The sequence below is a fragment of the Riemerella anatipestifer genome, assembly GCF_009932355.1.
GTDB classification, from domain to species: domain Bacteria; phylum Bacteroidota; class Bacteroidia; order Flavobacteriales; family Weeksellaceae; genus Riemerella; species Riemerella anatipestifer_E.
Genome location: NZ_LEKU01000005.1, coordinates 1 through 57671 on the forward strand (window position 1 = coordinate 1; position 57671 = coordinate 57671).

The 57671-nt window shown below is 34.4% G+C and carries 51 protein-coding genes (1 of these 51 running past the window's edge); 31 read left to right on the forward strand and 20 right to left on the reverse strand.

The genetic code is table 11. The features are described from left to right. The coding region (locus tag GXW81_RS01150; RefSeq protein ID WP_161530842.1) for a transposase at nucleotides 1–287 on the forward strand (287 nt) is incomplete at its 5' end. Nucleotides 288–353: 66 nt separating this feature from the next. Here GXW81_RS01150 and GXW81_RS01155 read toward each other — a convergent pair. Next, on the reverse strand, nucleotides 354–1358 hold the full coding sequence (locus tag GXW81_RS01155) for an adenosine deaminase (RefSeq protein ID WP_161530843.1): 1005 nt from the start codon (nucleotides 1356–1358) through the stop codon (nucleotides 354–356). A 226-nt stretch (nucleotides 1359–1584) separates the two neighbouring features. Here GXW81_RS01155 and GXW81_RS01160 point away from each other — a divergent pair, with 226 nt between their 5' ends. Then, a complete protein-coding gene (locus GXW81_RS01160; protein WP_161530844.1) occupies nucleotides 1585–4530 on the forward strand; it encodes a SusC/RagA family TonB-linked outer membrane protein in 2946 nt (981 codons plus the stop codon). Between the two features lie 20 nt (nucleotides 4531–4550). After that, complete coding sequence (locus tag GXW81_RS01165) at nucleotides 4551–6014, forward strand: RagB/SusD family nutrient uptake outer membrane protein (RefSeq protein ID WP_161530845.1); 1464 nt, start codon at nucleotides 4551–4553, stop codon at nucleotides 6012–6014. 71 nt (nucleotides 6015–6085) lie between these two features. On the opposite strand, the gene GXW81_RS01170 is transcribed toward GXW81_RS01165, so the two are convergent. Next, nucleotides 6086–7639 carry a M20/M25/M40 family metallo-hydrolase gene (locus GXW81_RS01170; protein ID WP_161530846.1) on the reverse strand — a complete coding sequence of 518 codons (1554 nt, stop codon included), beginning with the start codon at nucleotides 7637–7639 and terminating at the stop codon, nucleotides 6086–6088. A 371-nt stretch (nucleotides 7640–8010) separates the two neighbouring features. Here GXW81_RS01170 and GXW81_RS01175 point away from each other — a divergent pair, with 371 nt between their 5' ends. The 4 genes from GXW81_RS01175 to GXW81_RS01190 all read left to right on the forward strand — a co-directional run bounded on the left by GXW81_RS01175 (nucleotide 8011) and on the right by GXW81_RS01190 (nucleotide 11519). Further along, nucleotides 8011–8505 (forward strand): hypothetical protein, encoded by a 495-nt coding sequence (locus GXW81_RS01175; RefSeq protein ID WP_064971238.1) that lies wholly within the window; start codon nucleotides 8011–8013, stop codon nucleotides 8503–8505. Between the two features lie 207 nt (nucleotides 8506–8712). Next, nucleotides 8713–10152 carry a hypothetical protein gene (locus GXW81_RS01180; RefSeq protein WP_161530847.1) on the forward strand — a complete coding sequence of 480 codons (1440 nt, stop codon included), beginning with the start codon at nucleotides 8713–8715 and terminating at the stop codon, nucleotides 10150–10152. A gap of 18 nt (nucleotides 10153–10170) precedes the next feature. Continuing rightward, the gene (locus tag GXW81_RS01185) at nucleotides 10171–10737 is read left to right on the forward strand and encodes a DUF6705 family protein (RefSeq protein WP_004917547.1); all 567 of its coding nucleotides are present in this window, start codon (nucleotides 10171–10173) and stop codon (nucleotides 10735–10737) included. 182 nt (nucleotides 10738–10919) lie between these two features. Further along, on the forward strand, nucleotides 10920–11519 hold the full coding sequence (locus GXW81_RS01190; protein ID WP_221410752.1) for a DUF6705 family protein: 600 nt from the start codon (nucleotides 10920–10922) through the stop codon (nucleotides 11517–11519). An 88-nt stretch (nucleotides 11520–11607) separates the two neighbouring features. Here GXW81_RS01190 and GXW81_RS01195 read toward each other — a convergent pair whose 3' ends face one another. The 4 genes from GXW81_RS01195 to GXW81_RS01210 all read right to left on the reverse strand — a co-directional run bounded on the left by GXW81_RS01195 (nucleotide 11608) and on the right by GXW81_RS01210 (nucleotide 15031). Then, a complete protein-coding gene (locus GXW81_RS01195; RefSeq protein ID WP_161530848.1) occupies nucleotides 11608–12438 on the reverse strand; it encodes a class I SAM-dependent methyltransferase in 831 nt (276 codons plus the stop codon). Between the two features lie 60 nt (nucleotides 12439–12498). Beyond that, nucleotides 12499–14361, reverse strand: a complete 1863-nt coding sequence (gene mnmG / locus GXW81_RS01200) for a tRNA uridine-5-carboxymethylaminomethyl(34) synthesis enzyme MnmG (RefSeq protein WP_161530849.1) — start codon at nucleotides 14359–14361, stop codon at nucleotides 12499–12501. Nucleotides 14362–14429: 68 nt separating this feature from the next. Next, the gene (locus GXW81_RS01205) at nucleotides 14430–14663 is read right to left on the reverse strand and encodes a Uma2 family endonuclease (RefSeq protein ID WP_311711003.1); all 234 of its coding nucleotides are present in this window, start codon (nucleotides 14661–14663) and stop codon (nucleotides 14430–14432) included. Further along, entirely contained in the window at nucleotides 14660–15031 is a 372-nt protein-coding gene (locus tag GXW81_RS01210) for a helix-turn-helix domain-containing protein (RefSeq protein WP_154468964.1), read from the reverse strand. The genes GXW81_RS01205 and GXW81_RS01210 overlap by 4 nt, the downstream gene beginning before the upstream one ends. 90 nt (nucleotides 15032–15121) lie before the next feature. On the opposite strand from GXW81_RS01210, the gene GXW81_RS01215 reads away from it, so the two are divergent. The 3 genes from GXW81_RS01215 (at nucleotide 15122) to GXW81_RS01225 (ending at nucleotide 17228) form a co-directional block, all read left to right on the forward strand. Continuing rightward, on the forward strand, nucleotides 15122–15571 hold the full coding sequence (locus tag GXW81_RS01215) for a hypothetical protein (protein ID WP_154468965.1): 450 nt from the start codon (nucleotides 15122–15124) through the stop codon (nucleotides 15569–15571). A gap of 27 nt (nucleotides 15572–15598) precedes the next feature. Continuing rightward, nucleotides 15599–16180: an outer membrane beta-barrel protein gene (locus tag GXW81_RS01220; protein WP_161530850.1), complete on the forward strand. Its 582-nt coding sequence runs from the start codon at nucleotides 15599–15601 to the stop codon at nucleotides 16178–16180. A 376-nt stretch (nucleotides 16181–16556) separates the two neighbouring features. Next, the gene (locus GXW81_RS01225) at nucleotides 16557–17228 is read left to right on the forward strand and encodes a DUF6261 family protein (RefSeq protein ID WP_161530851.1); all 672 of its coding nucleotides are present in this window, start codon (nucleotides 16557–16559) and stop codon (nucleotides 17226–17228) included. A 32-nt stretch (nucleotides 17229–17260) separates the two neighbouring features. On the opposite strand, the gene ybeY is transcribed toward GXW81_RS01225, so the two are convergent. Further along, nucleotides 17261–17683, reverse strand: coding sequence for an rRNA maturation RNase YbeY (gene ybeY, locus GXW81_RS01230; protein ID WP_161530852.1), 423 nt, complete (start codon nucleotides 17681–17683; stop codon nucleotides 17261–17263). Between the two features lie 14 nt (nucleotides 17684–17697). Continuing rightward, nucleotides 17698–19863: a patatin-like phospholipase family protein gene (locus tag GXW81_RS01235; RefSeq protein WP_161530853.1), complete on the reverse strand. Its 2166-nt coding sequence runs from the start codon at nucleotides 19861–19863 to the stop codon at nucleotides 17698–17700. 117 nt (nucleotides 19864–19980) lie between these two features. Here GXW81_RS01235 and GXW81_RS01240 point away from each other — a divergent pair, with 117 nt between their 5' ends. The 8 genes from GXW81_RS01240 (at nucleotide 19981) to GXW81_RS01275 (ending at nucleotide 31840) form a co-directional block, all read left to right on the forward strand. Then, nucleotides 19981–20883: a GYDIA family GHMP kinase gene (locus GXW81_RS01240; protein ID WP_161530854.1), complete on the forward strand. Its 903-nt coding sequence runs from the start codon at nucleotides 19981–19983 to the stop codon at nucleotides 20881–20883. 133 nt (nucleotides 20884–21016) lie between these two features. After that, nucleotides 21017–22621: a phosphoenolpyruvate carboxykinase (ATP) gene (pckA, locus tag GXW81_RS01245; protein ID WP_161530855.1), complete on the forward strand. Its 1605-nt coding sequence runs from the start codon at nucleotides 21017–21019 to the stop codon at nucleotides 22619–22621. A gap of 226 nt (nucleotides 22622–22847) precedes the next feature. Continuing rightward, entirely contained in the window at nucleotides 22848–23141 is a 294-nt protein-coding gene (locus GXW81_RS01250) for a hypothetical protein (RefSeq protein ID WP_229578783.1), read from the forward strand. Nucleotides 23142–23268: 127 nt separating this feature from the next. Then, the gene (locus tag GXW81_RS01255; protein ID WP_161530856.1) at nucleotides 23269–24351 is read left to right on the forward strand and encodes an efflux RND transporter periplasmic adaptor subunit; all 1083 of its coding nucleotides are present in this window, start codon (nucleotides 23269–23271) and stop codon (nucleotides 24349–24351) included. An 11-nt stretch (nucleotides 24352–24362) separates the two neighbouring features. Further along, nucleotides 24363–27530 carry an efflux RND transporter permease subunit gene (locus tag GXW81_RS01260; RefSeq protein ID WP_161530857.1) on the forward strand — a complete coding sequence of 1056 codons (3168 nt, stop codon included), beginning with the start codon at nucleotides 24363–24365 and terminating at the stop codon, nucleotides 27528–27530. Then, the gene (locus tag GXW81_RS01265) at nucleotides 27520–28956 is read left to right on the forward strand and encodes a TolC family protein (RefSeq protein ID WP_161530858.1); all 1437 of its coding nucleotides are present in this window, start codon (nucleotides 27520–27522) and stop codon (nucleotides 28954–28956) included. Before GXW81_RS01260 ends, GXW81_RS01265 begins: the two co-directional genes overlap by 11 nt. Nucleotides 28957–28999: 43 nt before the next feature. Next, a complete protein-coding gene (gene glmM, locus GXW81_RS01270) occupies nucleotides 29000–30382 on the forward strand; it encodes a phosphoglucosamine mutase (RefSeq protein ID WP_161530859.1) in 1383 nt (460 codons plus the stop codon). A 78-nt stretch (nucleotides 30383–30460) separates the two neighbouring features. After that, complete coding sequence (locus GXW81_RS01275) at nucleotides 30461–31840, forward strand: tetratricopeptide repeat protein (RefSeq protein ID WP_161530860.1); 1380 nt, start codon at nucleotides 30461–30463, stop codon at nucleotides 31838–31840. Here the strand turns inward: GXW81_RS01275 and GXW81_RS01280 are convergent. Genes GXW81_RS01280 through GXW81_RS01290 form a run of 3 tightly spaced genes read right to left on the reverse strand, consistent with a single transcriptional unit; the run spans nucleotide 31837 to nucleotide 33937 of the window. Next, nucleotides 31837–32055 carry a DUF3820 family protein gene (locus GXW81_RS01280; protein ID WP_161530861.1) on the reverse strand — a complete coding sequence of 73 codons (219 nt, stop codon included), beginning with the start codon at nucleotides 32053–32055 and terminating at the stop codon, nucleotides 31837–31839. The two genes, GXW81_RS01275 and GXW81_RS01280, sit on opposite strands and share 4 nt — an antisense overlap. After that, on the reverse strand, nucleotides 32045–33172 hold the full coding sequence (locus GXW81_RS01285) for an AI-2E family transporter (protein WP_161530862.1): 1128 nt from the start codon (nucleotides 33170–33172) through the stop codon (nucleotides 32045–32047). Before GXW81_RS01285 ends, GXW81_RS01280 begins: the two co-directional genes overlap by 11 nt. A gap of 24 nt (nucleotides 33173–33196) precedes the next feature. Beyond that, on the reverse strand, nucleotides 33197–33937 hold the full coding sequence (locus GXW81_RS01290; RefSeq protein ID WP_161530863.1) for a hypothetical protein: 741 nt from the start codon (nucleotides 33935–33937) through the stop codon (nucleotides 33197–33199). Between the two features lie 44 nt (nucleotides 33938–33981). Here GXW81_RS01290 and GXW81_RS01295 point away from each other — a divergent pair, with 44 nt between their 5' ends. Continuing rightward, nucleotides 33982–34959: an aminodeoxychorismate synthase component I gene (locus GXW81_RS01295; RefSeq protein ID WP_161530864.1), complete on the forward strand. Its 978-nt coding sequence runs from the start codon at nucleotides 33982–33984 to the stop codon at nucleotides 34957–34959. Then, nucleotides 34943–35536 carry an aminotransferase class IV gene (locus GXW81_RS01300; RefSeq protein WP_161530865.1) on the forward strand — a complete coding sequence of 198 codons (594 nt, stop codon included), beginning with the start codon at nucleotides 34943–34945 and terminating at the stop codon, nucleotides 35534–35536. Before GXW81_RS01295 ends, GXW81_RS01300 begins: the two co-directional genes overlap by 17 nt. Nucleotides 35537–35593: 57 nt before the next feature. On the opposite strand, the gene GXW81_RS01305 is transcribed toward GXW81_RS01300, so the two are convergent. The 4 genes from GXW81_RS01305 to GXW81_RS01320 all read right to left on the reverse strand — a co-directional run bounded on the left by GXW81_RS01305 (nucleotide 35594) and on the right by GXW81_RS01320 (nucleotide 38418). Then, entirely contained in the window at nucleotides 35594–35782 is a 189-nt protein-coding gene (locus tag GXW81_RS01305) for a DUF6132 family protein (RefSeq protein ID WP_161530866.1), read from the reverse strand. Nucleotides 35783–35785: 3 nt separating this feature from the next. After that, a complete protein-coding gene (locus GXW81_RS01310) occupies nucleotides 35786–36070 on the reverse strand; it encodes a heavy-metal-associated domain-containing protein (RefSeq protein ID WP_161530867.1) in 285 nt (94 codons plus the stop codon). Between the two features lie 4 nt (nucleotides 36071–36074). Beyond that, the gene (locus GXW81_RS01315; RefSeq protein WP_161530868.1) at nucleotides 36075–36659 is read right to left on the reverse strand and encodes a methyltransferase domain-containing protein; all 585 of its coding nucleotides are present in this window, start codon (nucleotides 36657–36659) and stop codon (nucleotides 36075–36077) included. Nucleotides 36660–36732: 73 nt separating this feature from the next. After that, the gene (locus GXW81_RS01320; protein ID WP_161530869.1) at nucleotides 36733–38418 is read right to left on the reverse strand and encodes an AraC family transcriptional regulator; all 1686 of its coding nucleotides are present in this window, start codon (nucleotides 38416–38418) and stop codon (nucleotides 36733–36735) included. 149 nt (nucleotides 38419–38567) lie between these two features. Between GXW81_RS01320 and GXW81_RS01325 the strand changes: the two genes are divergently transcribed. From GXW81_RS01325 to GXW81_RS01350, 6 genes are all read left to right on the forward strand, one after another. Beyond that, entirely contained in the window at nucleotides 38568–38870 is a 303-nt protein-coding gene (locus GXW81_RS01325; RefSeq protein WP_161530870.1) for a hypothetical protein, read from the forward strand. A 186-nt stretch (nucleotides 38871–39056) separates the two neighbouring features. Beyond that, complete coding sequence (locus tag GXW81_RS01330; RefSeq protein WP_153926603.1) at nucleotides 39057–39230, forward strand: hypothetical protein; 174 nt, start codon at nucleotides 39057–39059, stop codon at nucleotides 39228–39230. A 121-nt stretch (nucleotides 39231–39351) separates the two neighbouring features. Then, nucleotides 39352–40701, forward strand: a complete 1350-nt coding sequence (locus GXW81_RS01335; RefSeq protein WP_161530871.1) for a radical SAM/SPASM domain-containing protein — start codon at nucleotides 39352–39354, stop codon at nucleotides 40699–40701. Beyond that, nucleotides 40701–41576 (forward strand): hypothetical protein, encoded by an 876-nt coding sequence (locus tag GXW81_RS01340; protein WP_161530872.1) that lies wholly within the window; start codon nucleotides 40701–40703, stop codon nucleotides 41574–41576. The genes GXW81_RS01335 and GXW81_RS01340 overlap by 1 nt, the downstream gene beginning before the upstream one ends. Continuing rightward, the gene (locus GXW81_RS01345) at nucleotides 41551–43782 is read left to right on the forward strand and encodes a peptidase domain-containing ABC transporter (protein ID WP_161530873.1); all 2232 of its coding nucleotides are present in this window, start codon (nucleotides 41551–41553) and stop codon (nucleotides 43780–43782) included. The genes GXW81_RS01340 and GXW81_RS01345 overlap by 26 nt, the downstream gene beginning before the upstream one ends. A 21-nt stretch (nucleotides 43783–43803) precedes the next feature. Further along, nucleotides 43804–45882, forward strand: a complete 2079-nt coding sequence (locus GXW81_RS01350) for a TonB-dependent siderophore receptor (RefSeq protein WP_161530874.1) — start codon at nucleotides 43804–43806, stop codon at nucleotides 45880–45882. 55 nt (nucleotides 45883–45937) lie between these two features. On the opposite strand, the gene GXW81_RS01355 is transcribed toward GXW81_RS01350, so the two are convergent. From GXW81_RS01355 to GXW81_RS10450, 5 genes are all read right to left on the reverse strand, one after another. Then, a complete protein-coding gene (locus tag GXW81_RS01355; protein WP_161530875.1) occupies nucleotides 45938–46255 on the reverse strand; it encodes a rhodanese-like domain-containing protein in 318 nt (105 codons plus the stop codon). A gap of 122 nt (nucleotides 46256–46377) precedes the next feature. Beyond that, on the reverse strand, nucleotides 46378–47646 hold the full coding sequence (locus tag GXW81_RS01360) for a DUF6080 domain-containing protein (RefSeq protein WP_161530876.1): 1269 nt from the start codon (nucleotides 47644–47646) through the stop codon (nucleotides 46378–46380). Nucleotides 47647–47685: 39 nt separating this feature from the next. Then, the gene (locus tag GXW81_RS01365; RefSeq protein ID WP_161530877.1) at nucleotides 47686–49218 is read right to left on the reverse strand and encodes a YdiU family protein; all 1533 of its coding nucleotides are present in this window, start codon (nucleotides 49216–49218) and stop codon (nucleotides 47686–47688) included. Nucleotides 49219–49280: 62 nt separating this feature from the next. Beyond that, nucleotides 49281–51263, reverse strand: coding sequence for an outer membrane beta-barrel family protein (locus tag GXW81_RS01370; protein WP_260393521.1), 1983 nt, complete (start codon nucleotides 51261–51263; stop codon nucleotides 49281–49283). A 50-nt stretch (nucleotides 51264–51313) separates the two neighbouring features. Next, a complete protein-coding gene (locus GXW81_RS10450) occupies nucleotides 51314–51439 on the reverse strand; it encodes a hypothetical protein (protein WP_260393522.1) in 126 nt (41 codons plus the stop codon). Between the two features lie 166 nt (nucleotides 51440–51605). Here GXW81_RS10450 and GXW81_RS01375 point away from each other — a divergent pair, with 166 nt between their 5' ends. The 5 genes from GXW81_RS01375 to GXW81_RS01395 all read left to right on the forward strand — a co-directional run. Beyond that, nucleotides 51606–52802: a pyridoxal phosphate-dependent aminotransferase gene (locus GXW81_RS01375; protein ID WP_052910960.1), complete on the forward strand. Its 1197-nt coding sequence runs from the start codon at nucleotides 51606–51608 to the stop codon at nucleotides 52800–52802. Nucleotides 52803–53055: 253 nt separating this feature from the next. Continuing rightward, on the forward strand, nucleotides 53056–56454 hold the full coding sequence (gene ileS, locus GXW81_RS01380; RefSeq protein WP_161530878.1) for an isoleucine--tRNA ligase: 3399 nt from the start codon (nucleotides 53056–53058) through the stop codon (nucleotides 56452–56454). A gap of 26 nt (nucleotides 56455–56480) precedes the next feature. Continuing rightward, nucleotides 56481–56861, forward strand: a complete 381-nt coding sequence (locus GXW81_RS01385; protein ID WP_014937768.1) for a TraR/DksA C4-type zinc finger protein — start codon at nucleotides 56481–56483, stop codon at nucleotides 56859–56861. A gap of 83 nt (nucleotides 56862–56944) precedes the next feature. Continuing rightward, nucleotides 56945–57583 carry a lipoprotein signal peptidase gene (locus GXW81_RS01390; protein WP_161530879.1) on the forward strand — a complete coding sequence of 213 codons (639 nt, stop codon included), beginning with the start codon at nucleotides 56945–56947 and terminating at the stop codon, nucleotides 57581–57583. A gap of 4 nt (nucleotides 57584–57587) precedes the next feature. Beyond that, nucleotides 57588–57671: the beginning of a vancomycin high temperature exclusion protein gene (locus GXW81_RS01395; protein WP_161530880.1), read on the forward strand. It continues 561 nt past the right edge of the window; only the first 84 of its 645 coding nucleotides appear in the window; its start codon is at nucleotides 57588–57590; its stop codon lies beyond the right edge, outside the window.

The window sequence follows — 57671 nt, forward strand, 5'->3', positions numbered from 1 at the left end:
ATGCCGTTAAAAGCTGGAGAGATAATTGGGATGAACTCACCGCTTTTTATGAGTTTCCTATAGAGATTAGAAAAATTATCTATACCACAAACTTGATAGAGAATCTTAACGGAAAGATACGCAAATACACTAAAAATAAGTTGTCTTTCCCTACAGATGAGGCGGTTATGAAATCAACTTTCTTGGTTTTAAGAGAAGCTACTAAGAAATGGTCGAAACCTATTCATAATTGGGGCTTGATTTTAAATCAATTTTTAACTATTTTTGAACAAAGGGTTCAACTTTAAAAAAGTTAAACCCTCGGTAATTTTAACTTACACACTTTACGAGATAGTGTCGTTTATAGTAATTTATTAAACACTAAAATTCTCTACTTGGGAAAGATATTTCTGTTTTTCAGTTTCTGGGAGGAAAGAATATTTAAAACTATTGCTCACCAAAGTTTTAATATCATTTTGGTTTAAATTTAAAGCCTTTGCAGTCTGTATAAAGTTTTCGTTGAGATAACCTCGAAAATAAGCAGGGTCATCAGAATTAACAGTAACTTTAAGCCCTAAATCAAGCATCTTTTTGAGTGGATGGTGGTCTAGATTTTCTACCACTCTAAGTTCCAAGTTAGAAAGCGGACATACCGTAAGAGCCATTTCGGTTTCTACCAATCTATTTACTAACTTTTCATCAGATAAGCAGTTATTTCCGTGGTCTATTCTTTTTATTTTGATGAGGTCTAGAGCTTCCCATATATATTCTGCTGGACCTTCCTCCCCAGCGTGAGCTACAGGGATATAGCCTTCTTTTACAGAGGCTTCAAATACCCTTTGGAATTTAGAAGGTGGGTTACCTTTTTCTGAAGAATCCAGTCCTACAGCAGTGATTAGATGTTTGTAAGGAAGAGATTGCTCCAAAGTTTCAAAAGCATCTTCTTCAGAAAGATGTCTTAGATAACTCATTATGAGTAGAGAAGAGATGCCATATTTGCTTTGAGCTTCCTCTCTTGCTTTTTGGATACCACCGATAACCGTTCCGAACGAAACGCCTCTTTTAGTGTGGGTTTGAGGGTCAAACATAATTTCTGTATGCACAATGTTTTCTTCTGCACACTTATCAAAATAAGCCATTGTAAGTTCATAGAAATCTTGCTCATAGAGAAGCACACTTGCCCCTGCATAATAAATATCTAAAAAGTCTTGAAGACACGAAAACTGATAGGCTTTCTTTACTTCTTCTACTGTTTGATAAGGAATTTTAACTTGGTTTCTTTGGGCTATTTTGAACATTAGTTCTGGTTGAAAACTCCCTTCTATATGGAGGTGAAGTTCTGCCTTAGGTATTTTTTTAATGTATTCTGTGATGTTCATAATATTTTATTTTAAAAAAAGGATAGCAAATGTAGTGATTTATATTTAGTATATAGTAGCTTTATAAAACCTTTATTATGAAATATTTATTATCTATTTCAAATGAACTTATTTAATGTTAAACTCATAAAAAACAAAGATTTGCATAGTATTTATGAATGTAGTAAATTGGCAAACAATATTTTCCTATATGAAATGATGATTGTCTAAAACTAACTTTAATATTATGAAAAAGACAATTATTACAGTTCTTTCTTTGTCGTTAGCACTTTGTGGAAATGAACTCTATGGACAAAGGAAAAAAGATTCTACAAGAACAAAAGAAATTGAGGAAGTAGTAGTAGTAGCGTATGGTAAACAACGAAAAGAAACAGTCGTAGGATCAAACGCTGAAATTAAAGCAAAAGATTTAGCTCAAAGATCTTTAACTAATGTGGCTCAGGCTTTAGATGGAGCTACTCCTGGAGTACAGATTTCTACAAGTACAGGACAGCCTGGGAGTGGACCTTCAATTACAATCAGAGGATTTAGTTCTATAGGCTCAAATAATAGTCCTTTGTTTATAGTAGATGGAACTGTTTATAACGGAAATATAGCCAATATAAACCCTGATGATATAGAGTCTTTAAATATATTAAAAGATGCGGCTTCAACTTCTTTATATGGATCTAGTGCGGCTAATGGAGTAGTTATGATTACTACTAAAAAGGGAAAAAGAGGAAAATCTCAGTTTAATTTTAGTGCAAGTACTGGTATCTCTATGAGGTCTATTCCTGAATATGATCGATTGAATGCAGCTCAATATTATCCAATAGTATGGGAAGCAATAAGAAATGGGCAAATTTATAGCCCTAGTAATTCAATGTCATTAGCGGATGCTAATGCGTACGCTTCTAGAACATTGATACCTGATGTTCTGAAGAATAATGTATATAATATTGCTGATAATCAATTAGTAATAGATGGAGTTTTAAACCCTAATGCATCTTTAAAATATGATGATTTAGATTGGCAAAAGGAATTTTTTAAGGTAGGTATGAGACAAAACTATGATTTCAATTATAGTGGAGGAACAGATAAAACTACTTACTATGCATCATTTGGATATCTTAAGGAAGATGCTTACGCTTTGAGTTCAGACTATGAAAGAATTTCAGCTAGATTAAATATAGATACTCAAGTTAAAGATTGGTTTAAGGTAGGTACTAATTTGGCTTATTCAAATTCATTTTCTAACCAAGCTATAGATGGAGTAGATAATAATAATTCTTATGTTAATCCATTTAATTGGACTAGAAATATAGGACCTATTTATAATGTTTATGCCCATGACCCAATTACTGGAGGATATATATATGATAAAGAAGGTAATCGTATCTATGATGCAGGAGATAAGAGAGGAGCAGGTGCAGCTGGAGGTAGACATGTAATTCAAGAAACATTACTGAACAGAAATTATGATAAAATATATAATGTTAACTCAAGATTTTTTGGAGAGTTTAAATTGTTACCAGAATTAACATTCACTACCAATGTAGGTTATGACTTGAGAAATTACAAAGGGATAACTTATCGTAATAAAATCATAGGTGATGCAGTACCTAATGGGGCGGCATCAAGAACTGTTACAGAATCACGTACAATTACCTTTAATCAGTTACTTAATTATGATAAATCTTTTGGACGTCATAATTTGAATGTACTATTGGGACACGAAAATATTTCTTACAAATATGAGTATGTTTATGGTCGTAAGACAAATCAGGTAGTTGATGGGAATGATGAGTTAGTTAATTTTGTAACACCTACCAATTTAACTTCTTATGATATGATTTTACCTAAGGAATCCTACTTTTCTAGGTTAAACTATGATTATAGCAGAAAGTATTTACTTTCTGCCTCTATTAGAAGGGATGGATCTGCTAGATTCCATAAAGATATCCGTTGGGCTACATTTTGGTCATTAGGGGCAGGATGGAGAATAGACCAAGAGAATTTCTTAAAGGGTAATTCTACAATAAGTCAATTAAAGCTTAGAGGATCTTACGGGCAAGTGGGTAATGATGGTAGTTATAGTACAGATGTATCTTATTATGCTTGGCAACCTCTCTATAGTTTAGGTTATAACAATGGAGATTATGCAGGAGTAATGATAAATAGTGTAGGTAATCCACAGTTAACATGGGAGAGCAATACACAATTAGATTTTGCTTTAGAGTTTGGTTTATTTAATAATAGAGTAACAGGTAGTGTAGAATATTATAAGAGAGGAACAGATGGTCTTATCTTATCTGTGCCAAAACCAGAATCTTCAGGTATTAGTACTCGAGATGAAAATACAGGAGCTTTAGTAAACTCGGGGATAGAGGTAGCACTTAATATGGACATCATTAGAACAAATAACTTCAAATGGAATCTAAATATTAATGCTTCCACTCTAAATAATGAAATTACTAAATTTCCTCAGGAGGAAAGAATAGTTGGAACTAAAAAATATATGGTAGGAAAATCTATATATGACTACTGGTTAAGACAATGGTATGGAGTAGATCCTGCTGATGGTATGGGGTTATTCTATGCTTCCGATGAAGCTATAGCTAAAGGAGGAACTACTCTTAGAGAAATAAATGGAGTAAAAGTAACTACAAACCATAATGATGCAAAGTATGACTATTCGGGGAGTGCTATTCCTAAGCTTTTTGGTAGTTTCGGAACTATGTTTAAGTATAAATCAGTCTCTTTATCAGCATTATTCACTTACCAATTAGGGGGTAAGACTTATGATACTAATTATGCAGGTCTTATGAGTGCTTATCCTCAGGGAGATGCACTTAGTACAGATATACTTAGGAGATGGCAAAATCCAGGAGATATAACAGATGTACCTAGATTAGATGCATCTAATTACCAAAGTGTAGGAGTAGGTTCTAGCAGATGGTTAGTTAGTTCAGATTATATTACTTTAAGACAAGTAACTTTATCTTACGAAATGCCTAGAGAGATTGTAAATCCGATAGGGGTTAATAATCTTAAGATATTTGTTAACGGAGAAAATATATGGTCTAAAACAGCTAGAAAAGGTCTAGAACCAGCACAAAGTTTCTCAGGTGTTACGGCTAATAGATTTACACCTGCTAGAATTATTAGTTTTGGTTTTTCTACTAATTTTTAATTTTTTAAACAAGTATTACAATGAAAAGATTTTTAATATACACTTCTCTATTAGGAGCATTTTTAACTGCAGAATCTTGTAGAGACTCTTATCTTGACACAGTTCCTACTAGTGATATTTCAGCAGAAAGCATTACTCAAACAGCAGATAACATGATGCTTTCTATAAATGGTATGCATAGAAGTATGTATACTAGACAGGATAGCCAAGGACAATCAGGGCAATCAGGTATTATGATTATAATGGATGCCTTAGGGGATGATTTAGTATTTCCTAGCGTGGGTAATAGTTGGTATATATCTTCTGTAAGATGGTTGGGTCATCAAGATGAAAATTCTTCTGATGCTCTATATCCTTGGAAGTTTTATTATAAACTTATAAGAAATGCTAATGTTTTGATAAAAGATGGTAATGATGCTTCAGGGAGTGAAGTTACTAAAAAGAACGCTCTAGGTCAAGCTTATGCCTTTAGAGCATTTTGTCATTTTCAATTAGTACAATTATATGCTAAGAGATATGATGGAACACCCAATCCTAAGGGTATTCCATTAAGATTAGAACCTACTGATGATCCACTAGCAAGATCTTCAGTAGAGGAAGTTTATAAACAAATTAATGCTGATTTAGATAAATCAATAGAGCTTTTAAACGGAATTAGTAGAGTACATAAGTCACACTTTAATGTTGAAGTAGTAAGAGGTATAAAAGCAAGAGTAGCACTAGTTTTAGGAAATTATAAAGAGGCTGCTGAATTAGCAAAACTGGCAAGACAAGGCTATACTTTAATGAGTAATAGTGCTTACAAAGCAGGTTTTAACAGTCTAGATAATTCAGAATGGATTTGGGGTAGTTACATTAAAGAAGATCAAACGGCTTATTTTGCTAATTTTGGTGCTTATATGTCTAGAAATTTTAGTTCTACTAATATCAGACAGAATCCAAAGGCTATGAATAAGTTGCTTTACAGCAAGTTTCCTAGCACAGATGTGAGAACGCAAGTAGTGGATCCTACAGGAAAACACTTGAGTTTAAGTTTACCTTCCAATTTTGCTAAGTACCCTTATACCAGTCAAAAATTCTTAGCAGTAGGTACTGGAGATAGTAGAATGGATGTGCCTTATATGAGAGCTGCTGAAATGTATTTAATAGAAGCAGAGGCTCTAGCAAGATTAGGCAAAGAACCTGAATCTAAGGTTGTATTTACCGAATTTTCTAAAAACAGAAATCCAGCTTATGTAGCTACTACTGCTACAGGAGAAGCTTATATCAACGAAATATTAGATAGCCGCCGTATAGAACTGTGGGGAGAAGGCTTTAGATTTTTAGATTTAAAGAGACTTAACCAACCTCTTAACAGAACAGGCAGCAATCATAATAGTGTTGTAGTTAATAATGTATTTGAGGTATCAGCAGGGGACTCTCGTTGGACTTTCTTAATACCTAGAAGAGAGCTAAACGCAAATCCTCTTATTAAACAGAATTAGATATTATACAAAAACTAAAATTGAAGAGGGTATCCATTATGGATACCCTCTTTTCATAAAAGTTGTTTTAATCAAAAACCGCCTTTACGAGTAGGTTCTTTAATTTCAGGCCATTCGTATTGTTTTCCTGTGGTCGGGTTGATGGGTAAAACCATCTTTTCACGATTGCTTTGTTCAGGGTCTTCGCTCGCCATATAGGTTATTGTAGCGATGAGTGCCACATTGTGCTTTAAATCATCAAAAACTATTTTATCGTAAGTATCTCTATTGGTATGCCAAGTATAAGTACCGTATGACCAGTTTAAAGAGCCCAACATAAAGGCTGGTACACCAGCAGCCACAAAAGAAACGTGGTCGCTACTTCCGCCACTTGCAGAACCAGGGAAGGTATATTTTAATTCCTTTTTGATGTATTCAGGTGCAGGAGCAATCCATTTTTGGAGGTAATTGTAGGCGTGCACAAAGCCCGAACCATTGATGTATTGTATCCTACCAGTACCGTTGTCTTGGTTAAAAACAGCTTGTATTTTAGGTAATTTATCTTTGTTATCCGATACGAAAGCACGGCTGCCATTTAGCCCTTGTTCCTCGCTTCCCCATAGACCAACTATAATAGTTCTTTTAGGGTTAGGATAGTATTTTTTGAGGATACGAGCTACCTCCATCATAGTAATAACACCAGTGCCATTATCCACTGCACCAGACGCACCGTCCCAAGAATCTATATGGGCAGACAAGATAACATATTCATCTTTATGAGTAGTCCCAGGGAGCTCTGCTATTGTATTGAAAGTTTTAGCAGTGCCGTGGTTTTTACTTTGAACATTTAGATTGATTTTAGGGCGGTCGCCATATTGTACCATTCTGTAAAGCTGACCATAATCTTCTAACGCAATATCTACAACAGGAATTTTAGATGTGGTAGCATTGAAAATTCTACTAACCCCAAACCCACCACTCCAAGTGGATGTAACGATACCTACTGCACCTGCTTCCTCGATAGGTTTCTGAATGGTGCGTGTTGTATAGTTAATGGTTTTCATAGAAGCAGCCCACTCTTTATTTCTTTTTTCAGCCTCTTCTTTATATTTTTTGTAGGACTCTTCCGTAGCATATTCTTTCCAGTTATAATCAGGTCTTCCGCTAGGTTCGTATGGGCTAATCATTACAATTTTTCCCTTTACTCCTTTTAAAAAAGTCTCAAACTCGGCTTTAGTTTTAAATACAGGCATTGTGATGAGTTCTGCTTCCACCCCGTTTTTTGTTGTAGCAGGGCTGAACGCCAGCTGTCTCCCTTCCAAAGATTTGATGTAAGGCTGTGTAAGAGTGATTTGAGAAGTACCTCTTTCCCAAGAACGCCACTCGCCCCAAGGTTCATTTTTTGCGGAAATTCCCCAAGATTTGAATTGGTTTACCGCCCAATCGTGAGCTTGTTGCATTTTTGGACTTCCTACTAATCTCGGACCTATTTTATCAATTAGCTCGTATCCAAGTTTTTCTAATTGAGAATTTTGATAGGTCTCGTCTATCATTTTTTCTACAACAGGGTGAGAAGTTTGAGCGAAGGCTACTGTCGTGATGGAAAACAACAAAGCAGCACTCATAGATTTTAAAGTATAGTTCATCGTCTTTAGTTTAAAATTATTCCGTGAAAATAAGAATTATTTTTTAGAGGTTGTGATAGGTTTAAAACTTTAATAAGTAACTGAAACTAATGTAATTGGCAATTCGCGTTTCCTTTTATGAAATACCGATTTCCCCTTCTTCCCACCCATTTTTGCATTAGAATTTCACAAGATGATGCTAAGGGAACTCATCGCTATATCCCATAAATAAAGAGATTTCAGCCAAAAAAACAAAGATTTGCATAATAGAAATACAATTTATCGATTTATCATCGAAAAATAAAAATCATTACCTATTTATCTCATTAGAGGCTAAAATAGTATGTGATTTTTAGTAAAAATAGATATCAACCTAATAAAAACAAGTAAAAATGGCACAAGAGAACACCATTTCTGTAAACTTCAGTACAGAAGAAATCAAAAAAGTGAAAGACGCTATCAGCACCATTGCCGGTGTTTTAGAAGGTAAAGTAAAGAGCCTTACGCCTACGGAAAGGCAAGGTTTCGGGCGGGTAAAGTACGAAAAGGAGGTTTGGATAGACCGTGTGAAACTCCAGATGGACGCCAACCCTACCAAAGTACCTGCTTATGTGGACAAAACGGAGTTCGACCAAGACTACGCCGCCCACAAACAACTCAACGAACTCATCAACCTTCTAGACCAACAACTACAACTGATGAAGGATACCAACCTCCTGTTGGGTTATGATTTGGACGGTGCTGCCCTGATGTTTTACCGTGCGATAAAGGTGGCCGCTACCAATAACGACCCTGGAGCAGGCACCATCTACACCGACCTTAAGCAACAATACCCCGGAGGAAGGGCAAAAGCCCCCGTTGCTAAGCCCTCTGAACCTACCAACTAACCCCTCTAATTACGGGTAAAGGGGGCTCTATTTTAGGGGTGCAGGAGGCGTTATTTAAAGCCTCGACACCCCTCTAGAAGGGCTAAGCGACCTCTCCAGAAGGGGTAAAAAAGGGATTGATAAGGGGCAACAGGTCGTAAACTACAGGATAAAAGTCCGTTCCGAAGGGGACACCTAATAAAAAAACAATAACAAAAAAGATAAAATATGAAACAAAAATTAACTATTTTGGGTCTGTTCGGTCTGTTGTTATTAACAGGTTGTAGGGCAGACGATATGGTAACCAATGCCAAACGACAAGATGATTTGACTAAGAAGTTTAGTGTCTTTACAAAGAAAACTGATAATGAAGTGATAGACTACCCTAGTGGATTTGCACGGTTGGTATTACGGTATGATAGTTTGCATAGCAAAAACCTATCAGGGAGGAGCCAACTGGAGCGTCTTAGGGGACTTTCTAAAAAGAATGAAGTAGCACTAACAGCAGTAGAAGCCGAAGCTTATATAGATTTTAATATCCGCTCTCAGACTATTGTTGAAAAAAATGGGGATAGGTGGGTAGTATTCCCTAGGATAAAAGGTGGTAAGGTAGCAGAGTTGGTAGCAGGAGTACTTTCGGAAGATGAGACCAAAGTTTATTTCTACAGTTTAAAACCTGATACGGATATTTATAAAACTAATGCTCATCTATTTGAGGAAAAGTATAGGGATAGATATGTATTTAAGGTAAACAAACATAATCTCTTTGAGTTATTACCTATGGGTATTTGTGAAAAAAAGGGAAGTTATTATGATAATTGTGTGATAGATGGGGTTATTATTTCTCCACCTCCGCGTAGAGGTATTGGTGGTGGCGGTGGTAGCACATCTCCTTGGTACGGTGATCATAATCCAGGAAGGGGGATTGATGGAGGAGGAGGTTGTAGTATGTATGATATGTGTAAATCGGATGATGGCAGTGGTAGTGGCGGTGGTAGCCAATCACCTCCACCACAAAACCCTCCCACAGACCCTTGCGAAAAAATGAAGACAATGAACTCTAGTGCAGGATACAGAAGCAAAATAGAGGAGCTTAATAGGGCATCTGTTCTTAACAGAACTTATGAAACAGGTTACAAAGAGAATAAAAATGGGACATTTGAAAATCTTACACCTAGTGCTTCTACAGGACATTCAGATGGGTTGAGAATCAATATCAATGAGGATACTAAAGGCTATATCCACACTCATGTTAATGAGTATGAATCGGGGCGTGTAGACGAATATGGCAATTCTGAAATAAGGCAACCCATCAAGATGTTTTCTCCTGCAGATGTAGATGCCCTAATGACCATGGCACAAATGCAAACAAGTGGTAACTATGCCGACCTATACGGAACTATGGTCTCCAGTGATGGGATTTATACCATTAAATTTACAGGTACTGCTGAAGATATTAAAACAGGATTTAATACAAGAGAATGGGGGAATAAAATGGTAGAATTTTGGAAAAGATCTAGGGGTAGCCATGAATTGAAATTTTTAAAATTTTTAAAAGATGAGATGAAAATAAACGGTGTATCTTTGTATAAGACTAAAAATAATGGCACTGTGCAAAATAAAACTTTAGGAAATAATAACAGAATACAGTCTAGTGACTGTCCATAATTTTTAAAAATATAAAAAATGAAAAAAATAATATTAATAATACTTTTGGGTATAGTACATTGTTTTAATGCCCAAAGAACAATATCATTAGCCCAAGCATACGAATACTCAAAATCTCCTAATGGAATTCCTGAAGATGTATCTTATGCAAAAGATATTAACGGTGATTTAAATAGATTTGTAGGTACATGGAAGGGAATATATAATGGAAAAACATATGAATTTAATTTTGTAAAAAAATTAAATGATGATAAATATGAGGTAAGATGGGATTTTTTGATAGGAAGGCTTAAAATCACAGATAGAAATGGAAAGATTATTTATAATACCTTTAATGAAGATGATGATAAAACTTATTTTAGTGGCTGGACCTTTCAACGAAGAACTTATATGATGGATTTTATAGCGAATACAGAATGTAATGATTCTGGAGTGGTGTTTATGGAGGTTTATTCTAAGCAACCTAACAAAATGCGTCTTTATATGGATAGAGACAAAATTTGGTATAATCCTGAAAGATGTCCTAATTATGAAACTTATGAAGTAACCATACCTAATGAAGAGATTATACTAACAAAGCAATAGGACATAAAAGCCCAGTATATACTATGCTGGGTTTTTCTTTTATAAAGTTAAAAGATAAGATGAAAGTAAAAGGTATATCTTTGTATAAGACTAAAATAATGGTACTGTAGAAAATAAAACTTTGGGAAATAACAACAGAATACAGTCTAGTGACTGCCCATAATTTTTAAAAATATAAAAAAATGAAAAAAATAATATTAAGTTATTTACTAACGGTATTCTTGGTAAATATAGTTTACACACAACAATCAATAGGAACACTAAAGCAATTGGAAGATTGTGTTAATAGACCTAACTACCAATCCGAAGGTTGTCCTGATTTAGAATATCTCACTTATGTAAAAGATGTAGATAATAGGTTAGATAAATTTGTGGGCATATGGAAAGGAACATATAATGGTAAAATTTATACTTTTAAATTTAACAAAAGAATCAAATATGGTAGTGGAAAAGGTTTATATAGAGATTTATTGATTGGAAGAATGCAGGTACAAGATAGCAATGGAAAGGTAACATACAGTACTTTATCAGAAAGAAATGATGATAAAATTTATTTTCATGGAGATAATTTTCAAAGAAATATTTACATGATGAACTTAATAATCAATACAGAATGTAATGATTCTGGAGTGGTATTTATGGAAGTATATTCTAAGCAGCCTAATAAAATGAGGATATTTTTTGATAGAGATAAAATTTGGTATAATCCTGAAAGATGTCCTAATTATGAAACTTATCAAACCACTTTACCACAAAATTCTATTTTTGTGATTAAGCAATAGAGTACATAAAAGCCCAGCTTTATAAAGTTGGGCTTTTTGTAAATTTTACAAAAAAACGACTTTAATAAATGGGGTAAAAATCCATTTTCTATTTTTTTTTGACTATATATATCAAACTAGAAAAATCTCCCGTTTTTGACGCTTTAAAATTAGAAACCGCTCCATAGATACCTCCAAAAAGCCAAAAAAGTTTATTTTTTTTGTATTTTTCGCTAAGTATAGAAATATAAAACGCATCAAGTAGGAGAGGTGCTATTTTTTTTATTTTAAGTTGTTCCTGTTGCATTAGTGTTTCCATTCCTTCTCTTGAGAAATGAAATAGGTGTCTAGGCACATCATAAGCCGCCCAAAAATCTTGGTATCTTTCGGCGTCGTAAGATTTATAATTGGGAACAGCAATAATGAGTGTTCCATCAGATTTCAATTTTTGCTTGAATAAATCTAGTATTTCTTTCTGATTTTCTATATGTTCGAAGACATGCCATAGACTTATAATGTCTAATGTATTATCTTCTATTTCGTTCAGAGAGTCTATAAATTTTGTTTTAAAACTTTTTTTCTTAGCGAAGTTTCTAGCTTTTTCGTTGGGTTCGTAGCCGTAAGTAATGTATTTATTTTCTAGGGATTTTATAAATTCACCTGCTCCACAACCGTAGTCTAAAATTTTACAGTTTTTAGAATTAGGAGCAGAAAGATTTTCCCTAACTATTTTAGCCTTGTATTTAATGTTGAAACTTTGTATAAATTTATAAACAAATTCCTTTAAACTACCACTGTCCTGATGATGGGAAATATACTTATCACTCTCGTAATATTTGCCAATATTTTCGGGTACGGGATATGTTTTTAAGATACCTTTGATAGAGGTTTCTTTAATTTCAAAAATCTCTTGAGAAAGAAAATGGTCTTTTATCTTCATATAAATTCTAATAAAAACTCGTTGAATGTTTCACGTGAAACATTCAACGAATGTAAATATTTATCTTCCTAAAAATATAAGTAACACATTGATGTCAGCAGGAGAAACGCCACTTATTCTAGAGGCTTGTGCTATGGTTTTAGGTCTTATATTATTGAGTTTTTGTTTAGCTTCGGCAGAAAGACTATTGATTTTTGTAAAATCAAAATCTTCGGGGATTTTGATGTTTTCCAATCTGTGTAATTTGGCTACATTTTCTTTTTCTTTTTCTATGTAACCTCTATACTTTATGTTGATTTCTGCTTGTTCTCTTACTTCGTCCGAATAGTTTCTACTCGTATTTTTTATCTCTTCTATTTCTTCCAGAAGCTCCAATTTCATATTAGGTCTGGTAAGAATTTGTGAGGCACGGTAGGCTTGGTCTACAGGAGAAGATTCTATACTTTCGAGTATAGGGTTAATTTGTTTTGGTTTTAAGGAATAATCCTTTAAGAAGTTTTCTAATTCTTCGCTTTTCTTTATTTTGTCCTCAACTTTTTGTAGTCTTTCTTCTTTTGCAAGACCTAGTTTGTAAGATTTTTCTGTTAAACGAATGTCTGCATTGTCTTGTCTAAGTAACAATCTGTACTCTGCACGAGAGGTAAACATTCTATAAGGTTCCTCTGTACCTTTGGTGATGAGGTCGTCTATAAGTACACCTATATAAGCCTCGTCTCTGTTGAGAATAAAGGCTTCTTTTTCGTGTACTTTATTGTGAGCGTTGATACCTGCTATAAGCCCTTGTCCTGCGGCTTCTTCGTAACCAGTAGTTCCATTGATTTGCCCTGCGAAATAGAGGTTTTCTATTATTTTGGTTTCTAGGGTATGATTAAGCTGTGTAGGAGGGAAATAGTCGTATTCTATGGCATATCCTGGACGGAATACTTTTACATTCTCAAAGCCAGGAATGTGTTTCATTGCCTTTATTTGTATGTCTTCGGGTAGGGAAGAGCTGAAACCATTTACATAGATTTCTATGGTTTTCCAACCTTCGGGTTCTACAAATAGTTGATGTCTGTTTCGTTCTGCAAAACGATTGATTTTATCTTCTATACTTGGGCAATATCTAGGTCCGAGGCTTTGGATAGTCCCGTTGAACATAGGGCTTCTGTCAAACCCTGAACGGAGTATATCGTGTACAATTTCGTTGGTGTAAGTAATGTGGCAAGAGCGTTGTTTGGTAAGTCTTGGCGTGTCTAGATAGGAGAATTTTTGAGGATTTTCATCTCCGGGTTGTTCTTCCATTTTGGAGTAGTCTAGAGTTCTTCCGTCCACTCTAGGAGGAGTTCCTGTTTTCATTCTTCCTGCGGTAAATCCTAAATCTACAAGTTGCTCGGTAATGCCGAAGGCTTTTGGTTCGCCCATTCTTCCGCCGCCTAGTTGTTTGTCGCCAACGTGGATAAGTCCATTAAGGAATGTGCCATTGGTTAATACTACGGATTTTCCTTTTATCTCTATCCCAAGTGAAGTGATAACTCCTGCAACTTTGTTCCCTTCTATGATGAGTTGTTTTACCATATCTTGGAAGAAGTCTAGGTTAGGTGTGTTTTCTAGGGCCAATCTCCATTCTTCTGCGAAGAGCATACGGTCGTTTTGAGTTCTAGGCGACCACATTGCGGGTCCTTTGGATAGGTTGAGCATTTTGAATTGTATGGCAGATTTATCTGCTACAATACCACTATAGCCTCCCATAGCGTCTATTTCTCTTACGATTTGCCCTTTGGCGATGCCTCCCATAGCTGGGTTGCAACTCATTTTGCCTATGGTTTCCATATTCATAGTAATGAGGAGTGTTTTGGAGCCTAGATTGGCTGCGGCTGCGGCTGCTTCGCAACCTGCGTGTCCTGCTCCTACTACTATAACATCATATACTTCGTTTATCATTATATGTATTTGTTTCTTATCTAAATTTAAAATGTTTCACGTGAAACATTGGGGTTGTTTTTTAATTTTTATCCTTTGAAAATATCGTCGGTATGAATTTTTATCTCTGGAAAAATTTCTGAACAAATAAAATCATCTACGATGGGCAAAGTTCCTTTGTATTTTCCGTTTTCTAAAGTGTGGATATAGACTATCTCGTCTAGTGGGTTTATAATCCAATATTCCTTTACACCGTATTCTTCGTAGAGTTCAAATTTGTTTTTCATTTCTTTTTTAGAATTGCCTTTTATATTAAAAGCTATTTTAAAATAGCTTTAAGATGTTCTATCTCTTCCTCTGCTTTTTGTAGGAGTTTTTCTAATAAGTTTATTTTATCCTCATAAAGCCGTCGGATAAGAATAATATCTTTTTCGTTATAGGTTATAATTCCGTTGTTATTTCCTTTGACGTTATTGAAACTATTTAAAACCTTCTTGTTGTCAAAATCGGTAATGTCTTCTGGATTTACATCAAGAATTTCGGCAATTTTATTTAGTTTCTCTTCGGATATTTTGGTATTACCTTTTTCTAATTTAGAGTAAGCTGCTTGTGAAATATCTAACCTTTCTGCCATATATTCTTGTGTTAGATTTTTCAGTTCTCTTATGTTTTTAATTTTATAACCTATCATAAATTATAACTTTTTTATTATATTTTATAACAGCAAAGGTAAGATTTTTATCAATAATGAAAGTATTTTCGCTGCGAAAATTTTAATACGATGAAAAAAATAGTTTCTCTAGTAGTATTATTTAGTTCATTGGTCTTATTTATCCAATGTGATAGAAATAATGATGATTTGGAAGATGTAGAAAAAATACCTACTAGCTTAGTTAATACAACGTGGTATAAACACTATAGCGGAAAAGAGTATAGTAGATATACAAATGGTTATTTTGATGAGTATGGTATTAAATCAGTTATACAATATATAACCTTTGATAGTGATAGTACTTTCTATGTTAGTAGTACAATTTTTTCTGATAAAGTAGGAAAAAAAAGTAATATAGTACCAGGAAGTTATACATATAACCCTTCTACTGGTAAAGTAGAAATGAAATATAGTCAAAATTTTACGGTATATGCACTACCAGTGGATAGACCGAAAGTGAGGGGAAAATATTTAGTTTTCAGAATAGGTATTGAAAATATAGAATATGAACGATATTAAGATAACATAATTTTAAATTTTTTAACAATGAAAAGAATACTTACAAGTGCGTTAGTAGTTATGGCTACTACATTAGGTTTTTCACAAGAAGTGAAATTTGGTCTAAAAGGAGGGGTAAACCTTGCTACTGTAAAAGTTATTGATTTAGAAGAGGATGAAATTCATATTCCTGATTACAGAACATCTTTTTACGCGGGAGGTTTAGTAGAGTTTCCTTTAGGTGATAAGCTTTATGGGCAAGTAGAAGCTCTTTATGTATCAAATGGAGCAAAGCAAGATAAAAATCAAGTAATAATAAACCAAATTAATGTTCCATTTATGGTAAAATATAATGTTGTAGATGGATTAAATGTTGTGGGTGGAGGATATTTAGGAGGTATTTTAGGATATAAAGTTAAAAGTGGAAATAGAATTATAAAGGCAGATCCAAGAAATATCAGTTTCCTTGATGGGGGACTTATCTTAGGTGCGGAATATAACCTTCCTAACAACGGATTATTCTTTGATGCAAGATACAACTTAGGTTTAGCTAATGTTGTAAAACCAGAGGAAGAGGACGGAATTATTAAAAATAGAGGTTTCCAAATAGGTCTAGGATATAAATTCTAATAGTACAATTTTTGATGCAACCTATTAAAAAATAATTTTTTCATTAGTTAATACCACCTTTTAGGTGGTATTTTTATTTTAAAAGTTCGGGCGGCAAATGGAGTTTCTATTTTAATATTTTAAAAGCAAAGTACACAGGCGGAAACTCTACTCTGATGGTTTAAAAGTTCGGTATGGATACGGAGGTGCTACCGCCTCATTTTAAAAATTCTAATGGCGAACGGAAGCTCTACTTTGGTATTTTGTAAGCTCCGCTACAATCCATTCGTCTTAACATTTTATTTTGTGTAAAAATAAAGATGATATTGCGTGTTTATCTGAATTTTTTTAACTTCAGCACATAAAATATAGTAAATCTTTTAAAATCTTTTTAAAAATGAAAATTAGTTTAGGAAAATTAAAAACCGTTACACTTGCTGCATTAGCAGAGCGTTTGATTTCGGCATCTAAGAATGGAAACTATACCATTAGTATAAGCAACCACCCTTTGCTAAAGGCTCTGGAGGCGGAGTATAATTTGTACAAAGATTTGGTGGCAAAACAGTTGTATAGCGGCAAAGGGGCAGAGGTTGCCAAAGCCGATAAGGAGCGAGATAAGGTTTTTGTGGGTCTTAAGGTGTATCTAAAAGCCTATGCGGCTCTGGACTTATTGCCAAACCAAGAGAAGGCGGTGGCGTTGTATGAGGTTTTTAAGCGTAATGATTTGAATTTGGATAAAAAGTCTTATGCAGACCAGTCGGTATTGCTTAACAAATTGCTCGCAGAACTAGATGCAGAACCCAATAAAACGGCTCTAAATACTCTTAATTTAACTCCTGTATTTAATGATTTAAAAACGAAACAAGAAACATTTTCTAACCTCCTATCGGAACAAACCGAAGCGAATGCAACATTAAGACTAACTAAATCTGCTAGTGCCTTGCGTGGGGATATAGAAAAATCAATACGGAATTATATCAATTTGGTGTCGGCAATGCAATCCCAAGCGGAGTGGGCAGCTCTCTACAAAGAACTGAATGAGATTATAAAATCGGCTAAAAACGCTTAGGGAAGTTTTTTTATTCTAAAATCACCTTAGTCCTAACGAGGGGCTAAGGTGGTTTTGCTAAGGTAGAAATCCTCTTTTCCACGCATTGTTTTAATGTCTTCTTCTGTTTTGTCTTTATATCCGCAGAGATGCAGAACGCCGTGAGCTAATACTCTTAGAAATTCTGACTGGTAGTCTTTGGATAGGGTAGAGGCATTGTCTTTAATGCGTTCTACGGATACAAAAATATCGCCTGATATGGTGTTTCCTCTAACATAGTCAAAGGTAATAATGTCGGTATAATAATCGTGTTGTAAATGCTCTTGATTTATCTTGAGGAGATACTCGTCATCACAGAATATGTAGTTTATCTTGCCTAGTTTTTTGTGTTCTGATAAGATGATTTGTTCTAACCATTTGCTGATGTCGGTAGATATACTAATGGGCTCTATTTCTTCAAAAAAGAATTGTATCATTTTTAATTAAGTTTTTAAAACCAATGTCCTAATATGACATTAAACATTCCTTTGTTTTTGTTTAGGGGATTACTGTAATTGATTTTTATTTGTCCAAAAGGCGATTTGTAACCCAAAGTAACACCTAATGATTTATCGGTTATTTTAACAATTTGGTTGAGATTTGTTTGGTCATATAAGTTAGCCAAAGAAAAATGTGTTGTTACAAAATAATTTTTCTTTAGACGAAATTGAAAATTATTGGAAACCGCTAAAAGATTGGGCGAGGATCGATCGCCAAAATAATATCCCGGCATTTGGACAAAATTACCTAATCGTTGTTCAAAAATACCACCGATACGGTAATGGTAAAAATGAGAAAGTTGATCGTAATTAGTTGTGAACCCTCCAAATAAATTGATGTTATAGGTAAACCATGAAGCAAAAGGGAAATATATTCTTATATCGGCTTTGGTTTGTATAGGAGTAAGTTCGGAGTTGCTGTTGAATAGCTCAAGGATTTTTCCTTCGGCTTCTAAATAAAACCCTCTCGTCGGAAAGTTTTTATCGTCTTGGGTATCGCTTTTGATAAAAAGGTAAGGGTTAAAGGAATATTTGACTTTTGCGCCATCTACCGAAACGGTTGATTCGAAATAATCGTGGCTTATACCACCGCCTATTGCGTAGCGATCTTTCCATATGGAGTGGATGAATGCTTCGTTTCGGAACCATAGCCATTGTTCGGTGGATGCGCCTTTGTTGTCTCTGAGATAGAGTTTCATTCCTGAGGCGTAAATGCCTAATCCCGGAATGTAGCCGTTATCCATAAAATAGTTGAAATAATACCGAGGGCGATCGCCTATGACAGCATCTAATGATACGGTAGAGTTGGGTAGTAGTAGTCTTCTGGCAGTGGCATTGATGAGTAGGCCGGTTTTAAATAACTCATCATAGTGTAATCCAAACTTTAAGTAATATCTGCTTTGGTCTTCATCTACTGTAACTTGGAGTATATTTTTCCCGTTGTTTTGAATGATGTCATAGTTAATGAGATTATAGTTGTTGGTAGCGTATAGCTTATCTACCATTTTATTGATACTTCCGTAAGTTTGTGGTGAAGGTGTTTTTAAATTCATCTTACCTTGTAAGTATGAACGACTAAATATTTTATTGTTCTTCACTTCCAAACTATCTATTTTGTAAATGTTAGAGTAAATAGGGTTAGATGCTACTCTTAGTTGGGTATGTTTTCGTTTAGGAAGTTTGGATAGTATATCAATGTATTTTTGAGCTTCTTCGTAGCCTAGTTTTAGTATTTTTTCTTTGTCTCCGTAGCTAGTGGCATTCATACCGTCTAGCTTTGGGTGTATGTTAATGTCAATGTATTGATATTGATTTTTAGTTTCATTCTGTATTCCAAAATCTATCACTTGGTTGAGGATACTAATAGCACTTTGTAAATCTTCTCTTTTAGCTAAACCTTGACTTAAATCTACTCCTATAATAATATCCATTCCTTTCTCTTTGAGAGGTTGTGCCGGGTAGTTGATGGTCATAGCCCCATCTATATAAAGGCTATCACCTATCTTAACGGGGTCCATAAGCGAAGGATAGGCAGAACTCGCCATAATAGCTTTAATTAAATCTCCTTTTTCAAAGATTTTCATCTTACCACTTTCAAGGTTTGTGGTAACACACATAAATGGGATAGGAAGTTGAGAAAAATTTTCTACATTAGAAACATTTTTAAATAATTCTTTAAGCATATAAATGTTCTTCTGTCCCGTAGAAATAGCTTTAGGGAGTACATTTATTTTACCGTTTTTTATGGGTATATTCAGAAGATATTTATCTGTGGCTTTACTGAAAAAGGAAGTTTCCTTTCTATTTTTTTCGTTAGCGATGATGTCGTAAAAATCGGTATTGGTTATTATTTTCTCAATATCGTTTCCTGTATATCCAGAAGCATATAGTCCACCCACAATAGCCCCCATACTCGTCCCTGAGATATAATCTACCTTTACACCTAAAGAATCTAACACCTTAAGAACCCCTACATGAGCAAAACCTTTGGCTCCGCCACCTGCTAAAACGAGCCCTATTTTTGGCTTTTTTGGAATATTCAGATTATCTTTTACTTGCGATTTATAAGTAAAAAATGTTAATAGTAAACTCAGCCATAATACTTTTTTCATAAGCATAAGGTTATGTGTTAAATAATAAACCAATGAACAAATATAACAATATATCAACTAATAATTGAGGCAAAATAAAGTTTACTTGTTTTAAAACTGGATAATTAGAATTAAATTTGCCTTATGGAACATTATTTCTCACCAGGAAAACTACTCATCACTTCCGAGTATGTTGTTTTAGACGGTGCTAAAGCTTTGGCATTGCCAACCAAAATGGGGCAAGATTTATGGGTGGAAGAAAAAGAGGATAACAATGCTAAAATCTTTTGGGAAACTTATCATCAAAACCAGTTGTGGCTGTCTATAGAGATAGATTATCGTAAGTGGGAAATTATTTCTACCAACTTAAAACCTAATGCAGACTTTATCCTAAAAGTATTAAAGTATCTGCAATCTATTTCGCTGGAAAAGTTTAAAAAAGGAGTTTCCTATCATATCAAAACTAATCTTCAGTTTCCTGCCAATTATGGTTTAGGGAGTAGCTCTACACTAATGGCTAACTTAGCAAAGTGGGCAAAAACAGATGCATTTCTTCTTAACGAAAATACATTGGGAGGTAGTAGCTACGATGTGGCAGTGGCGTTAGAAGAGAAATCTATATTGTACCAACTAAAGCCCTTTAGGGAAGTTGTACCTGTGCATTTTTCACCTAAATTTAAAGACGATTTACTCTTTATACATTTAAACCAAAAGCAAGACAGTAGAGAAGGTATTGCTTTGTATAAGGCAAGGGAAAAATCTAAAAAGGATATAGCTTTTTTTTCAGAACTTACTGATGCAGTAATAAAAGCAGATGGTTTAGAAGAATTTTCAAAACTGATGATAGCACACGAGCAAAAACTTTCTGAATTTTTAGGGATACCTACGGCTAAAGAACTTTATTTTTCAGATTGTCCAGGATTTATAAAAAGTTTAGGAGCTTGGGGTGGAGATTTTATTATGGCTGAGAATTTTTCTGGAGCAAGGTCTTATTTTGAGGAGCAGGGTTTTTCTAATATTTTTAAATTTTCGGATATAATTTTATGATAATCAGTGTTTTATTTTTAAGTTGTGATTTCTGACTAATATCATTATCTTTAACGCACTATTCCTCTAGGAGAATAAGTAAATTTGTAAGCCGAAAAATAAAACCATAATTTATATATAATTAATATCACCTATGAAAAATTTAAAAATTATCCAAGAGTTGCACAATTTGGGGATTACAGGTTACCATGAAGTAGTGTATAATCCTAGTTATGAAGAGCTTTACAAAGCAGAGGTTTCTGACAAGAACAAAGGCTTTGAGAAAGGAGCTCAAACAGAATCAGGAGCGGTAGCTGTTAAAACAGGAATTTTTACAGGGAGATCCCCTAAGGATAGGTACATCGTATTAGATGATATTACTAAAGATACAATACACTGGGACGGTAATGTTAACAGACCTACTTCTCCAGAAGTTTTTGCACATTGTAAAGATTTAGTTCTTAAGCAACTTTCTACATCTAAAAAACTTTATGTGGTAGATGCTTTCTGCGGAACTAACCCTGATACTAGACTTAAAGTAAGATTTGTAATGGAGGTGGCTTGGCAAGCACACTTTGTTACCAATATGTTCATTAGACCATCTGTTCACGAGTTAGAAAACTTCGGAGAGCCTGATTTTGTTGTGATGAACGGTTCTAAAACTACTAACCCTGATTGGGAAAAACAAGGTCTAAACTCTGAAAACTTTGTGATGTTTAACCTTACAGAAAAAATCCAAATCATAGGAGGTACTTGGTACGGTGGAGAGATGAAAAAAGGTATGTTCGCGATGATGAACTACTACCTACCACTTAAAGGTATGGCATCTATGCACTGTTCTGCCAATGTAGGAGAGAAAGGAGATGTAGCGTTATTCTTTGGTCTTTCAGGAACAGGTAAAACAACGCTTTCTGCAGACCCGAAAAGATACCTAATAGGTGATGATGAGCACGGTTGGGATAACAACGGAGTATTCAACTATGAAGGAGGTTGCTACGCTAAAGTTATCGACCTTACAGAGGAGAAAGAACCAGACATCTTTAGAGCAATTAAGAGAGACGCTTTATTAGAGAATGTTGTGGTAAATGAATACGGTGAGATAGATTATAAAGACGGTTCTATTACAGAAAATACTAGAGTTTCTTACCCTATCTATCATATCAATAAGATAGTACTTCCTTCTAAAGCAGGACATGCTAGCAAGATTATATATCTATCAGCTGATGCTTTTGGAGTATTACCTCCAGTATCTATACTTTCAGAAGACCAAGCACAATATCACTTCTTGTGTGGATATACTTCTAAGTTAGCAGGAACAGAGAGAGGTATCACAGAACCTACACCTTCGTTTTCGCCAGCGTTTGGGGAAGCATTCCTTACTTTACACCCAACAATGTACTCTAAAACATTGATTAGTAAAATGAAAGAGCACGGTGCTAAGGCTTATTTAGTAAACACTGGGTGGAATGGTACAGGTAAGAGAATTTCATTAAAAGATACAAGAGCTATCATTGATGCTATTTTAGATGGTTCTATAGATAATGCTCTTAAGAGCGTAGTTCCTGTAATGAATTTAGAAATTCCTACTTCGTTACCTAATGTTTCTGAAGGTATCCTAGACCCAAGAGATACTTATGCTACACCAGCAGAATGGGAAGAAAAAGCAAAATCTCTAGCAGCTAAGTATATTAAGAATTTTGAACAATATACAGATACTGAAGAAGGTAAGAGATTAGTAGCGGCAGGACCTCAGTTATAATCTTACTGAAAATATTTTGAATAAAATAGAGTGCTAATTTAATTTGGCACTCTATTTTCTTATCACAAGGTATCAATAGGTAATTATAATATGTTAAAGTTTGTTAATACACATTGTAATAAGAAATCTCTAATTACCTTTGCCCACTGAAATGAAAAAGTATTTAGCCCTTTTATTAGTAGTTTTGATTACTTTATTTTCCTCTTGGAAAATAGAGGCAAACTCTATGAAGTTACCACTTGGTAAAGAGGTAGGTACAACATTGGCTAAATTTTCTAAAAAGCATACATCTCTTATTGAGAAAGATTTATCTGAGGATACGGCTAGCTTAATAGCTTCTTTAAACGAGATAGATGAAGACTTTAGTTCTATTATTTCTAGTATTATTAAGGAAGTTATTTTTTATTTCATACTCTCTATAGCTCTCTTTAAGGTAGCTAAAATACTGTACAGAGACACTTCTGTTTTTTCCTATCTAAAGGTAAAACGCTATATTTTCATTCGTTCTATTAGAATTTGATTTGTTTTTTTATTGCAAAATTATGGTGTATCTCTGCTTATAGTCAATAGTTTAGATGCATTAATCTCTTATCAAATTATGGTTTGGTAAGTACTACAATTTTCTAATGACTTAACAAATTAACGAAATGAATAAAATCACACTTTTATCAGTACTAATAATTTTAAATCTATCCTCTTGCAAATCAGAAGATAAAGATAAAAAAGAGGAGATGCCTGTTTATCCTGTAACTCAACCTCTAAAAATGGATACCAATATATCCAAAGATTTTGTAGCTCAAATACAATCCCAAAAAAACATAGAAGTAAGAGCTCAAGGAAAGGGGTTTTTGGATAAAATCTATGTAGACGAAGGTCAGTATGTTAAAGCAGGACAAGTTCTGTTCAGAATAATGCCACAAGTCTATGAGGCTGAATTCATGAAAACAAGAGCTGAGGTAGAACAAGCTAGAATAGAATACCAAAACGCAAGTATTTTGGCTGGGAATAATATTGTTTCCAAAAATGAAAAAGCTTTGGCTAAAGCTAAACTAGATGCCGCGAGTGCAGAAATGAGAATGGCTCAGTTACATTTGTCTTTTACCACTATCAGAGCACCATTTTCTGGGGTTATCAATAGAATTCCTCTCAAATTAGGAAGTCTTATAGAAGAAGGAGATTTATTAACGAGTCTTTCAGATAATACCAATGTCTATGCTTATTTTAATGTTTCTGAACCAGAATATTTGAGTTATCAAACCAATGCTGATGAGAGAAGCAAGCAGCAAGTAACTCTAGTTATGGCAAATGGTCAAGAGCACCCAGAGAAAGGTTTTATCCAAAATATAGAAGGAGAGTTTAATAACGAAACAGGTAACATAGCCTTCCGTGCTAAGTTTCCTAACTCGGATTTGCTTTTAAGAAACGGACAAACAGGAAAAGTAAGAATGGAGATTCCTGTGAAGAATGCACTTATTATCCCACAAAAGGCAACCTATGAAATTCAGGATCAGAAATATGTTTTTGTTGTAGATAAGAATGGTAAAGTAGAATCTAAAAATATTAAAGTTACTTATTCTTTACCAGATATTTATGTGGTAAGTTCAGGGCTTTCTGCAGGTGACAAAATATTATTAGAAGGAGTACAAAAGGTAAGAGATAATGATGTTGTAAAAACTCAGTTTCAAAATCCTAAAGAGATATTAAAAACTCTAAAACTTAATGCCAACTAAAATATTAAGCTATGTTTAAAACATTCATAAAGAGACCTGTACTATCAATAGTAATTTCTCTTATCATAGTATTTTTGGGGGTATTATCTTTATTAAGCTTACCTATTACCCAATTTCCGTCTATCTCGCCACCTAAAGTAAATATTACGGCAGAATATCCAGGTGCCAATAATGAACTTTTGGTAAAATCAGTAGTAATCCCTTTAGAACAAGCTCTAAATGGGGTGCAAGGTATGAAATACATTACCTCTGATGCAGGGAATGATGGGGTAGCCTCCATACAAGTAGTTTTTAATTTGGGTACAGACCCTAACTTAGCTGCTGTAAATGTGCAGAATAGAGTTTCTTCAGCCATTAACAAATTACCTCCTTTGGTGGTACGAGAAGGGGTTAAAATTACGAGAGAAGAACCTAATATGCTGATGTATGTTAATCTCTATAGTGATGACCCTAAAGCCGACCAAAAGTTTTTATTCAATTATGCAGATATTAACATTCTTCCAGAGTTAAGAAGGGTTAATGGTGTTGGGTTTGCTGATATACTTGGAACCAGAGAGTATGCGATGCGTATTTGGCTAAAACCTGATAGGCTTACTGCATATAATATTTCTACTGATGAGGTGATGGAAGCGCTTAGTTCTCAAAGTTTAGAAGCTTCTCCAGGTAGAACAGGAGAAAGTTCTGGGAAGCGTTCACAAGCATTTGAGTATGTACTAAAGTATCCTGGGCGTTTTGATAATGAAAAAGACTATGGTAATATCATTGTAAAAGCAAATTCTAATGGAGAGTTTGTGAGATTGAAAGATGTAGCAGATGTAGAATTCGGAAGTTCAATGTATGATATTTACTCTACTCTTAATGGTAAACCTTCTGCAGCAATTACAATTAAGCAATCTTATGGTTCTAATGCCAGTGAGGTAATTAAAAATGTAAAAACACTGTTAGAAGAACTCAATAAGACCTCTTTCCCTAAAGGAATGCATTATGAGATAAGTTATGATGTTTCTCGTTTCTTAGACGCCTCTATGGAGAAGGTAGTTCATACCTTATTCGAAGCCTTTGTATTAGTAGGGATAGTTGTTTTTATCTTTTTGGGTGATTGGCGTTCCACACTTATACCGGCGTTGGCAGTACCAGTGTCTTTAATAGGTGCTTTTGCAGTGATGTCCTCCTTTGGGATAACGGTAAATATGATTACCCTTTTTGCATTGGTGATGGCGATAGGTGTGGTAGTAGATGATGCCATTGTTGTTATAGAAGCTGTACACGCAAAGATGGAAGAAAAGCACTTATCACCACTGGAAGCTACGCAAGAAGCAATGGGAGAAATAAGTGGAGCTATTATAGCAATTACTTTGGTTATGGCAGCGGTATTTATTCCTGTGGCGTTTATGAGTGGTCCTGTAGGAGTATTTTATCGACAGTTTTCTATCACTATGGCATCGTCTATTATACTTTCTGGGATAGTAGCTCTTACACTTACGCCAGCATTATGTGCTTTAATTCTTAAAAATAATCATGGTAAAGAGAGAAAGAAGACGCCTATCAATAGATTTATAGATGGGTTTAATAGAGTATTTGCCAAAGGAACAAAAAGATATGAAAACCTTTTGTATAAGACTGTAAGTAAAAAATGGATTACATTAGGCGGATTATCAGTATTTTGTTTTCTTGTATATTTCCTTAATAATGGGCTTCCGTCAGGATTTATACCTAACGAAGACCAAGGGATGATTTATGCCATTGTGCAAACACCTCCAGGCTCTACCATAGAAAGAACCAACCAACAGGCTCTAAAAATACAGAAAATAGCAGAAGGAATAGATGGGGTAAAATCTGTATCATCATTAGCTGGATATGAAATTTTATCCGAAGGTACAGGGGCTAACTCAGGAACTTGTCTAATCAACCTTAAAAATTGGGACGAAAGAGATAAATCTGCCACTGAAATTATAGAAGAATTAGAGGAAAAATGTAAAGATATAGGAGGTTCTAATATTGAGTTTTTCCAACCACCTTCTATACCAGGTTATGGTGCAGCAGGAGGATTTGAATTGAGATTGCTGGATAAAACAGGAAGTAACGATTATGCCAAAATGGAAGAGGTCAGTCGTAACTTTGTAAAGGAGCTAAGTAAAAGACCAGAACTGGCGTCTGTATTTACATTTTATTCTGCTAGTTTCCCTCAATATATGTTGAGAGTAGATAATGACATTGCAGAACAAAAAGGAGTAAGTATAGGTAATGCAATGGATAATCTATCCACTCTAATAGGGTCTAACTACGAAACAGGATTTATCCGTTTTGGTAAGCCTTATAAGGTTATTGTTCAGGCTGCACCTCAGTACAGAGCTTTACCTCAGGATATTATGAATCTTTATGTTAAAAACGATAAAGAAGAAATGGTACCTTACTCAGATTTTATGCATATGGAGAAAGTTTATGGTATGAGTGAGATTACGAGACATAATATGTACAATTCTGCACAGATAAGTGGCTATCCTTCGGAAGGTTACAGTAGTGGACAAGCCATAGAAGCTATAAAAGAAACAGCAGATAAAACCCTGCCTAGAGGTTATGGGATAGATTGGGCTGGGATATCCAAAGATGAGGTAGGTAGAGGTAATGAGGCGGTTTACATATTTCTAATTTGTTTAGGATTTGTATATCTCATATTATCAGCTCAGTATGAGAGTTTTATTCTCCCATTGCCTGTAATATTGTGCTTACCGGCGGGTATTTTTGGAGCGTTTTTATTCCTTAAACTTTTTGGTTTAGAAAATAATATCTATGCACAAGTTGCCTTAGTAATGTTGATAGGTTTATTGGGTAAAAATGCAGTACTTATAGTAGAATATGCAGTGCAGAGAAAAAATGAAGGAGCTACAATATTGAAAGCGGCTATAGAAGGAGCTGTAACGCGTTTTCGTCCTATTTTAATGACATCTTTTGCATTTATTGCGGGGCTTATTCCTTTGGCTTTGGCAACAGGTCCAGGAGCAATAGGTAATAGAACGATAGGAACTGCAGCGGCAGGAGGTATGTTTATTGGGACAATATTTGGCGTAGTACTTATCCCTGGCTTATATCTTATTTTTGGTAAAATAGCAAGAAAAAATGAGTTGGCAGAATATGAAGACCTTAATCCATTAACAGAAGAAATTGAAGATGAAAACTAAACTAAAATATATATCGTTGGTAGTGGGTAGCTTAGTGCTAGTTAATTGTAAAGCACCAACACCATTACAAGTAAAAGATAATGTAAAAGAGACTCTACCAGAAAGTTATACAAAAGATGAAGTTTCTAATAAAAGTACAGGGACTCCACCTTGGAGAGAATTTTTTACGGATCCTCATTTAGTTTCTTTAATAGAAACGGCTCTTAATAACAATCAAGAGTTACTAATTACATTACAAGAGATAGAAAAAGCCAAAAGTAGTGTAATGTATAGAAACGGAAGATTGCTTCCCTCAGTTTCTGTGGAGGCAGCTGCTGGCGTTAAAAAAGTAGGGCGTTACACTAGTGAAGGTGCAGGAGATGCATCTACACAAATGGAAGAAGGAAAGCCAATTCCAGACCCATTGGGTAATTTTGGAATAGGTTTACAAGCAGATTGGGAGGTGGATATTTGGAATAAACTCAGAACAGAAAAAAAATCTGCAATAGCTCACTATTTAGCTACAGTAGAAGGTAAGAATTTTGTGCTTTCAAGTTTGATAGCAGAAGTGGCACAAAGCTATTATGAACTTTTAGCTTTGGATAGTCAATACTCTTACCTTAAAAAATATATTGAGCTTCAAAGAAAAGCGTTGGAGGTTTCTAAAATTCAGAAACAGGCGGCTGCAACTACAGAGTTATCAGTTAAAAAATTTGAAGCTGAATTAGCAAAATCATCAGCGAATTTATACACAGTTCAGCAAAGCATTTTAGAGAAAGAGAATGACATCAATTTGTTACTAGGAAGATTCTATCAACCTATTCCTCGTTCAAGTGCAGAATTTTTGGATATCGTACCACAGTCTATTAAAACAGGTATTCCTTCGGAGTTACTAGCTAATAGACCAGATGTTAAACAAGCAGAGCTAGAGTTAGAGGCTGCCAAGTTAGATGTAGAAGCTGCTAGAAAAGAATTTTACCCTTCTTTAAATATTACATTTGGAGCTGGTTTAGAAGCTTTTAAGCCGAGTTACTTCACTCATTTTCCAGAGTCTTTAGCTTATAATATAGTGGGAGATTTGGTTGGACCACTAATTAACAAATCAGCGATAAAAGCAAAATTTAATACGGCAAATGCGTCTCAACTACAGGCTTTGTATGAATATAATAAAACGCTCATCAAAGCCTATATGGAAGTTTCTAATAATTTGAATAAAATTAAAAATTACCAACAGTATTTTGACTTAAAACACACTCAAAGCAAAGATTTGGACGAGGCGATAGGGATTTCAAATCTTCTGTTTACTAATGCTAGGGCAGACTATATGGAGGTTTTGATGACACAAAGAGATGCCTTAGATGCTAAAATGGAACTTATAGAAGCTAAAAATACACAGCTAAACGCAACGGTTTACCTCTATAAAAGTTTGGGAGGAGGATGGAAATAAGGCTTAATATTTTTATTATCTTTGCAGGTATAAAATTTAGGCTATGGCACTTATAAAATCTATATCAGGAATTAGAGGTACAATTGGCGGAAAAGTAGATGAAAACTTAACGCCGCTAGATGTCGTAAAGTTTACTTCCGCTTTTGGAACTTGGCTTCAGAATACCAAACAGAAGAAAGACTTGACCTTAGTCTTAGGTCGAGATGCTAGAATTTCTGGAGGTATGGTATCCTCTTTAGTTACAGCCACTTTGCAAGGGTTGGGGATTCATGTTGTAGATTTAGGACTTTCTACTACGCCTACAGTGGAGGTTATGGTGCCAGAGTTGAATGCAGATGGAGGTATCATTCTTACGGCTTCCCATAATCCAAAACAATGGAATGCCCTTAAATTACTTAATGAAAAAGGAGAGTTCATTAGTGGTAAAGATGGAGCTGAGGTACTTTCGATAGCAGAAAGAGAAGATTTTAATTATGCTGATGTGGATAGTTTAGGAAGCTATGAAACTCGTAATGACGCTTTTGATATTCACATCAAAAAAATATTAGCACTACCAATGGTAGATGCACAAGCAGTTAAAGCTAAGAAGTTTAAAGTAGTTTTAGATGCCGTTAATTCTACGGGTGGAATAGCCATTCCACTTCTTTTAGAGGAGTTGGGTTGCGAAGTTGTAAAGCTCTATTGTGAACCTAATGGGCATTTCCCTCATAATCCCGAGCCTTTAAAAGAACATCTTACCGATATATGTGAATTGGTAAAAAAAGAAGGAGCAGATTTAGGAATTGTAGTTGACCCAGATGTAGATAGATTGGCTCTTATAGACGAGAAAGGAGAAATGTTTGGAGAAGAATACACGCTAGTAGCGGTGGCAGATTATCTTTTGAGACATAAAAAAGGAGCAGCTATTTCTAACCTTTCTTCTAGCCGTGCATTGAGAGATGTGGCTCAAAGTTTAGGGGCTTCTTATTTTGCAAGTGCTGTGGGAGAAGTTAATGTAGTTACTTTGATGAAAGAGAAAAATGCAGTAATAGGTGGAGAAGGTAACGGCGGAATTATTTATCCAAATTTACATTATGGTAGAGATTCTTTGGTAGGAGTAGCTTTATTTTTAACTCACTTAGCTAAAGAGAATAAAACAGTATCTGAGCTTAGACAAACCTATCCTGCCTATTTTATGGGTAAAAAGAAGATAGAACTTACACCGGATATCAATGTAGATGCTCTTTTGGAACAAATGACGGAGCGTTATAAAAATGAAGAAATATCCACTGTAGATGGTGTTAAAATAGATTTCCCTAATAATTGGGTACACTTAAGAAAATCTAATACAGAGCCTATCATTAGAATCTATACAGAAGCTCAATCTCAACAAGAAGCAGATGAATTAGCAGATAGAATTATAGAGGAGATTAAAGGTTTGATATAAAGAAGATTAAATAAAGTTAAATTATCTATTGGTTTAGCATTCTTTTTGATAAGGAAAACAACAAAGTTTTAAATTAATTTGGAAGAGTTTTTTGAAAATGAACTGGCAAAGCAGTTCGAAGAAATGATAGAAAATAACGAGGAACGCTACTTCGATACGGATGATTTGGAGGAAATCATCATCCACTATTTGGAGTTGGGTGATACTACCTATGCCGAACTTGCCGTTAATTTTGCATTAAAACTTCATCCTAATTCTTTAGATATTAAGACTAAAAAACTAGAAGTTCTTTTAGAATTACAACAGTATAGGGAAGCTAAAGAGCTTATTAACGAGCTAAAGGAGGCTTCTTTAGAAAATACAGATTTTCTAGTTTGTTGTGCTAAATATTATTCTAATTTAGGTAATCCTAGAAGGGCGATAGATTACTGTCTTAAGGCTTTGACACTGAATGAAGAGGAGAATTTTCTGCATAATTTCATAGCTGATGAATATGTGAATTTAGAAGACCCCTCTAATGCCTTAATACATTATAAAAAAGCCCTTAATCACGACCCTTATGATGATTATGCTTTAGAAAATGTAATGATTTGTTTTTATAAGTTGAATAAAAACGATGATGCTATAAAATTCCTTAATCATTATATAGAAGAATTTCCTTTTTCGGAGACGGCTTGGTTTGAGTATGGTCAGTTTTATTTCAATAGAAAAAACTACGAAGAAGCCATAAGAGGATTTGATTATCTTTTAGCCATTAACTCTAATTCTGTTGGGGTTTATGCCAATAAGGCTGCCTGTTATGAGGCGATGCAAGAGTGGGATAAAGCTGTAGAGGTGTATGAAGAAATGCTAGAGTTAGAATATACCAAAGCGTATACTTACTACAAAATAGGTTTGTGTCATAAGGAAAATAAAAAGCCTTTGCAAGCTCTAAAATCCTTTCAGAAATCTTTAATAGAAGATCCTCAGTTTTACCTTTCTATGATGGAGCAATCTTTCTTATATGAAGAAATGGGACAGATGAAAGAGGCTCTTCACTTCGCTAAAGAGGCTACGGCTCTTAATGATACCAATGTAGATTATCAGAAAAGGTTGGCGTTTTTGTATATAGATTCGGAGCTTTTTGAAGAAAGTCTACCTTGTTTAGAAAAAATGGTAGAGGCAGAACCAGATAGATTTTATAATTGGTATGCCTATACCGAAGTGCTGATGTTGGTGGGACAGTATAATAAAGCTTTAGAAACCTTACAAAAAGCTATTTCTTTACATAAAGATAGAGCAGAGTTTTACTATCAAATGAGTAATGTGCTGTTTAATCTCGGTAAAGAGGAAGAAGCTAGAGACTATTTGGCTACGGCATTAGTAATGGAGCCAAGTCTAGCACAAGATATGTTACAAAAATACCCTTTTATCCGAGATGAAGTGAAAAGGGTAAAAGCTAATAAGAAAGAAAGCTAGAGGCTTTTTCTTATTGGTTTTAGTAGTTCTTCTAATCCATTAATTTTAATTTCATAAACGGTGGCTAGTTGCATTCCTAATTTATTCTTAGGGAAACCACCTTTTCTCATAAACCACTCTAAATAGGCTATGGGGAGGTCTGCCAAGATGTAGTTTTTATATTTGCCAAAAGGCATTTTAGTAAGGCATATTTCCCTCAGAATTTCAGGATTCATTGGTGGTAGAGTTTGTATTATTTTCTTCAACATCTTCTGTAGTAGCTATGCCTGCGAGAGCTTCTTCACCACAGTCAATAACTACATTTTCGTCATCAGAAAACTCATCTCTATATATTTGTATTAGAAGTAAAGTTACGGAGACTAAAATAGGTCCAAATACCAATCCCATAAAACCAAAAAGATTCATTCCTAAGATGATACCAAATACTGTATTAAGAGGGTGTATATCTTCTAATTTTTTGAGTAATGTAAACCTTAATACATTATCTATAAATCCTACTACAATTAGACAGTAGATAGTTAAACCTATACCTGATACAGTATCTCCTTCAGCAATCATAAATATAGCTACAGGGACATAGATAATAGCACCTCCAACAATAGGTATCATAGATGCAATGGTTGTGAGAGCAAATAAAAGTATAACGCTAGGAGCTCCAAAGATAAGATAGCCTACTAATGCGGCAAGTCCTTGTCCAAAAGCTACAACTGGAATACCTATAGCGTTAGCTATAATCATTTTTCTTATTTTTTCACTGATAAGGTTAACATTGGTTTTCTTCAGAGGTGCAGCATTGGTTAGAATGCGTTCAAAGATTCTAGGTTTTACCAACATAAAATATAGTAAGAAATAAGCAGAAGCAATTATGGTAACGGTGTTAAGTGTACTACTTAGAATAAAAGTAGATAGTTGTCCTGCAGTTTCTTTTACCTTATCCAAATTTTCTTTACTAAGGATATCTATTTTTGTTTCAGAAAGTATATAAGAGTGTATTTTATCTAGAAAATCATTAAATTTTTCCATATAGGCTTGGGCATTACCTAACTTTTCTATAAGGGTGTCAATTAGAAAGTAAAGTGGTAGAATGAGAATTACTATTGTAGCTAAAATAATTACTAGCGCGGAAATCCAAGGCTTCCAATTTTTTTTCTCAATGAGGTAAAGGTTATATTTTCTTGAGATTACATAAAGCGTTATAGCACCTAGTAAAGAAGGTATAAACATTGCTAACTGATAGGCCATCAATATAAATAATGTTGTAATAACGATGATAAGAGCTATTTGCTTAATTTTAGTATTGCTTATAGCTTCACTGTATTTGTTGTTATCCATTATATTTTAGTTTATGTTGTTGTTTTATGGTTGATGTATTACTTTAATTTTAAAAATCTGTTTATATAGGGTATAAATCATCGCATTCCAAAAAGGGAAGGTTAGTAAACCTCCTATACCTAATGCGATAAACCCTGCGTAGCTGAATATAAATGCTACTAAAGTTCCTGCAAATATAGTAGTAAAATTGGTTTTTAAAGCCATAAAATTAAGATGAATACTAGTAAAAATACCTACCCTTAGAAAATACATCAGAGGAGCTGCAAATAGCGTAAGAAATACCCAAAGTATAGGTAAAGGCTGAAGCATTCCTGCGTAAGAATAAATCATAGACCAAAATAGATGATAGCCAAAAAATCTAAAGAAAAAATAGCCATTATAGCCAACAGTTAAATCTGATGCGGAAGGGATTTCTCCTAAATCAATCTTTTTATAAATTTCGTAAAAACCTATATTCAAAGGGTATAATAATGATTTTACGATTATTATAGAAAATACAAAATACTGGAAAGAAGTATTCTCCATCAGCTCCGTTAGAGTTTGGGAAATTATAGTGTAATTTCCAGAAAATAACTTTCGGAAAGATTCCATTTCGGTCTCCAAACCAAAGTAGTTGAAAAGTCCAACAGCGAAAGTCATCAGTAGCCCAAAATACAAAACAGAAAATAGTATTTGGAAGCCTATGGTTTTTTGCCAATAGCCAAAAGCGTCCTGTAAAATCTGGCTGATGTTATTAACTTTATTAAATTCTGGACTAGAACTCATATAATTTATTTTGCACAAAAATAAGCATTCTTTATTTTTGCCAAATGTTTTCTACAGAAAATCAGTTCGCTTTAATGGATAAACTCTCTTTGGAGGGTGTTCCGTTTCTTTTCATCATAGATTTTATGATGACTAAGATAGAAGTATTTACTTTAGAAAATTTTGAACAATCAGGGCTTAAAATAGATTTTCCAAACTTTAAAATAAACTCAACGCCCAACATTCCAAAGCCTCCTCGTTACGATTGGGAAGTATTTCCAGAAACGAAAGAAGAGTATCTTAAAGGTTTTTATATAGTACAAAAACATCTAAAAAAAGGTGATTCTTATTTAACTAATTATACTAGAAAAACCAAGATAAAAACTAATCTTTCGTTGGAAGACATTTTCTATTTCTCTAATGCCAAATATAAAATACTTTATCCCAACCAATTTGTGTGTTTTTCTCCTGAAACTTTTGTGGAGATAAAGAATAATAAAATAGCTACTCACCCAATGAAGGGGACGATAGATGCTTCCTTAGAAAATGCTGCAGAGATTTTAAAAAACGATGTTAAAGAAAAGGCAGAGCATTACACAGTGGTAGATTTGCTTAGAAATGACCTAAGTCAAGTAGCAGATAATGTTGAAGTTAAAGGCTTTCAGAGGATAGATTTTATTAAAACTCAACAGCGAGATTTGTATGCAATGAGTTCCGAGATAGAAGGTATGCTAAAACCTCAATTTAGAAATAAAATAGGAAGTTTAATGCAGAAATTACTTCCTGCAGGCTCTATATTAGGAGCTCCAAAGCCTAAGACAAAAACAATTATATTAGAGGCAGAAGGCTACAATAGAGGTTTCTATACAGGTGTCTGTGGTTGGTTTGATGGGAAGGATTTGGACTCTTGTGTGATGATAAGATTTATAGAAGCAGAAGGAGAAACTCTATTTTTTAAGAGTGGCGGAGGTATTACTCACTTAAGCAATCCCGATGATGAGTATCAAGAAATGAAAAACAAAATTTATGTGCCAATTTATTGAAAGTATTTGTTGGGAATATGGTAAGTTCTACTTGGTTGATTTACACCAAAAAAGAGTAAATAGTTCTTTTCAGAGGTTTAACAGAAGCTCGGCTATTGATTTGAGAGAAATTCTTAGAAGTGTGGAGGTTAAAACTCCACAGAAGCATAAAATAAGAGTGGTCTATGATTTAGAAGGATATTATGAGGTAGAAGCTTTTCCGTATCAACCGCCTATATTTACCTCTTTTGAAATAGTAGAAGCTCCCAAAATAGATTATAATCTTAAATATAAAGACAGAGATAGTTTAAACCAACTAAGAGAAAACTCTAATGCTTCGGAGGTAATTATTACTCAAAAAGGATATATTACAGATACTACCTTTTCCAATCTTATTTTCCTTAAAAATGGGGAATGGTTTACTCCAAAATCTTACTTGTTGAATGGTGTTCAGAGACAGAGTTTGCTTCAAAAAAAACAGGTTAAAGAGGTGGAAATAACTTTAGATAATCTATCAGAATATTCTTATTTTAAAATAATTAACGCTATGAATTGTTTTGAAATATCCCCGATGTTTTCAATAGACTTAATAAAATAAAGCCTTGCAATTTCTGTTTAGAGATTTCAAGGCTTTGGGATTGGGTTTAATATGGATTTATTTTTTGAATAGAGATAGAAACAAAGCTCCCATTACTCCTCCATACAGCGTGCTGTTGATAGGCTTAGAGGTAATAGCACAAGTGCCAGTACTACAGCCTACAAACTTCCAATACAGATAGCCACCTACGGCACCTATTATTGCTCCTATAATGCTTAGCTTATGCTTTTTAATAAAATCTATCATTTCTTACTCTACAGGGTCGCTCATTCTACCAACGGCACAGCTTACAAAAGATTTGGCCTTCTTTAGTATAGTATTATTCCCTTTTTCAGGATAGCCTAAACTAGACAATTTATCAACAAGAGATGTACGGTCTATAGTTCCAGTAACTGTAACCGTTTCGGTATCTTTATCTATGGTAATGGTTTCTACATTTTCCATTTTAAGAATGGCCTTTTTTATACTGTTCATACAGCCACCGCATTTTATGTTTTCTACTTCTATGTTGTGGGTTGTTGTGTTGTTTGACATTGCTTTAAACTTTTTTAATTAGGTTAATAAATAATTCCGAATTGGCTCTAGGAGAGATGCTATTGTAGCAAGGCTCTAAAGTTTTTATTTTAAAAAAAGGTTTAAATAAATTTATATATTCATCTGATAATCCGCCAAAAGGAGGTCCTTTATCTTCAAATATTTTATTAAATAAAACTCCTACGAGTTGACCATTTCCTTTAAGCAAAGATAGAACTTTTTTAATATAATCGGTTCTTTTATTAGGGTTTATAGCACAAAAAAAGGTTTGTTCTATAATGAGGTCATATTTGCCGTTATGCCCGAAGAAATCTTCACATATCACTTTGATATGAGGATTTTTGTGGAATTTAATTTTCAAATTATCAACAGCTTTTGGGGCAATATCTATCAGAGTAATATTTTGAAATCCGTTTTCTATGAGGAATTCGGCTTCATAAGCATTGCCACATCCAGGGATTAAAATTTTAGCATCTTTGTTAGGATATTGCTTCATATAATCCACAATAGGAGGAGAGGCGAAACCTATGTCCCACCCTATTTTATTTTCTTCCCATCTATCGTTCCAATAATTTTGGTTCAAAGACACTGTTTTTAATGTTATTGATTTTTAAATTAGCATTAAATATGCCAAAAGAATCATTTTTAAGATTAAATCCCCTTTATTCAACTGACTTTTTTCTCTTTTTTATAAAATCGGTAGGGCGTATGCCATTAATTTCTAAAAATAAGTCTGAGAAGTTTTGCCTTGATTGAATGCCACATTTTTCAGCTAGTGAATCAATGGTGTAATTAAGATATCGTTTGTCATTGAATAACAAATGAGTAATGTAGTTGATGCGTAGTTCAGAAATGTATCTATTAAAATTAGTATGGCGAGTTTCACTAATCACTTGGGATAAATATTTAGAGTTAGTGTTGAATTTTTTGGATAGCTTAGAAAGGGTAATTCCTTTTTCGGTAAAACCTTGATAATGTTCAAAGTTTTCTAGTTGGGATACAATTTTATCAAAGATTTTTTGATCTATATTGGGTTTTTCAGAGGAAGTACTTTTGGTAAGATTAATACGCTTTTTATCCTCTATTTTACGCTCTAATTCTAAGTATTTTTTATGAATTTCTTTTTCTTTTTTGCGTCTAAAATACAGTACTATACACAGTGTTAATATAACGCAAGAGCTTATGGTAAGCCACCAATAGCTTTTTTTCTCGAGAGCAGTTTTAGCATCTAATAGTTTTTGGGTATCATATTCTTTATGGATTTTAGAGGAGAGGGTATTGAAATCTTTAGAGAGTACTTTATCTATGCTTAAGAGTTGATTGATATAGTAAAGTTCTTGTTGTGTATCGTTCCGCAGACGAACATCTTTTATGAGGAGTTCGTAATTTTCTCTTAATTCAGGAATTACGAGGCGACTTGTATTGAAAATAGAATCTATCTTTTTGAGATAAAGAATACCCTTATTACGCTGTTTTATATTTAGATAAGACTTACCTAAATAGAGGTAACCAATGCTTTCTCCAGCTATGTCTTTATTCTTTATGATTAAAGGTAATGCTAGTTCTAGCGAAGATATGGTATAATGATATTTCTTCTGATAAAAGTTTGATAAAGCACTAGATTTTGTAAAATAAGCGTGTTCTAGTGAAAAACTTCCCATACCTTTAGTCTCTAATAGACCTACCTTTATAAGAGAATCTGCCTTTTGGTAATTTCCTAATTTTTGGTAACAAACAATAGCTTGGTGCATACTGTTATAGTACCCCTTTTTATGATTGAAAAGAGTATTTTGGGATAATTTTTTACGGATAAATGGTTCAAAAAAGGAAATACACTCTCTGAATTGTTCTAAGGCTTCTTCATAATAGCCCAAGTGACTTTTTATAACACCTATATGGTAGATAATGGTATAGTCTCTATAAGGGTTTTCTTTGTTTTTTTTAGAGTAGTTAAATGCGGTGATATAATCTCTAAGAGCTTTCTTGAAATCTCTATAATAGAAGTAGTATAAACTACCTCTTGCTACATAGGAAGTAACAGTCTTTTCTATATCTGGAGAAAGTTCTGCAGCTATAACAGCACTATCGGCGTATTTTAATTTTACTTTGTCATTAGGATGATAATAGCTGAAATCTAGATAGCCTTCGGCTAATTCTGTATAATTTTTTTCTTTTTTTGCTTTTGCAATATATTGTTTTATATAGGATATAGCAGATATATCATTCTCGTCTAAATGAGAATATTTTGAGCTAATCTCAGAATAAGATTGTGCTGATAGAGACGAAACCTCGATAAGAAGAAATAAAACAAAAAGTCTGTAAAGCATTATTCTAGAGCCAAAAATCATAGATATGAATACTTAAATTTTGCTCAAATTTAAAGAAAAAAGACGATATTGTTTATCTTTTTGTAATACAGGGTTTTAGTGTTTGTTTTAGCTGTCCTAATTCTTGAATTAGGACTTACTTTTCCTAAATTTTGACCATAAAATATTGTATGAATAAAAAAGGCTTTTTAGCTTTGGAAAGTGGGAAATTTCAAAAAAACAAAGTCATGAGAAACTTAATGAAACTTAGCATGTTGATAGGGGTAGTATTGTTTGTGAAAAGCTGTGAGCAGAGGGAGGATTTCTACGATGATACAAATGTTTTTAGTGTGAAACCTACTACCGTCAGAGTTAATAGACTTTTAAATGAGGAGATTAATGATAGTATTGTAAAATCAGGTAGGGACAGGGGGATTGATAAGAAAAAACAAGTGAAATGGAGTGTAAGGGAGGGCTCAAATGTAGGAAAATAAGTGTAAATTATGGAATTATTATGAATTGATATATCAAGTATTTGTTAGTGCGCAATAATAAAGAAAGATATTCAATATAGCTTGCAAGCGACTACCAATAAGGAGAGTTATGTAGTAAAACTATTTCTCAAAGTATAATTTTAATAATTACTTATTATGAAAAATGCTAAATTAAGACAAGCTTTCATGGATTTAAAACTAAAAAAATCTGTGAGTGATATGGAGGTACTTACTGATACAACAGCGCTTTCAGCTTTAAAAGGAGGTGGGTGTAAATGTCAAGGATGTAGTCCAATGCAGTGTTGTAAACAAGGTAATTCTACAAATCTAGAGATAGATGTAGATGTTACAACGAGGTAAATGCTTGTAAAGTATTATGAGTTCATACTAAACTCATAATACTTTTATTAGTTTTAGCTTTTTTCTCAAGGAAAAAGATGTAAGTGACAATGAAATTAATAGATTTGATAATATATAAATTATGTTTAAACAATCAAAGTATCTTATAAAGTCAGAAGTACCTTTGCAGGAAGGGAATGATTTAGAAGATGAACAAAAAGTTATCCTTTTCTCAACTAGAACAGGTGGAACACTTGTGGTTAAGAAGAAATTGTTGAAGTTATTAGAAGAGAGGGAATGGAGTAAAATATCTAATTATGAGCTACAGAAATTAATAGAAAATAAGGTAATAATTTGTGAAGATGAAGATGAAGAAGATAGTATAATTGCATTTAATATTGCAGACAATACAGCTAATAAATCTTTATCAATGACAATTCAATTAACAGCCAATTGTCAGTTGGGATGTTTTTATTGTGGTCAAGTTCACTCTCCCAATAAAGCATCCAAAAAAGTTGTGAATGAGTCTATAAAGAGAGTTATAGATAAATTAGAGAAAGGTAAATACGAAGCTTTGCATATTACTTGGTATGGGGGAGAGCCTTTATTGGTAGTTGATGATATTGTTAATTATTCTTACGAAATATTATCATTTTGTGCCAAAAATAATATAGAGTACACTTCTGATATAATAACAAATGGACTATTATTAAAGGAAAATACTTTTGAAAAATTAGTTGGAGTTGGTATAACACAATATCAAGTAACATTAGATGGGAATAAAGATACTCATGATAAAAGAAGAATAACTAAAAAAGGAGGCAAATCTTATGAGATAATAAAAAGAAATATTGTAGAAATAGTAAAAAGTAACCTCTATAAAAAGTCTAATTCAAGACTAAATATGAGAATTAATGTTGATAAGACAATGGCACACGGAATAAATTCGCTCATAGATGAAATATATCAAGAAGGGATATTAAATGACATCAATGTTACTTTTGCACCAGTTTTTGATTGGGGAGGAAATGAAGCGGATAAAAATTCATTTACACCTCAAGATTTCGCGGATATGGAAATAGAATGGTTATTAAAACTTTTAGAATTAGGAAAAAAGGATATTAATTTAATTCCTAAAGTTAGGACTTCTTCTTGCATGGTAGATAACATTGATTCAGAAGTGCACGATGCATTTGGTAATATTTACGCATGTTATGAGTATACCTATACTCCAGCTTATTCAGATAAGTCTTTTTTGGAAGGAAATCTTCTAAATTTAGAAAAAGGAGGAAGAAAACTTTCTCCTATAAGAAATTTTAAAAATGATATTTTGAATAGAACTCATTCAAACTGTATAGAATGTATATTCTTTCCTGTGTGTTCGGGAGAATGTCCCAAACAATGGATGAATGGTAAAGTACCTTGTCCTAGCTTTAAATTTAATATGGGGGAACGTTTGTTATTGGAATATTTAATTAAAAAATTAGACTAATGAGGATACTTGAAAAAACATTGGAACAGAGAACCATATTTATAAAAGAAAGAATAGAGAAATATCCCGATTATCATATTTTTTTTAGGATAATAGAAGGAAATTTATTAAATGTATCGGATTCAGATAGAATAATGATGATGATGATGTATGTGAAAACTAGAGAAGCCTTGTCCTATGTTGTTGATAAAAAAGAAGCCTTGGTAAGTTTAATTTTGAGGGAATATGATATTTGTAAAAGTAAGTTATGTTTGGAGGAAAGTAAAAGAATAATGAGATCTATTAAATTACCTTTGGACGCTTTCATACATTATAAAAATAAAGAGTATAGGGATGCTTCCTTAAAGCTACAAAAATCATTAACTGATTACGAGATATTGTTTAATATGGGATGTTATGATGCTATATGGGCTAATTTAGAGCAAAATCTTAATAGAGTGAAAATAGAAATAGATAGGGGAGAATTTGACTTAGCAATGAATATGGTAGAATCTATTTTATTAGAGTTTGGAGGTTTTAAAAGTAAGGGGTTTTGTAGATTGACGGAAGAGATGCTGGCATATTTAAAAATATTATCCACTGAGGAGTTATATGTTAATCTAAATTATGTCATAGATTCTGTCTTCTTCAAAATTAAGAAAAAATATGAGAATAATAGTATCTATATTTCTAAGTATATTGACGTAGTATTGGCTTCGAATATTTACAGTCATTTAAGAGTATTTTTTTTGGAAAATAGAATTGATTTATTTAGTTCAAGTGTAGAATTTCCTAAAACTCTTGAGGCTTATTTCTTTGGCTTAAAAGAATATGATATAAAGTATCCTTATGTAAAGAAATATTTTAAAAATGTATATAAAATCAACCTCAATTAATTTTTTTCCCCAAAAAGATCAAATGGATTGTGGTCCCGCTTGTCTTGCAATGGTGTCAAGATATTTTGGAAGAAGATATTCTATAGAATACCTCAGAGAGAATTCTTTTATTACTCGAGAGGGTGTATCTCTCTTGGGAATTAGTGAAGCAGCTAAAGAGATAGGTATTGAAACACAATCGGTAAAGCTTAGTGTAAGTAAGCTTCTAAAGCAAAGTAAATTGTTCCCTTGTATCCTACATTGGAATCAAAATCATTTTGTTGTTTTATTTGCTACAAGAAAGTCATTTTTTTCTAACAGAATTCGCTTTTGTATTGCTGATCCAGCTCATGGTATTATAACACTTACCCAAGAAAAATTTGAGAAATCATGGCTATCAGATGAAGATAGAGGTGTGGTTTTATTCTTAAGCCCCACAGAAGAATTTTATAAAAAACAACCGCCAAAACAAGAAAAAATATCTATAGGTTATTTATTACACTATTTAAAACCCTATCGGAAGCAATTGAGTATTATATTCTTGCTGTTATTTTTTGGAAGTGGTCTTACACTGATTTTCCCATTCTTAACAGAAGTTCTTATTGATAAAGGGGTTAATGCTAAAGATTTAGAGTTTATTTTTGTCATTTTGCTGGCTCAGTTAGGCGTTTTTTTAGGTGCTATAACTATAGAGATTTTTAGAAACTGGTTGATGCTTTATATTGGTACACACTTAAGTATTAATATTATTTCGGATTTTCTAAAAAAAATGCTTCAACTACCCATCAAGTTTTTTGATACCAAAATGATGGGGGATTTTAATCAGCGTATCCAAGACAATGAGAGAATTGAAAAGTTTCTAACTTCTCAAAGCCTAACGACTTTTTTTTCTATTATTACTTTTTCGGTATTCTTTGGAGTACTATGGTATTATGATTTAAAAATACTTTTAGTATACTTGGTGCTCACTATAATATCTGTAGGGTGGTCTTTCTTTTGGTTGAAGAAAAGAAAAATTTTAGATTATTATAGTTTTCAACAGCGTTCAGAAAATCAAGAGTCTATATATGAGATTCTTAATGGAGTGACTGAAATGAAGCTTAATCAGTTCGAAGAATTTAAGAGAAAGGAATGGGAGCATATTCAAAAAAAGTTATTCCAGCTTAATATTAGAATTCTAAAACTCAATCAAGTCCAATTATCAGGCTTTGAGTTTTTAAATCAACTAAAAAATATTTTGGTTACTTTTTTAGCAGCTAATTATGTAGTAAAAGGAGATATGACTCTAGGAATGTTACTTTCCATATCCTACATTATAGGTCAAATGAACTCTCCTGTCAACCAGTTGGTCAATTTTTTTCGTTCTCTTCAAGATGCTAAACTAAGTTTAGAAAGGCTTAATGAAGTACAAAATAGACCCAACGAAGAGCAAATAGTTCCCTCTTATCTTGAAGGTTTAAAGAAACTTTCTCTGGATTTCAATACCGAAAGAAGTATAGAGTTAAAAAATTTAAGTTTTCAATACGAAGGACCTAAGTCCCCTTTTATATTGAATGATATAAACTTAACGATTCCAAGTGGAAAAATCACTGCTATTGTTGGAGCAAGTGGAAGTGGAAAAACATCGCTTATGAAGTTATTACTACGGTTTTATAAGCCCGTATCGGGAGATATTTTTTACGGGGGAACTAATATATTGGAGCTTTCTCCCCAGAGTATTCGAGAAAATAGTGGTGTAGTTATGCAAGATGGATATATATTTTCTGATACAATAGAGAGAAATATAGCTACAGGAGATGAGATTGTAGATTATGATAGGTTGAAAAAGGCCATTAAAATAGCTAATATAGAGGATTTTATTTATTCTTTGCCATTAGGATTAAAAACAAAAATAGGTGCGTCAGGAAATGGTATTTCAGGAGGGCAAAGACAACGTATTCTAATAGCACGGGCTGTGTATAAAAATCCATATTATATATTTTTTGATGAAGCAACCTCTGCTTTAGATGCTGATAATGAAAAGATTATACATGATAATTTGCAGTCTTTTTTCAAAGGGAAAACTGTGGTTGTCATAGCTCATCGCTTATCAACGGTTAAAAATGCCGATCAAATTATTGTTCTTGACAAAGGGAAAGTTATAGAATTAGGTAACCATCAAGAGCTTGTGGCTAAAAAGGGGAACTATTATCATTTAGTAAAAAATCAATTAGAATTAGGAACCTAAAGAAGCGAAAAATAAAAAATAATGAAAAGAGGAGTTATATTAATTTTATTACATTTACCTGTTTTAAGTTTTACACAAGAACTCAAGACAGATTCTGTTGCAAAAGCTAAGGAAATTCAAGAAGTTATTATTAAATCTCAACGCAAGAAGCAGTATAATGACCACGCTGCCTATACCTTTGATAAAGCAGCTCTGGAGAAAGCTAATAATGCTAAGGATTTGTTGGTAACACTTCCAGAGTTGGTGCACGACCCTATAAATAATTCTACCAAAAGTATCCGTGGAGGAAAAACCTTGTTCCTTATCAATGGTATAGAAGCTACCGAAGCCCAAATAAGGAGTGTTGCCCCAACTAATGTGGTACGAGTGGAGTACTATGATATTCCTCCTGCTCGTTGGGCAAACCGTGCCGATGTGGTTGTAAATATGATTACTAGAAATCCAGAATTAGGCTACTCTTACGGGGCAGATATTACTTCCGCTCTTACTACGGGTTTCTTGAACGGAATGGTCTATGCCAATTATACCAAAGGTAAAAATGATTTTGGACTGGAGTATAGCTTGAATATTAGGGAATATAATGATAGAAGAACAAAAAAAATACTGACATATAATATCAATGGGATACATTATTCTTCTGAAATACTAGGAAGAGATGCATTTGGCTATACGAATCAGGATATAGCATTGCGTTATACCCGTGTAGAGCCAGAGAGATATACTTTCCAAGCCAAGTTTAGTATTTTCCCATTCACTTATCATAATGAAGGAGAGTCTTCTAATCTGTTTACCCAGACAAATATAATGAACAGGCATCAAGTTAAGGATAATTCATCAGAGCAATACACAAGCCCTACGATAGATCTTTACTATTCTAAAAATTTAGGTAAAAAAGATGAGCTGATTTTCAACTTTGTAGGCTCTTATTATAAGACCAATTCTAATCAATATCGTAGAGAATGGAACACCTCTAGTAACACTGAAGTTTTCCTCAATGATATGAAACTAAATTCAATACAAACAGGAGTTGTAGGAGAGGTTGCTCACAGCCATAGGTTTGAAAAAGGTAAATTAACGAATGGTTACCGTTTAACCAATACTAATGTGGATAATCAGCTTAATAATATACTAGGAGCTTCTCAATTTGAAGTAAACTATTTGGAACAGTACTTTTATACAGAGTATAATGGGAAATGGGATAAACTTGGCTATCGTTTGGGTATAGGAGCTAATAATATACAGAATAAAACAACTACTAGTTTTACTAATGACTGGGCATTAACTCCGAAGTTAGTTTTGTCTTATGCTCTGGGGGATAAACAATCTTTTCGTTTCTTCAGCAGCTATAAAAATATAAATCCAAGTGGAGAAATGATGAGTCCTAACTTAGAGCAAACGATGCCTAATTTATTCCGTTCAGGGAATCCAGATTTAAAACCTCAAAGGCAATTTAGGAACCAATTAAATTATTCTTTCAATAGTAAATATTTTGATTTAAATACTATAGGGTTTTATAATAATGTTAGAAATTATTTTGCTCAATTTTATCAAGAAAATTCTAGACTTGGGGGATATGTGCTTAACTACCAAAATATACCATTTTATAGAGAAACGGGAGTAGCTATAATAGGTTCGGTAAAACCTTTTGCTAATGATTTATTAGTGTTACGACTATATCTACAGCCAACTTCTATGTTAATGGAAACGCAGGAAGGAAACAAAACAAAGGTAAGCTATGTTAGGAATAATTTTACGCTGACTTCCAGATATAAACAATGGAGTTTGACCTATCAATTTAATATTCCAGTTTATAGTGTTGGTGGATCTTTTCTTAATACAGAAGAAAATAAGAATGATTTGTTTTTGGCGTATCAGTTAGGAAATTGGAAACTATCTACAGGAATGTATTTTATGGGGGTACCTGCACAATATAAAATGAAAACATTAGATTTTAGTCCAGTACAGAATGAATCTAATACACAAATTTTTGATTGTAAAAATATGTTTGTGCTAGGAGTGTCCTATGATTTTTCTTTAGGGAAGAAGCTACAAATACAAAAGAAACTGGATAATCAGACTAGTGGAGCAGTAACTTTTTAGAGAGGGTTTAAGCCTTAAATCCTCTCTAAAAAAACTATTGATAGGAGGCAAATTACTATCCTCCAATGGCATCTTTTACATTATGCCAAGAGCCTCCGTTAATTACATTTTCTATACCGTTTTGTTGTAGTAGGCTTTTGGCTTGTCCGCTACGCCCACCACTTAGGCAGAAAACCACGATTTTATCTTTTCCTTTAAATTTAGAAATTTGAGAACTTATTTTATCCAAAGGGATATTTACTGCACCTTTAACACTGCCACTAGCAAACTCCGAAGCAGACCTTACATCTACTAGAAAAGCTCCTTGCTCCACTGCTTCTTTTATATCTTGTGAGCTAGTAGATGAAAACATATTTTTAAACATTCCAAACATATAGTTAAATTTTTTAGTTAAACTTTAATTTGATTATTTCTCCGACAAAGGAAGGCTAATCTAGCTTAACTAACTGTAACTTGGGTTACATATTTGGAAAACGGAACTTAAGTCTATCTAAACTAAGTGTAGTACTTTTCTAAGAATGCAAAAAACTCGTTCATTCTATAAAAGTTATTGAGGGTTAAAAATAAGGTCATCAATCCTAAAAGCAACTGAAGCCCTAGTGTGGCATTGGTATTTTTTCGGTAAGAATGTAAAAGCCACCCCAAAATTAGAGGAATAACGAATACAAAATGCCCTCCGTAGATGTAGGAAGTATGTAACCCGAATTTTAGGACACAATGTATCATAATATCTACAAGAAAAGACAGCATCAGAACTTGAACGAGCGGCTTTCTGAACCCTCTTAAATATCCCCAAATAACGAGTATAAAAAGCAACCCCACAAATGCATAAGAGAGGTTAGAGGTATAGACTTCCATAAATAAGGCTTTGTAGTGGAAGTTGTGTTTGTTGTGATAATCTCTTATAATAAAACTAGGGAATAACACATTGCCACCCCAAAACCAAGAAACTACCATATCCCAAATAGGCAGGAGTTTCGGTTGCGAAAACCTTTCGTACTGTTGCCCTGTTTTATCTAAAAATGCAGAAAACTGAAAATTCATTCGATACATAAAAAGTAGTAAAAATACTCCTACCGAAAGTCCCACCTTTGCCACCGCATTCGCTAAGTGTTTGATGTTGTTGTACCATTTCCTTTCAAACAAAATAGGGATATAGACTTTAACAATATTGGTAATAGTGAGCCCTCCTATCGCCAAGCTACTTAGGCATAGCATTCCCCAAGAGAGCGTTCTTTTTTGTGTGAGCCTCAAGGCAGCATAGTAGGTAAATCCGCTTAGAAACAAAAGGCTGTAAGTATAGGTTTCTGGTGTGAAGGACAGCATAATGTTGGTACTAAATAAACTGAAAAATACCACTAAAATAAGACTGCTAGCCAATGACAGCTGAATGATGTTTTTAAGATATTTAAAAATAAAAACCATAGTCCAACTAATGGCTAGGCTACTCAATAGGGCAAGACTTAGCCTAAAGAGATGATTTTTCTGTCCGCTAGAAATCCAAAGGGAGAACTCTCTAATCACATCAAAAAAATAGTTGGATAGAGGGTGTCTTTCGTACCCGCCACCTGTCATTACAATAGCCCTGTTGTCAAAACTAAAATAGGCGTCCCAAGGGATTCTGTCATCAAATACAATGGTGGAAGTTAAGGCAATATGCCCCGCCAAAATACCATACGCCACAAGGAAGAAAATAAACAAAGCCCACTCCACCCACGAGCTAGGGCAACTTTGTTTTAGAAAGCCATAAAATTTAGATTTCATTACAGTTTTACCAAAATTTCCGCAAAAATACTCTAATTGTTAAGAACTGCAAGACAAAGTAGAGCAACCCACCACCTCATCGTATTTTTTGGGTCTTTTAACGCTCCATTCTGGGAATGTTTCTTGGTAAGGATTTTTAAGAGCGGTAAGGAGTTGATTAAAGTAGCTGATGTTCCCCTTATTAAGCTCCTCTATACACTCGTGTAGAAGGTAGTTTCTGAGGGTAAATTTGGGGTTGTTTTGACTCATTAGAGTAAGTCTTTCGTTGGGGAAGATTTTGTTTAAAACCAATCGGTTTTGGTAGGAGATTATCCATTGATTGAGGCGTTGTAGGTCTTCCGTATGGAGAGATTTATAAGAAATATCCTGCCAGTTGATTTGATGAACATCTTTCTCCAATGCAATGAAAAATAAAGTGTAGTCTAGCTTTAGTGAAGTCATTAGATTTTGCCAATCTGTAAAGAAATCTACATCGGTATCTTTCATAAAAGCATCCAATCCCATTTTAGAACACATCATTTGGTCGTATTGACTCCAAAAATTAGTGCCAAAATCTTCCAAAGTTTGCTCAATAAAATCCACATCGTTTATCAGAGGAAATAAAGCATTGCCTAGTTGCCAAAGATTCCATTGTGCCATTTCAGCTTGCCTTCCAAAAGCATAACGCCTACCAGGTAAATCGGTAGTGTTAGGCGTGAAATTCAAATCGTATTCATCTAACATAGAGAATGGCCCGTAGTCTATACTAAGTCCAAGAATACTCATGTTATCAGTATTCATCACGCCGTGGGTAAAGCCTACTCTTTGCCATTCTACCATAAGTTTGGTGGTTGTTTCAGCAATTTTTTTGAAAAACTGATGATAAGGTTGAGGTTCATCTGTTTTTATTTCACGGAAATAGCGTTGAATACAGAAGTCGGCTAGATTTTTCAGAGTGTCTATTTCGTTTTGGGCTGCCAATAGCTGGAAGTGTCCAAACCTTATAAATGAGGGAGAGGTTCGTATAACTACAGCTCCTTTTTCTTGTTTAGGATTGCCGTTGTAGAGTATATCTCTTGTTACCATTTCTCCTGTTTCGGCGAGAGAAAGGGCTCTAGTAGTAGGTACACCTAGATGGTGCATTGCTTCGCTCATTAGATATTCTCTCACAGAGGAACGGAGCACTGCTCGCCCATCTGCAAATCTAGAGTAGGGCGTTGCTCCTGCACCTTTCCATTGGATTTCGGTGGTTTCTCCGCTAGTGTTTTGTATTTCTCCTGCCAATATCGCTCTGCCGTCCCCCAATTGCCCAGCCCATTGCCCAAACTGATGCCCAGCATAGGCAGTAGCATAGGTTCTGATGTTTTTAGGTAAATCTTGGGCGGCTAAAAAAGTCTCGTCTTTGGGTTCAAAAGAACCTAAGCCTATGTCGTTAGAAAGCTCTTGATTGAAAGCGATAGTTTTGTAGTTAGTAAATAGGGCAGGTTCTACCGTAGCAAAAAGCATTTTTGGAGTTTGCCTTTGCATGGTATCACCAGAAAAATCGCCAGGGAATTGGTCTAAAAAAGGTTGAGTGATGAGGTGTATGTTCATTTAATTTATATCAAAAATAATGGGGTAAAGTTAAGTAATTTACCCCATTAAGTTTTTTTGATTTAGTTGGCTCTGTTTTTTTCCTCTTGGTTTCCAGAAGCACGGGAGCTTACCGATATTTTATTGTTACCAAACTTATAGTTGAGAGAAAATCTCACATATTGAGAGTCATAGTATTGTGAAAAAGATTGTAATATGCCTTGAGACACCTCTTTATAAGTGTATTGCTGGCTTCGGAATATATCATTAAAATTAAGTCCTAAAATTAGATTTTTGTTTAATAATAAATACTTAAAACCAATGTCTAGTGAAGAGTATTCACTCATAGTACCTATCCCTTTTGAAGGAAGAGAATACTCGTAATTTAGGCTGGCAAACAGTGTCTTTTTAGAATTGAGTGTAAAGGTATTTCTAGAGATTGTATAGCCACTCCAACCAGAATATTTGTGGTTAGAATAGATTTCTATATAAGGTTTTGTTTCTGAGTAAGAAGCGTTTATTTCTGCAGAGGCTTCCCACCAACTAAACGGTTTGTAATTGATGCTAATAGAACCACCAGTAAACATATCATTAGAAATGTTTTCGTACCTCATAACTGTGATATTCTCTGCAACATTGTGTCTAGAGATTTGGGCGGTATTATCTATATATTTTCCATAAAATAGTTGAAAGTTAAGCAGGCTTTTATAAGCATAATTAAATTCTACATTGTTTATAAAGATGGGTTGTAAAAATGGATTTCCTGTGGTATAAGATTTTGGAGTTTCGTACCATCTAGCTGGATTTAATGAGACCCAAGAAGGTCGCCCTATACGCCTACCATAGTTAGCAGAGAAAGAGTGATTTTCGTTAGGCTTATACATAATGTAGAGGGTTGGGAACAGTTTGGCATAATTTCTTTGGGTAATTTCGTTAGTAGAAATAGAGTTAGCATTGGTTTGAGTGGCTTCTCCACGAAGTCCAACCTTGGTTTCCCATTTTTCTCCAAAAGATTTAGAAGCACTAAAGTATAACGCCTGTATATTTTCGGTATATTCAAAGTGGTCTTTTTGAGAAAGAATTAAATTGTTATTGTCTTTATTAAAGAAATTTATATCTACTAAGTTTTTAGTTTTAGTAGAAGCTGCTCTACCTCCAAAGGACAAATTAGCCCAAGATAAAGGTATTTCAAAATCAGTTTTGATGGAATAGTTCTTTACATTTTGATGTGAATTGTTTTGAGAATATTGTGTTTCTGAAGTCGCAGGAATAAAATCTTGTAATAAAGAGGTGAAATGATTAGCGCTAGGATTAGTCATATCAAAATAATCTGCATCTACAGACAACTTTTTACCATTGTTACCTAGTTTCTGAGTATAATTAAGGTTTAGAGAGATGTTGCTAGGCGTTCCTTGAGATAGCCCCTCCGTTTTGTAGTAATGAATTAAATAATGGTCGCTGTACCTTCTCGCAAAATTATCTGCAAATTCATCGGAGTATCTATCTGTAAAAGAGCCCATAAATTGCAACCCTAGACTACTTTTATCTGTAAAGGCGTATTCTAAATTTAGTAAAGTACCCCAGTTTTTTCTATGGGTACGATTAAAGAGTTTATTGTTCCATTGGTAATCGGGATAATCGTAGAATATATCGTTAGTATAGAGGTTTCTTCCGTAGCTATAATTAACATCTACTAGGGCAGAAAATTTATCTTTTTTATAATTGAAGTTAGCACCGTGTACTAATCTTTCGTAGGTGGCTTGCTGATAGCTAGAGCGTAGTGTAGCACTCCAGTTATTTTGTTTAGAGCGTTTGAGTTGTATGTTAATGAGTCCACTATTTCCTTCGGCTTCGTATTTTGACGGAGGGTTGGTAATAACTTCTATCTTTAAGATATTGGCAGAAGGTATAGACTTTAGATAATCTTGTAGAGCCTCTCCAGAGAGTTGAGTTATCTTATCATTTATCATCACCCTAACGCTGCTTTTACCTACAAGTTGTATATTGTCTCCTTGTATTCTTACACTAGGAGTCGCTTTCAGTGCGTCCAAAGCATCACCTCCCACTACAGCAACGGCGTTTTCTACATTAAAAATTAATCTGTCTACCTTTCTTTCTACAAGTTTTTTTGAGCTTTGAGTTCTACGGTTTGGATTTCTTTTTCTATACTGTCCTGTTTCTGTTGTTGAGCGTTAGCCATACCAAAACAGATAAACGATATTATAATGATGAGTCTTTTCACGGTAGTTTATATTAGTTTTAAGTTTTGTTGCCGAAGTTAAATAAAATTGATTATTTGTGCAATAGCTTATAATAAAGATGGTTAGCGAGGTATGAAAACTCCACTCTTCCTATTTCATAAATCATAAGTAAATGCTTACTTTTGTGGCAAAAATAAATCATTAGCAATGCCAAAAATATCAAACAGAGCAGCCAATATGCCTGCTTCCCCTATCCGAAAATTAGTACCTTACGCTTTAGCAGCAAAACAAAGAGGAACTAAAGTCTATCACCTTAATATAGGTCAGCCCGATATAGAAACGCCAGAAACAGCACTAGCAGAACTGCAAAAGATTGACTTAAAGGTGCTAGAGTATTCGCTTTCAGAAGGTAACTTAGAGTATAGAAAGGCTTTAGAAAACTACTACCATAGTTTGGGCTTTACAGACTTAACAACAGATAACTTCATTGTTACCAATGGTGGTTCGGAGGCGTTGAACTTCGCACTTTCTACTTTATGTGATGAGGGAGATGAAATCATCATTCCAGAGCCTTATTATGCCAATTATAACGGTTTTTCTAACCATATCAATGCTAAAGTGGTAGCGGTGCCGTCTTCCATAGAGAGCGGTTTTGCACTACCGAGCATAGAAGAATTTGAGAAAAAAATTACCGATAAAACCAGAGCGATACTCATTTGTAACCCAGGCAACCCAACAGGTTATCTTTACACCAAAGAAGAGTTGAAAAGACTTGCCGAAATTGCCCTTAAACATGATATTGTAGTTATTTCTGATGAGGTTTACCGTGAATATGTTTACGATGGAGAGAAACAGACTTCGATGTTGGAGTTTCCTGAACTAGCAGAGAACTGTATTATCATAGACTCCGAGTCTAAAAGATACTCTATGTGTGGGGTAAGGATTGGCTTTATGGTTACTCGCTCTAAAGTGATTAAAGACGCTGCGATGAAGTTTGCTCAAGCAAGGTTAAGTCCTGTATTGCTAGGACAGATTATTGCAGCTAAGGCTCACCAAAACGACACGGCTTATATCCAAAGTGTAAGAGAAGAATACACCAAAAGAAGAAACCTTTTAGTACAACTACTTAACGAGATACCAGGAGTTAATTGTCCGATGCCAAAAGGAGCATTTTATTGTATGGCAGAGCTTCCTATAGACGATGCCGATAAATTTGCACAATGGCTATTGGAGTCTTACTCTCATAACAACGAAACCATTATGGTGGCTCCAGCAGGAGGGTTTTATTCTAACCCAGAGTTAGGTAAAAAACAAGTGAGAATAGCCTATGTTCTCAAAGAAGAAGATTTGAAAAGAAGTGCAGAATTGCTTAAAGATGCACTAGAAAAATATCAAGCTTTGTAGATAAAATTTTAGTTTGCAAAAGCCGAGAGTTGTTTAGACTTTCGGCTTTTTATTTTATCTTCCTCAGATTGAAAATAGGAGGAAATTGAATTTGAACTCGTCTAAGTGTTTTACTGATGTGTTGGGGTGTTTTTCAATTGGTAGTAACTTTTTTATAAATAATGAGAAACAGCAGGTCTTGTATAGGTTTTATTATCAGTATTTTTTTGTATTTTAGCGAACTATTTTTAGAAAAAGCAAATTTTTTATTGAGATGAGTAAATTTACAGAATACAAAGGGCTTAATCTTACGGATATATCAGCACAAGTAGCTGATTTTTGGAAAAAGGATAATACATTTCAGAAGTCGGTTGAGATTAGAAAGGGCAAACCAGAGTTCGTGTTTTACGAAGGGCCGCCTTCTGCTAACGGTATGCCAGGAATTCACCACGTAATGGCTAGAGCTTTAAAAGATATTTTCTGTAGATACCAAACTCAAAAAGGAAAACAAGTATTTCGTAAAGCGGGTTGGGATACTCACGGGTTGCCAGTAGAGCTAGGAGTAGAGAAAGAATTAGGTATTACCAAAGAAGATATAGGTAAGAAAATTTCGGTGGAAGACTACAATCAGGCGTGCCGAAATGCCGTAATGAAGTACACCGATGTTTGGAACGACCTAACTGAAAAGATAGGCTATTGGGTAGATTTAGAAGACCCATACATTACCTATAAGCCTAAGTATATGGAGACGGTTTGGTGGCTTTTAAAGCAGCTTTACACCAAAAATTTGCTTTATAAAGGCTATACCATTCAGCCGTATTCCCCTAAGGCGGGTACAGGGCTTTCATCTCACGAGCTTAATCAGCCGGGGACTTACCGTGATGTAAGCGATACGACCATTGTGGCTCAATTCAAAGTAAAACAACTTTCGGATAGCGTGGCTTCTAAGATAGGTCAGCAAAGTGGGGATATCCACATTCTTGCTTGGACGACAACACCTTGGACGCTTCCGTCTAACACGGCTTTGGCAGTGGGTAAAGAGGTAGAATATGTCTTGGTAAAAACTTTTAATCAATACACCTTTGAACCAATCCAAATTGTTCTAGCGAAGGTACTTCTTGAGAAAAACTTTGGTAAAAAATATTTTGAAGGAACAGATGAAGATTTGGCTAAATATCAATCCGAAGATAAGCAAATCCCTTATCAAGTGTTAGGGCATTTTTCGGGTGCAGATTTAGCAGGAACGCAATACGAACAGTTGGTGCCGTGGTTTTTACCATACGAAAATCCAGACCAAGCCTTCCGTGTGATTGTAGGGGATTTTGTAACCACAGAGGACGGGACAGGGATAGTACATATCGCACCTACCTTTGGTGCTGATGACGCTCGTGTCGCAAAAGAAAACGGAATACCTCCAATGCTCATCAAAGATGAAAACGATAACCTTGTGCCTTTAGTAGATTTACAAGGGAAATTTGTTAAAGGAGAGGCGGTGCCAGAGCTATTTAGTGGTAAATACATCAAAAATGAATACTATGATAATGGTGCTGCCCCAGAGAAATCTTGGGACGTAGAAATGGCAATCCTCCTTAAAACAGAAAATAAAGCATTTAAGGTAGAGAAATACCTCCACTCTTATCCTCACTGTTGGAGAACAGATAAGCCTGTATTGTACTATCCGCTAGACTCTTGGTTTGTTAAGATGACTTCGGTTAAGGAGCGTCTAGTAGAACTAAATAAAGAAATCAACTGGAAGCCGAAAGCTACTGGAGAGGGGCGTTTTGCCAACTGGCTAGAAAATGTAAACGATTGGAACCTCTCTCGTTCTAGATATTGGGGAATTCCGTTGCCGATATGGAGAACGGAAGACCTAAAGGAAGAGAAAATCATAGGTTCGGTAGAAGAGTTGGTAAATGAAATCAACAAGTCTATAGCAGCAGGAGTGATGACGGAAAACCCTTTCAAAGATTTTGAAATAGGGAATATGAGCGAGGAAAACTATGCGAAGATAGATTTACACAAAAATATTGTGGACGAAGTAGTGCTAGTGTCCGAAACGGGTAAACCGATGAGAAGAGAATCTGACTTGATAGATGTTTGGTTTGATTCTGGGGCGATGCCTTATGCACAGCTACACTATCCTTTTGAAAATAAGGAATTCATAGAGCAGAACAAGGCATTCCCTGCGGACTTTATCGCAGAAGGAGTAGACCAAACTCGTGGTTGGTTCTACACGCTACACGCCATTGCAACTAGCGTTTTTGATTCTGTGGCGTACAAAAATGTGGTGTCCAATGGTCTTGTGCTAGACAAAAACGGACAAAAAATGTCTAAACGATTGGGCAATGCAGTGGACCCATTTGATACTTTAGCGAAGTACGGTCCAGACGCTACCAGATGGTATATGATTTCCAATGCGAACCCTTGGGAAAACCTCAAATTTGATATTGATGGTATAGATGAAGTGAGAAGAAAGTTCTTCGGAACACTTTACAATACTTATTCATTCTTTGCACTTTATGCCAATGTAGATGGCTTTAAATATGCCGAGAAAGAGGTGGAAAACAGACCAGAGATAGACCGTTGGATTCTTTCGGAGCTTAATATATTGGTAAAAGAAGTTACCGAGTTCTATAACGATTACGAGCCAACTAAAGTGGCTAGAGCCATCAATACCTTTGTTAATGATAATTTAAGTAACTGGTATGTAAGGCTTTGTCGTCGTCGTTTCTGGAAAGGAGATTATACCGAAGATAAAATTTCGGCTTATCAAACGCTTTATACTTGTTTAGAAACAGTGGCGAAAATATCAGCACCAATCGCTCCATTCTTTATGGATAGACTTTATCAAGATTTGAATAAAGTGACCCAAAGAGATACGGCAGAAAGTGTGCATCTTACGAATTTCCCAGTGTCTAATGAAGGTGCGATAGACATCAATTTAGTAGAAAAAACGCACTTAGCACAACAGATTACCTCTATGGTATTTTCATTGAGAAAGAAAGAAAATATCAAGGTAAGACAACCGTTGCAGAAAGTAATGGTGCCTGTTTTGGATAAGAAAACGGAAGAGCAGATTGTGGCTGTTTCAGACTTAATCAAACAAGAGGTAAATGTAAAAGAGCTACAAATCATCAATGATAAAGAGGCAGAGGGACTTATCGTAAAACAGATAAAGCCTAACTTTAAGACTTTAGGCCCTAAATTGGGTAAAGATATGAAGACGGTAGCCCAAGCGATTTCAGCGTTTGATAATGCTCAAATTTCTACCTTAGAGAAAGACGGTAAGGTGATGGTTGGAGCTTATGAGATTTGTTTAGAAGATGTGGAAATATCGACTAAAGATATTCCAGGTTGGACGGTGGCTAGTGAAGGCAAAATCACAGTGGCATTAGATTTGACAATAACCGACGAACTTAGGTCTGAAGGTGTGGCGAGGGAGTTTATCAATCGTATCCAAAACCTTAGAAAAGAAAAAGAGTTTGAGCTTACGGATAAAATTAAAATACAGTTAACACAAGATTGTCCATATTTGCAGGAAATTTTGAATAATGAACAGTACATCGCTTCGGAGGTGCTTTCTGAGAAAATAGAAGTTCTAGAAGCGTTAAACACAGGTGATGAACTGGAGATAGATGAAGTGAAGTTTACTGTAAATATTGAAAGAAACTAAGAATACTTAAATCATATTTTGTTATTATGGAACAGGAGAGACAAAGGTATAGTGATGCCGATTTAAAAGAGTTTAAAGAGCTTATAGAAAGCAAAATAGAAAAGGCAGAGAAAGATTTGGCGTTGATTAGACAAAACTTTATCAACGACCAAAATAATGGTACAGATGATACCTCGCCTACATTTAAGGCTTTTGAAGAAGGTGCAGAGACTTTAAGCAAGGAGCAAAATGCAATTCTTGCGGTAAGACAGGAGAAATTTATCCGAGACCTAAAGAATGCTCTTATCAGGATAGAAAACAAAACCTACGGAATTTGTAGAGTTACAGGTAACCTGATTGGTAAGGAAAGACTGAAAGCTGTGCCTCACGCCACTTTGAGCATTGAGGCTAAAAATATGCAACGATAATTGCAGAAAAGTTAAATATTAGCTGTGTGTCACAAGAAATATTTTTTGTGATACACGGCGTTTTTCATTAAAATAAAACATACATGAAGAAGATAGCATTCGTAACTATTTTGGTATTGCTTTTAGACCAACTCTCTAAAATCTATATTAAAACTAATTTTGAACTCAACGAATCTGTGAGGGTTTTGCCAGGTTTTAGATTAACCTTTGTAGAAAACCCAGGTATGGCTTATGGTTTACAGTTCGGAGGGCTTATTGGCAAGTATTTTTTGGTAATTACTAGAGTGGTTCTTATTGGGGTTATGGTTCATATCTTTAGAAAATGGCTTAAAGAAGGAGCGTCTAACTATAGGCTTATACCTATGGCAATGATATTTGCAGGAGCGATAGGGAACTTAATAGATGGTATGTTTTATGGGCTTATCTTTGATACAGGAACGGTGTTTGATGACAGTATAGGACGATGGATAGGCTACGATGGGGTTTCTCATATCATTGCTTTTGGGCAAGGTTATTCTCATTTTATGAAAGGCTGTGTGGTAGATATGTTTCATTTTGATATGATTGATTGGTATGTGCCAGAAAATTATCCTGTAATTGGTGGCACTAGAATTCAGTTTTTTAAATATATTTTCAATGTGGCAGATGCTGCTATTACAGTTGGGGTAAGTATATTGTTTTTGTTCAGAAGAAAAGCCTTTCCTAACGGATTAGAGTTTTAAGTAGATGAAAAAACTAGGGAAAGTTCTACTGGTTACATGTGTTTTATCCATCGTTAGTATAGTAACGGTAATATTGTGGTGTAATTAT

Excerpts from the sequence above, each read along its gene's own strand:
- GXW81_RS01350 (WP_161530874.1), top strand. The coding sequence starts at position 43,804 with ATGAAAAGAGGAGTTATATTAATTTTATTACATTTACCTGTTTTAAGT.
- GXW81_RS01180 (WP_161530847.1), top strand. The coding sequence starts at position 8,713 with ATGAAACAAAAATTAACTATTTTGGGTCTGTTCGGTCTGTTGTTATTA.
- GXW81_RS01335 (WP_161530871.1), top strand. The coding sequence starts at position 39,352 with ATGTTTAAACAATCAAAGTATCTTATAAAGTCAGAAGTACCTTTGCAG.
- ileS (WP_161530878.1), top strand. The coding sequence starts at position 53,056 with ATGAGTAAATTTACAGAATACAAAGGGCTTAATCTTACGGATATATCA.
- GXW81_RS01305 (WP_161530866.1), bottom strand. The coding sequence starts at position 35,782 with ATGATAGATTTTATTAAAAAGCATAAGCTAAGCATTATAGGAGCAATA.
- GXW81_RS01365 (WP_161530877.1), bottom strand. The coding sequence starts at position 49,218 with ATGAACATACACCTCATCACTCAACCTTTTTTAGACCAATTCCCTGGC.
- GXW81_RS01325 (WP_161530870.1), top strand. The coding sequence starts at position 38,568 with ATGAATAAAAAAGGCTTTTTAGCTTTGGAAAGTGGGAAATTTCAAAAA.
- GXW81_RS01295 (WP_161530864.1), top strand. The coding sequence starts at position 33,982 with ATGTTTTCTACAGAAAATCAGTTCGCTTTAATGGATAAACTCTCTTTG.
- GXW81_RS01330 (WP_153926603.1), top strand. The coding sequence starts at position 39,057 with ATGGATTTAAAACTAAAAAAATCTGTGAGTGATATGGAGGTACTTACT.
- GXW81_RS01260 (WP_161530857.1), top strand. The coding sequence starts at position 24,363 with ATGTTTAAAACATTCATAAAGAGACCTGTACTATCAATAGTAATTTCT.
- GXW81_RS01300 (WP_161530865.1), top strand. The coding sequence starts at position 34,943 with ATGTGCCAATTTATTGAAAGTATTTGTTGGGAATATGGTAAGTTCTAC.
- GXW81_RS01265 (WP_161530858.1), top strand. The coding sequence starts at position 27,520 with ATGAAAACTAAACTAAAATATATATCGTTGGTAGTGGGTAGCTTAGTG.
- GXW81_RS01240 (WP_161530854.1), top strand. The coding sequence starts at position 19,981 with ATGGAACATTATTTCTCACCAGGAAAACTACTCATCACTTCCGAGTAT.
- GXW81_RS01250 (WP_229578783.1), top strand. The coding sequence starts at position 22,848 with ATGAAGTTACCACTTGGTAAAGAGGTAGGTACAACATTGGCTAAATTT.
- GXW81_RS01165 (WP_161530845.1), top strand. The coding sequence starts at position 4,551 with ATGAAAAGATTTTTAATATACACTTCTCTATTAGGAGCATTTTTAACT.
- GXW81_RS01280 (WP_161530861.1), bottom strand. The coding sequence starts at position 32,055 with ATGAATCCTGAAATTCTGAGGGAAATATGCCTTACTAAAATGCCTTTT.
- GXW81_RS01310 (WP_161530867.1), bottom strand. The coding sequence starts at position 36,070 with ATGTCAAACAACACAACAACCCACAACATAGAAGTAGAAAACATAAAA.
- GXW81_RS01155 (WP_161530843.1), bottom strand. The coding sequence starts at position 1,358 with ATGAACATCACAGAATACATTAAAAAAATACCTAAGGCAGAACTTCAC.
- GXW81_RS01355 (WP_161530875.1), bottom strand. The coding sequence starts at position 46,255 with ATGTTTGGAATGTTTAAAAATATGTTTTCATCTACTAGCTCACAAGAT.
- GXW81_RS01210 (WP_154468964.1), bottom strand. The coding sequence starts at position 15,031 with ATGATAGGTTATAAAATTAAAAACATAAGAGAACTGAAAAATCTAACA.
- GXW81_RS01235 (WP_161530853.1), bottom strand. The coding sequence starts at position 19,863 with ATGCTTATGAAAAAAGTATTATGGCTGAGTTTACTATTAACATTTTTT.
- mnmG (WP_161530849.1), bottom strand. The coding sequence starts at position 14,361 with ATGATAAACGAAGTATATGATGTTATAGTAGTAGGAGCAGGACACGCA.
- GXW81_RS01190 (WP_221410752.1), top strand. The coding sequence starts at position 10,920 with ATGAAAAAAATAATATTAAGTTATTTACTAACGGTATTCTTGGTAAAT.
- GXW81_RS01320 (WP_161530869.1), bottom strand. The coding sequence starts at position 38,418 with ATGATTTTTGGCTCTAGAATAATGCTTTACAGACTTTTTGTTTTATTT.
- GXW81_RS01340 (WP_161530872.1), top strand. The coding sequence starts at position 40,701 with ATGAGGATACTTGAAAAAACATTGGAACAGAGAACCATATTTATAAAA.
- GXW81_RS01215 (WP_154468965.1), top strand. The coding sequence starts at position 15,122 with ATGAAAAAAATAGTTTCTCTAGTAGTATTATTTAGTTCATTGGTCTTA.
- GXW81_RS01225 (WP_161530851.1), top strand. The coding sequence starts at position 16,557 with ATGAAAATTAGTTTAGGAAAATTAAAAACCGTTACACTTGCTGCATTA.
- GXW81_RS01170 (WP_161530846.1), bottom strand. The coding sequence starts at position 7,639 with ATGAACTATACTTTAAAATCTATGAGTGCTGCTTTGTTGTTTTCCATC.
- GXW81_RS01375 (WP_052910960.1), top strand. The coding sequence starts at position 51,606 with ATGCCAAAAATATCAAACAGAGCAGCCAATATGCCTGCTTCCCCTATC.
- GXW81_RS01255 (WP_161530856.1), top strand. The coding sequence starts at position 23,269 with ATGAATAAAATCACACTTTTATCAGTACTAATAATTTTAAATCTATCC.
- GXW81_RS01185 (WP_004917547.1), top strand. The coding sequence starts at position 10,171 with ATGAAAAAAATAATATTAATAATACTTTTGGGTATAGTACATTGTTTT.
- GXW81_RS01175 (WP_064971238.1), top strand. The coding sequence starts at position 8,011 with ATGGCACAAGAGAACACCATTTCTGTAAACTTCAGTACAGAAGAAATC.
- GXW81_RS01290 (WP_161530863.1), bottom strand. The coding sequence starts at position 33,937 with ATGAGTTCTAGTCCAGAATTTAATAAAGTTAATAACATCAGCCAGATT.
- ybeY (WP_161530852.1), bottom strand. The coding sequence starts at position 17,683 with ATGATACAATTCTTTTTTGAAGAAATAGAGCCCATTAGTATATCTACC.
- glmM (WP_161530859.1), top strand. The coding sequence starts at position 29,000 with ATGGCACTTATAAAATCTATATCAGGAATTAGAGGTACAATTGGCGGA.
- GXW81_RS01160 (WP_161530844.1), top strand. The coding sequence starts at position 1,585 with ATGAAAAAGACAATTATTACAGTTCTTTCTTTGTCGTTAGCACTTTGT.
- GXW81_RS01390 (WP_161530879.1), top strand. The coding sequence starts at position 56,945 with ATGAAGAAGATAGCATTCGTAACTATTTTGGTATTGCTTTTAGACCAA.
- GXW81_RS01195 (WP_161530848.1), bottom strand. The coding sequence starts at position 12,438 with ATGAAGATAAAAGACCATTTTCTTTCTCAAGAGATTTTTGAAATTAAA.
- GXW81_RS01345 (WP_161530873.1), top strand. The coding sequence starts at position 41,551 with ATGTATATAAAATCAACCTCAATTAATTTTTTTCCCCAAAAAGATCAA.
- GXW81_RS01360 (WP_161530876.1), bottom strand. The coding sequence starts at position 47,646 with ATGAAATCTAAATTTTATGGCTTTCTAAAACAAAGTTGCCCTAGCTCG.
- GXW81_RS01385 (WP_014937768.1), top strand. The coding sequence starts at position 56,481 with ATGGAACAGGAGAGACAAAGGTATAGTGATGCCGATTTAAAAGAGTTT.
- GXW81_RS01285 (WP_161530862.1), bottom strand. The coding sequence starts at position 33,172 with ATGGATAACAACAAATACAGTGAAGCTATAAGCAATACTAAAATTAAG.
- GXW81_RS01220 (WP_161530850.1), top strand. The coding sequence starts at position 15,599 with ATGAAAAGAATACTTACAAGTGCGTTAGTAGTTATGGCTACTACATTA.
- pckA (WP_161530855.1), top strand. The coding sequence starts at position 21,017 with ATGAAAAATTTAAAAATTATCCAAGAGTTGCACAATTTGGGGATTACA.